This is a genomic window from Nocardia wallacei, from assembly GCF_029868745.1.
In the GTDB taxonomy this organism is placed as follows: domain Bacteria; phylum Actinomycetota; class Actinomycetes; order Mycobacteriales; family Mycobacteriaceae; genus Nocardia; species Nocardia wallacei_B.
On sequence record NZ_JARWOP010000114.1, the window covers coordinates 1 to 41936 of the forward strand.

Here is a 41936-nt window from a genome sequence, read left to right on the forward strand (position 1 = left end):
CCCGAATCCGCCTGTGTCACAGGCAGTGTCGTTCATGCCGACGGGGGATTCATGCCATGAGGGTGCGGCTGGATCCCGGTGTCCGGCGCTTCGCGGACGGTCGGCTCCTGCTCGGCGGGTCACCGACCCGGCTGCTGCGACTGGGCGCCGCGGGCACCCGGCTGCTCGATACCTGGCTCACCGGCGAACCCGTCCCACCCGCCGCCCCCGCCCGCGCGCTGGCCCGCACACTCCTCGACGCCGGAATCGTACACCCCTCCACCGACCCCACCCCCTCCTCCACATCCGTTGTGACACTGGTCGTTCCGGTCCGCAATAACTCGCACGGCCTGACCCGGCTGCTCGCCGCGACCAGTGAAATCGCCACCCGGATCGTCGTCGACGACGGCTCCCGGGGAAAGGTGCTCGATGATGCGGGGATGACGCTGGTTCGCCATGAGCACGCGCGTGGTCCGGCCGCTGCGCGTAATGCGGGGTGGCGGCGGGCTATTACACCGTTGGTGGCTTTTCTCGACTCCGATGTCGTTCCCGCGCCGGGGTGGCTGGACCGTGTCGTCCCGTTGTTCGAGGACCCGGCCGTGGCGGCCGTCGCGCCGCGTGTGCGGTCGCTGCGGGGCGGTCCGGTCGGGCACTACGAGGCGCGGCGCTCGGCGCTCGATATGGGACCCGATCCGGCGGCGGTCCGGCCGGATGGGCGAGTCCGGTACGTTCCCACCGCGGCGCTCGTCGTGCGGACCGAGACACTGTGCGCGGTGGGCGGTTTCGACGAGTCGCTGCGGTTCGGCGAGGATGTCGACCTGATCTGGCGGTTGGTCGCGGCGGGCCACTCGGTGCGGTATCAACCGCTGTCGATCGTGCACCACGAGCCCCGGGGCAGCTTCGGCGCGTTTCTGCGGCAGCGCTTCTCCTACGGCACCTCGGCCGCTCCGCTCGCGCGCAGGCATCCCGAACTGCTTCCGGCGGCACAACTTCCGGCCGACGCCGCCGCCGCGGCCGCGTTGCTGCTCTCCGGCCATTTCGCGGCGGCGGTCGTCCCGGCGGCGCTGAATGTCGCGCGCTCGGCGCACCGGCTACGCCGCCGCGACGTACCGAGGGCGGCGGCCGTGTCACTCGCCGCCACGGGCCAACTGCGGCTCGCCCGACAGCTCGCCGACACCGTGCGCCGCACCTGGTGGCCGCTCGCGCTCTGCACCGCACGCGGCAGGCGCGTACTACGCGCCGCCGCAGCCCTCGCCGCCGCCGAATCCCTCCTCGAAAACACCGACGTCACACTACGTTTGGCGGACGACCTCGCCTACGGTCTCGGCGTCTGGGCAGGGTGCCTACGACACCGCACCCTCATCCCCCTGCTGCCACGAATCCGCCGCACACAGACAGCCCAGCCATGACGTTCCCCCACGACCCACTCCACCTCGAACCCAAACTACACACCACATCCTTGTGCCCCGGGCCACGTCGAACCCGGCGCAAACGGTTGGCAACGCGATGATCAACCTCGACGGCATCAGTTGCACGCTCACTGGGGACACACGCCGAAACCCGGTGCTGCTGCTCTGGATTCGCTGTGAACGGGCGGGGCGGTTGTGACGAATCTGGCGGATCTCCGGTCGCCGGTGCTGGCCGAGCGGGCGGGTCGCATGTTGTTGGCGGTGCCGTTGGGGGCGACCGAGCAGCATGGGCCGCATCTGCCGTTGGGGACCGATACGGCGATCGCGGGTGAGTTGTGCCGTCGGCTGGCGGAGGCCGTGCCGGAGGTGGTGGTCGGTCCCGCGGTCCCGTACGGGTCCAGTGGGGAGCATGCCGATTTCGCCGGGACCCTGTCGATCGGGCAGGCGGCGCTCGAGCTGCTGGTGGTCGAACTCGTCCGTGGGGCCGATCGTTTCGCCGGGGTGGTGCTGGTCAACGGGCACGGCGGGAATCTGGTTCCGCTGCGTGCTGCCGTGCGGACGTTGCGTTCGGAGGGGCGTCACGTGCTTGCCTGGTCGCCCTCGGGCCGAGCGGACGACAGCCACGCCGGGCACGCGGAGACCTCCGTCATGCTCCGGCTCCGGCCCGACGCCGTGTCCATGCGGCACGCGGCGCGCGGCAACACCGATCCACTGCCGAACCTCATCGACCGCTTGCGTCGCGGCGGCGTGGCGTCCGTCAGCGCCGACGGCGTGCTCGGCGACCCGACGGCGGCCACCGCCGCGGACGGTGACCGGCAACTCGACGCCTGGGCCGCCTCTCTCATCGAGTATGTGGCGCAGCGTTTTCCACCCCCGGCGACTGCCACGAAATGACTTTCGGCCCCGCACGTCCGGGCCTCACATGACCGGCTCGGCGGGCCTGGTCCTGCCGGCGAGCTAGCGCGCGTCAGGTACTCGCGCTGTCCAGCGCGCGGCCCGCGTTGGCGGTGAGCAACCGGACCGCGGCGGCGCGCAGATCGCGGCGGGGGCGGCGCTCGCCGATCTCGGCGAGGCAGATCTCGGAGACCATGGCGACCTTCATCCGGGCCACGGCCGCCGGGTCGGGCCACCCGGCGGCCGCCATATCGGGCACCCCGACCGCAATGAATCGCTCGTGCCGGACCCGGATCTCCTCGCGCAGATCCGGATCCGTGCGCGCCTGCACCATGAACGCCTCCGTGCCGCGCGCGGTCAGGCACGCGTCCAGGAAGGCGTCGATGCTCGGAGCGATCCGCTCCACGCCCGGCGCGGCGCCCGCCAGGGCCGCACCCACCTGCTGCGCCAGGCCGTCGAAGAACCGGCGGTGCAGGGCGATGACATAGCTGCGGCGATTGACGAAATGGTTGTAGAAGGTGCCCTTTGCCATGCCCGCCTCTTCGACCACCGCGTTGATCGAGAGACGGTGCAGCCCTTCACGTTCGGCCACCACAGTGCCCGCGATGAGCAGGGCGGTACGGCCGGCCTCGGTAATGACTCCCATGGTGTCTCATTCTCCCCACTCGACCTGAAAAGCCTAGTGTCATCAATCCCACCCGCCTACGCTGTGACCGATCGGTCACCAGGCGCTCGAGCGCCTCCGATTCGACCGTCGGTCATCGAGGACCGGTCCGATTCATGACGACCCGTGGGGGTGTCTCATGTCCGCCGAACGCACAGTCGCACAGGGTGACGTAGTTCCACTCTCGTCGAACGCGCACTACCAGGTTCCGATCGAGCAGCTGCTGCCGGCGGATTCGCCGCGCTCGAACGGGGAGGATCGTCAGCATATCGCGCGGTTGGCCGAGAGCGAATCGCCGTTGCCGCCGATCCTGGTGCACCGCAGCACAATGCGCGTCATCGACGGCATGCACCGGCTGCGCGCGGCGCGGGCGCAGGGGCGGGAGTGGATCGAGGTCGTCTTCTTCGACGGCAGCACCGCCGAGGCCTTCCGCCGCGGCGTCGAGCTGAACACCGCACACGGCCTGCCCCTGACGCTGTCGGATCGGAAGGCCGCCGCCGAGCGCCTCATCGAGACGATGCCGGACCTGTCCGACCGGGCCATCGCGCACACCACCGGACTGGCCGCCAAGACCGTCGCGAGCATTCGCCACCGTTCGACCGCCGAACTTCCGCAGTCGAACACCCGGGTCGGGGCCGACGGCCGCCGCCGCCCGCTCGATTCCGCCCAGCGGCGGCAGCGGGTCGCCGACCTGCTCGCCGACTCCCCCGACATGCCGCTGCGCTCCCTGGCCGCGGCCGCCGAGGTGTCGATCAGCACCGCGCACGCCATCCGGAAGAAATTGCGCGAGAACGCGATCGGCGAGGACACCGACATCGCCGCGCAGGCGGACGGCACCGCGGCGATCCTGCAGCAGCTCACCCGCGATCCGGCCATGCGGCTCAGCCAGCAGGGCCGGGCCCTGCTGCGCTGGCTGCACACCCATTCCATCCAGCGCGAGGTCTGGACGACGCTCGCCACCACGGTCCCTCCGCATCTCACGGCCGCGGTCGCGGAATTGGCGAATCGCAATGCACAGGAATGGCGCATCCTGGCCGGCCGGATCGACGCCGCCGCGGCAGACCCGGTGCCGCCGAACACAATTCGCCCGACCGCACATTGGGCCTAAGGTATTCGCTCATGCTTGCTGGTGTTGCGCGATTCGCGTCGAATCGGCCGAGGGCTGTGCTGTACGGCGCATTGCTCATCGGAATTCTCTGCGTCGCCGTCGGCTGGTCCGCGCCCGCGCATTTGAAAACCGGCGGCTTCGCACCACCCGGCACCGAATCGGCCGAGGTTTCCGCGCTGCTGAACAAGAGCTTTCCGAGCGCGGCGCCGAATATCGTGCTGCTGATCGACGCACCGGAGGGAATCGAAAGTCCCGCGGCGCGTTCGGCCGGCGCCCGGCTGACCGGCGAACTGCGCGCCCGGCACGACATCGACGCCGTCGAGTCGTACTGGACGGTGCCGGCCGATCTGAAGCAGGCGCTGCGCGGCGGAGACGGGCACAGCGGGCTGATCCTGGCCCACGTCACCGGCGACGACACCGACGCGCCGCGACGGGCGGGCGAGATCACCGAGCCCCTGATCGGCGAGCGCGACGGCGTCACGGTCGAGGCCGGTGGCCAGGCCGTGGCGCTGGACCAGATGAGCGATGTGATCGTGAAGGATCTCCTCGTCACCGAGGCGATCGCCGTGCCGCTCACCGCGCTCGCCCTGATGGTCGTGTTCGGCAGCGTGGTCGCGTCGCTGATCCCGCTGGCCGTGGGCGTGTTCACCATCTTCGCGACGCTGCCCATCCTGCGGTTGCTGGCCGAGACGGGCGAGGTGTCGATCTTCGCGCTGAATATGATGACCGCGCTCGGCTTCGCCGTCGCCATCGACTCGAGCCTGTTCATGGTCAGCCGGTTCCGCGAGGAACTCGCCGCCGGGCACGACACCGCCGCGGCCGTGCTGCGCACCGCGCGCACCGCGGGCCGGACCGTCCTGTTCTCCGGTGTCGTTGTGGCGCTGTCGCTCTCGACGCTGCTGGTCTTCCCGCTGTATTTCCTGCGCTCGCTGGCCTACGCCGGGCTGGCGGTGCTCGCCGCCGCGGTGTTCACGACCCTGCTGCTGGTGCCCGCCGCGCTCACCCTGCTCGGCCCGCGGGTCGATCTGCTGGATGTGCGGGCCCCGCTGCGCCGCCTGTCGCGCCGTCCGCTGCCGATCGTGCCCGATCCGGCCGACACCGGGTGGTACCGGCTGACCCACGCGGTCATGCGCCGCCCGGTGCTCGCCGCGACCGCCGTGATCGCGCTGCTGCTGGTGCTGGGCTGGCCGTTCCTGTCGATCCGGTTCGGAGCCGCCGACGACCGGGTCATCGCCGGTGCGTCCAGCCACACCGTCGGCGACGCGCTGCGGACCGATTTCGCGGAGGACGCGACCGCCGCGATCATCGTGGTACTCCCCGGCTTTCCCGGTTCCGGCGCACCGCTCGGCGAGTACGCCGCCCGGCTGTCCCGCGTCGGCGACGTCACCACGGTCGCCTCGGCCGCGGGCACCTACGCCAACGGCAGCCGGGTCGCGTCGGCCCTGCCCGGCACGGCCACCGAGGCCGGAACGTATCTGCGGATCGGCACCCGCCTCGACCCGTACAGCGGCGCCGGTATCGACCAGCTGGATCGGGTCCGCGCGGTGGCGGCGCCCGCGCCGGCACGGTTCGGCGGCGCGGCGGCCGAGAATGTCGATGCGCTGCACGCGCTTTCGGCCCGGCTGCCGTTCGCGGCGGCGGTGATCGCCCTGGCCACGCTGGTGGTGCTGTTCGTCTTCACCGGGAGCCTGCTGCTGCCGCTCAAGGCGCTGCTGCTCAACGTGCTGTCCCTGGCGGCGACGTTCGGGGCCATGGTGTGGATCTTCCAGGAGGGCCACCTGTCCGGGCTGTTCGGCTTCACCCCGACCGGATACCTGGTGCCGACCATGCCGATCCTGATGTTCTGCCTGGCCTTCGGCGTCTCGATGGACTACGAGGTGTTCCTGCTGTCCCGGATTCGCGAGGAGTGGCTGGATCGCGGCGACAACACCCGCGCCGTCGCGCTCGGGGTGGCGCGCACGGCCCGGGTGTTCACCGCGGCCGCGTGCCTGATGGCGATCGCGTTCGCCGGCATGGTGACCGCGCACGTGTCGTTCATCCAGCTGTTCGGGCTCGGCCTGGCCCTGGCGGTGCTGACCGACGCCACCCTCATTCGCGGCGTGCTCGCGCCCGCGCTGATGCGGCTGCTGGGCGCCGCGAACTGGTGGGCGCCACCCCGGCTCGCCCGCCTGCACCGGCGCATCGGCCTGCCCGAGGGCAGCGCCCCACCCGTGCCCGTACCCGACCGAGCGAAGTAGGCGACATGGTGAAATTCCGAACCGGCGTCATGGATTCCGGTGTGTACACCCGATTCTCGCCCGATCTGCAGTTCCGCGGCAGCCGCTCGGTCGCGGTGGCGGGCGGGGCGGATTCGCTGTGGGTGACCGATCATCTGCCGTCGATCCTCCCGGCGTCGATCTGGCGGCCGGAGCATGTCGGCATCACCCGGCTCGCGCCGCACGCGGACGGCATCTACGAACCGTGGACCGCGCTGGGCTATCTGGCCGCGCAGAACCGCTTCGCCCGATTGCGGCTCGGGGTCGGGGTCACCGATGCCGGTCGCCGCAATCCGGCGGTGACCGCGCAGGCCGCGGCCACGCTGCAGCATTTGAGCCGCGGCCGCGCGATTCTCGGGATCGGCACGGGCATCCGCGACAACAACGAGCCCTACGGCGTCGACTGGCGCACGCCGGTCGCGCGGTTCGAGGAGGCGCTGGCCACCATCCGGGCGCTGTGGGATTCGCACGGCCGCTTGGTGTCTCGGGACTCGGCGCATTTCCCGCTGCGCGACGCCGTGTTCGACATCCCGCCGTATCGGGGCACCCGGCCGGAGATCTGGGTGGCCGCGGGCGGCCCGCGGATGCTGCGCGCCGCCGGTCGCTACGCCGACGTGTGGTTCCCGGGTTTCGCCCAGCGCCCCAAGGAGTATCGGCAACGCCTGGAGACCGTGCGATCGGCGGCCTCGGACGCGGGCCGCGATCCGGCGGCGGTCGGCGCGGCCGCGGTATTCAGCGTCCTGACCGCCACGCGCGCCGCCGACGTGGACGCGCTCACCGACAGCGTGGGCGCCCGCGCGCTCACGCTGTGCGCGCCCGCGGAGATGTGGGCGCGGCACGGCGTGGATCACCCGCTGGGCGCCGGGTTCACGGGGTTGCAGGACCTGCTGCCGCAGGTGCTCGACGAGCGCACCACGCTGGAATACATCGATCGTGTCCCCCGGTCGCTGGTGCGCGAATTCTGTCTCGTCGGCACACCGGACGAAATTGTGGATCAGCTTGCGGAATGGCGAGACCACGGGCTGCGCTATGCGGTTCTCATGAACCTCAGCGCAATTCACCCGAAATTACTGAACGGCATGTTCTCGAATGCCGCCCTGATTTCCGTACTACGCCGCGCGAAGCGGTTGTGACACACAACAATTGACGTTCTCACCGAGTTCACAATAGGCTGTTCCGGAAAGCATCGATGCTTTGAATTCGATGGTACCGGAAATATTTCCGGCACAGTCTTTCGCATTTCGGCTGACCAGGAGAAACAATGGTCGACATTGCAATCGTGGGTATCGGCTGCCGTTTTCCCGGTGGCATTTCGGACCCCGACGGTTACTGGAAATTCCTGCTGGACAAGGGCGACGGCATCGTGGACGTGCCCGCGGATCGCTGGAGTACCGAGAAGTACTACGACCCCGACCCGGACGCGCCGGGCCGCATGTACACCCGCCGCGGCGGCTTCCTCACCCAGTCCCTGTGGGACTTCGATGCCGACTTCTTCGGGATCGCACAGCGCGAGGCCGCCATCCTGGATCCGCAGCAGCGGCTGCTGCTCGAGGTGACCTGGGAGGCGCTCGACGACGCGGGGATGGCGGGCCGGGTGGCCGGGCACGCGGTCGGCGTCTACATCGGCGGGTTCATTCTCGACAACGCGCTCGGCCGCAGCGGGCCGCTGGTCCGTCCGGCCATCACCAGCCACACCGCGATGAGTTCCTCGCACACGCTGCTGTCCAACCGCATCTCCTACCTGCTGGACCTGCACGGCCCCAGCCTGACCGTCGACACGGCGTGCTCGTCGTCGCTGGTCGCCACGCATCTGGCCGTGCAGGCCATCACCCACGGGGAGTGCGAGATGGCGGTGACCGGGGGCGCCAACGCGCTGCTGCAACCGGAGACGTTCATCTCCATGTGCAAGGGCCGGTTCCTCTCGGCCGACGGGCGCTGCAAGTCGTTCGACGCCGCCGCCGACGGTTACGGCCGGGCCGAGGGCGCGGGCGCCGTGCTGCTCAAGCCGGTGGACCTGGCGCTGCGCGACGGCGACCGCATCTACGCGGTCATCCGGGCCACCGGCGTGAACCAGGACGGGCGCACCGCGGCCATCCCGGTCCCCAATCCCGTTGCGCAGGAACAGCTCGCGCGACAGGTGCGGGAGGACGCGGGCATCGCCGGGCACGAGGTGAGCTACCTGGAGGCGCACGGCACCGGCACCGCCGTCGGCGACCCGATCGAGCTCGCGGCGCTGGGCGCGGTGTACGGCGCCGTGGACGGGCGCACCGAGCCGGTGGCGGTCGGCTCGGTGAAGAACAACTTCGGCCACACCGAGGCCGCGGCCGGGGTCGCGGGGCTCATCAAGGCGGCGCTCACGCTGCACCACCGCACCGTGGCGCCGCAGAGTTCGCTGGAGACGCCGAATCCCGCCATCGCGTTCGACGATCTCCGACTACGGGTGCCGCTGCGGCCGGAGCCGCTGCCCGGGGAGCCCGGCACCGGCGTGGTGGCCATCAACGGATTCGGCTACGGCGGCACCAATGCCCACGCCATCCTGGTCGAGGCGCCGCGCCCGGCGGCCGTGCCCGAGCAGCGCCCGGCGCCGCGAATGCTGCCCGTCTCCGGTCGCAGCGAGGCCGCGGTCCGCGAACTGGCCGGCCGGTTCGCCGCCACGCTGGACGAGCACTCCGCCGCGACGGTGACGGCCGCGGCGTGGACGCGCCGCGCCCACCACCCGCTGCGCGCCGGATTCGCCTACGAGGACGACGCCGACCTGCGGGCGCAACTGACCGCCTACGCCGCCGGCGACGGCCGGGCGCCGACCCGGATCATCGGGGAGGGCGCGGCGGAGCCGGTGTTCGTCTTCAGCGGCATGGGCCCGCAGTGGTGGGGCATGGGACGCGAACTACTCACCAGCGACAGCACTTTCGCGCGGGTGGCGCGCGAGATAGACCAGGAGTTCACCGCGATCGCCGGCTGGTCGATCGTGGCGGAGCTCCTGGCCGACGAGGCGCAGTCCCGGATCATGCGGACCGCCTACGCGCAGCCGGCCAACTTCCTGGTGCAGGTGGCGCTCACCGCCGAGCTGGCCGAGTACGGAATTCATCCGGCGGCGGTCGTCGGCCACAGCGTCGGGGAGGTCGCGGCGGCCTACGTCTCCGGCGCGCTGTCGCTGCGCGACGCGCTCACCGTCGCCTATCACCGCGCCCGGCTGCAGGCCACCACCGCGGGGACCGGCGGGATGCTCGCCGTCGGCATGTCCGAGGCCGACGCCCGCGCCATGCTCGCGAACACCGCGGGCATCTCGGTCGCCGCGATCAACAGCCCGAGTTCGGTCACCCTGGCCGGTGACCGCGACGACCTCGAGATGCTGCGCGACCTCCTGGCCTCGACCGGAACCTTCGCGCGCGCACTGCGGGTGGAGGTGCCCTACCACAGCCATCTCATGGACCCGATCCTCGGCGAATTGCGCGGCGCACTGGCCGATCTCGCCCCGCGCGACGCGAAGCTCACCACCTACTCCACCGTGACCGCGTCGGAGATCCCGGGCCAGACCTGGACCGGCGACTACTGGTGCCGCAACGTGCGCGAGCCGGTCCGTTTCGCCGACGCCATCGGCGCCCTGGTCGACGCCGGGCACCGGGTGTTCCTCGAGGTGGGCCCGCATCCCGTGCTGGGCGGCAACATTCGCGAGATGCTGATCCAACGGGGAGTGATCGGCACCTCGGTCGCCACATTGTCGCGGGATCTGCGCGACCACCACAATGTGCGGCGCGCCGTGGCGGATCTGTACGCCGCCGGCGCTCTGGGCGGGACCGGCATACCCGGACGCTCGGAATCGGTGGCGCCGCACCTGGACCTCCCGGCCTACCCCTGGCAGCGCCGGTACCTGTGGCAGGACGAGCCGATCACCGTGCTCGACCGGATCGGCACGCCGGACGGACCCGCGATGCTGGGCGACGCGACATCCTCGGCGTCGTCGGAATGGGAAGTGCAGCTGTCGATTTCGAGCTTCCCGTGGCTGCGTGACCATGTGGTGGAGGGCCACGTCGTCCTCCCCGGGGCCGCCTACCTCGACGCCGCGCTCAGCGCCGCGGTGCAGCGCACCGGCCGCGCCAGCGTCGGGCTGGAGTCGGTGGAGTTCGTCGCGCCGCTGGTCGTCGACGAGCACGACGTGCCGGTACTGCGGATCACCGTCGAGGAGTCGACTCGCCGGTTCCTGATCCGCTCCCGCTCCGCCACGGCCGAGAACTGGACCCTCAACGCGCGCGGGCGGCTGATCGAGGCCGGGTTCGAACCCGCGGTCGAGGAGGTGTCCGCACCGCCGGACGCCGCCGCGGTGGCGGGCCCGGACCTGTACCGCGCCTTGGCCGCTCGCGGACTCGAGTACGGACCGGCCTTCCAGCGCATCGTCTCGGCGGTGGTGGGCGACGAGGCCGTGCTGGCGTCACTGTCGGCGGCCGACCAGCCGGGGCACCGGCACCTGGCCCATCCGGCGCTGGTGGACGCCGCGCTGCAATGCGTCGCGGCCCTCGCCGCCGGAGAGGACGGCGAGGCCGCGGTGGTGCCCGCCGCCATCGCGGGCGTCCGCCTGCTCGGACCGCTCCCGGCGCGCCCGCGGGCCCTGGTGACCCGGCGCGGCGCCGATCCGCTGCGCGCGGATATCGCGCTCGTCGACGAGCACGGCACGGTGGCCCTGCGGCTGCTCGGGGTCGAATTCCGGCCGGTGGCCGCGGCGACGGATATCACCAGGCAACTGGATCGGGTGTTTTACCAACAGGTCTGGCAGACCCTGGACGCCCGGCCGGACACCGCGGCCCGGCCGGACGAGGCGATCGTGGCGGTCGCCGTGGGCTCCGGCGCGACCGAGCGCGCCGCCGAGCTGCTCGGCGACCTGGATTACCGACCGGTGGCGCTGGCCGATCCGCCAGCGCCCGCCACCGACGAGTTGCTGCGCCGGGCATTGCGTTCCGGCGCGGACGCACCGGCGGGCGAGCGGATCCGGGTGCTGGTGGTGCTGGGCGACGACCTCGGCGACGCCGACAACGTCTACGGCCTGGTGCGGGTCGCTCACGCCGTCGACGAGTTACGCGCCGACCATCCGGCGGCACAGGTCCGGGGCGTCGTCGTGACCGAGCAGGCGCTGTGCCCGCCCGGCGACTCCGCGGTCCGGGCGTCGCACGCCGCGCTGATCGGCGCCCGCCGGGCGCTGCGCAACGAGCAACCCGCCGTCGCGTGGCGGCTGGTGGATCTCCGCGACACCGGCGAAATACCCGATGTCGCAATACTTTTCGCCGACGATGCGGCCGATGAGATCGCCGTCCGGGGCGAGCAGCACTGGGCCGTGCGGATCGATCAGGGCCTGCGGTCCCATCTGGACCGGCGCGCGCAGGCCGCACCGCTGCGCGATCCGGAGCGCTCCTTCGAACTCGAGGTCCCGCAGTCGCGGCTGATGTCGGATCTGGGCCTGCGCGAAAGCGATCGGGTCGCGCCCGGTCCGGGCGAGGTCGAACTCCGGATGGAGACGGTCGGGCTCAACTACAAGGACGCCATGAAGGTCATCGGCGTCCTCACCGAAAAGGAGCTGGGCGACACGTATTTCGGGATGACCGTCGGCATGGAGGGCTCCGGGATCGTCGCGCGCGTCGGGCCGGGTGTGACACAGGTGGCCGTCGGCGATCGGATGATGGTGTGCGCCCGTGACATCCTGCGCCGGTACGTGACGATGCCGGTGGACGCCGGCGCCACCCTCCCGCACCCGCTGCGGCCGGACGAACCGTACGACCCGCTCACCTGCGGCTCCGGATTGCCGTATCTGACGGCCGAATTCGGGCTGCGCACCCTGGCCCGGCTGCGGCCCGGCGAGACCGTGCTGATCCACGGCGCGGCCGGCGGCATGGGCATGGCGGCGGTGCAGGTGGCGCTGGACATCGGGGCCGAGGTGATCGCCACGGCCGGTACCGAGCAGCGGCGCGAATTCGTGCGGCAGCTCGGCGTGCGCGACGTGCTGAATTCGCGGTCTGCCGGATTCGTCGACGACATCGCCCGGCTCACCGGCGGGCGCGGCGTGGACGTCGTCTACAGCTCCGCGCCGGGCGAGATCCTGCAACAGAACTTCCGGGTGGCGGCGGAGTTCGGCCGCATCGTCGACATCGGCAAGGCCGACATCTACGACGGCGGCGTCCTCGACCTGGGCCCGTTCGACCACAACCTCACCTTCTTCGCCGTGGACATGGACCGCGCCATGGCCCACGATCCCGAAATCCTGCGCGCCCCCTTGCGTGTCGCGCAGCAGCGGCTGCGCGAGGGCACCTACCCCTACCTGCCGTACCAGGCGTATCCGGTGTCCGAACTGGCCGCGGCCTTCGAATCGGTGGCCCGGGCCGACCAGATCGGGCGGGTGGTGCTGGACCTGCGCGAGCAACGTCCGCGGGTGCGGCCGCGCATCGACCATCCGCGCATCGATCCCGGCGCGAGCTATCTGGTCACCGGCGGGTTCGGCGGTTTCGGTCTCGCGACGGCGCGCTGGCTGGTGCGGGCGGGAGCACGGCGGCTGATTCTCGCCGGGCGCGGCGGCGCGACGACGTCCCGGGCCCGCGCGCAGCTCGCCGAATTCGCCGCGGCCGGTGTCGACGTCGTGCCGGAACGGCTGGACATCTCCGAGTACGCCGCCGTCGCCGACCTGGTCGCCCGCTGTCAGTCCGGACCGGCGCCGCTGCGCGGCATCTTCCACGCGGCCGGTGTGGTCGACAACCTGCCCGTCCCGCAGATCACCCGCGACTCGTTGCGCGCCCTGTTCACGAAGGTGCGGGGCGCGGAGAATCTCGACCGGGCCACCGCGGCCGCGGGCATCGAACTGGACCTGTTCGTGCTCTACTCCTCGATCAGCGCGCTGGGCTGCATCACGCCGCAAATCGGTTATGCCGCAGCCAATTCCGCGCTCGACGCGCTCGCGGCCGACCGCCATCGGCGCGGCCTCGCGGGGCTGGCGGTGAACTGGGGTTTCATGAGCGGCGGCGGCATGGCCGACGGCAGCGAGGCGCTGGTCGACTACGTCAAGATGCTCGGCTTCCTGCCCTTGGACATGGACCGGGCGACCGCGCTGCTGCGGGAATGCCTGTCGCTGGACACTGCCCAGGCGGTGATCGCCGACATCGACTGGGAGGTGTGGTCGCGCGGGGCCCGGCCGTCGGTCGAGACGGTGCGCTTCCGGGAACTGCTCGCGGCGGCCGGGGTCGGCGGCGGCGGGGGTAGCACCCTGCGCCACGACATCCTCGCCCTGCCCGCCGAACAGCGCGCCGACTTCGTCGCCCAGCGCCTCGCCGACCAGCTCGCGGTGGTGCTCGGGGTGGCGGCCGAGACCATCAACATCGACGAGCCGGTCACCGATCTCGGCATGGACTCGCTGATGGCCATGGAGTTCGGCGCCCGCACCGAGAAGGCGCTGGACATCAAGATCTCCGCACTCGAACTCGGCCGGGGACTGTCCCTGCGCGGACTGGGCAGCAAGGTCGCCGGCCAGCTGGCCGTCGCCGACGACGCCCCCGCCGCCGCCTGAGAGGAACCGCATGACCACCGAACTGATCGCCTACGCCGACATCGACGAGGTGCTCGGCGACCGCGCCGGACGTTTCTTCGGCGAGGGCTACAAACGCCTCACCCACCATCTGGACGCCATCGTCCTGGACCACGACGAGCAGGGTCGCCCGCGGGCGACCGCCACGGCGGGCGTGCGCTATCCGGCCGACTGGTCGCGCAAGCGCAGCCGGGTGCTGGAACCGCACCTGAGCAGTCTCGACGCCGCGATCTTCGGCCACCGCCTGCTCGACGTGGTGCTGCGCGAGTTCTTCGGGCTGTCCGCGCACGACATCCGCTCGGCGTGGCTGCCGTCCATCCGGTTCAGCAGCGGGACCGCCGCGACCGAATCGCTGGACCGGTTCCCGGTGACCGCGCGGGTCACCTCGTTCGAGGGCCACACCCTCACGGTCACCGGCGAATTGGGCCACGGCATGACGCTGGAGGCGACCGTCGCGCTGCCGGTGCCCGCGGCTCCGCGCGACCTCGAACGCGCCACCGCCACCGAGCGCGGCGGCGGCTTCTTCCACGACGCGGTGTACCGCCGCGCCCAATACCTGCGCAATGTCGTCGTCACCGCCGACGGCACCGGCGCGACGGCCGAATACGAACTGGCACACCTGGATACGGCCGCCGCCGGGGAGGGCGTGGCCGACGCCTACCAGCCGTCGATCTCGCTGGTCGACGCGACGGTGCTGCTGGCGCAGCTGTCCCAGGTGGTGCTGTACGAGCTGGACAACATCGCCCGCGCGGACAGCGAGACCCTGTGGATGCGGCGGATGGCCACGCGCGCCACCGCTCCCCCGGCCCGCTACGCCCCGGGCACGGTGTCCACGCGCATGGTGCGGTCGATGATCCTCACCTTCGGCGGCGGCGACTGGCGCATCTCCAGCTGGGCGTCGGACTTCGCCGGGTGCACGGTCACCTACGACCTGGCGCACCGGCTTCCCACGTAATCCACGCGACAACAGCTACCGAAAGGCATATCCATGCCGGGAAACGATTTTCGACGCATCTGCGTCTCCGGGACCTACTCCACCGGGAAGACCACCACCTCGACCGCGCTGTCGCTGCTGACCGGGGTGCCGCGCGTCGACGCGTCGTCCGCGCGGGAAGTAGTCACCGAACTGTATCCGGGGATGCGGTTCCAGGATCTGAGCACCACCGAACTCATGGCGCTCGGCTTCCGTCGGCTGGAACTGCGCATCCAGGCCGAGGCGATCCTGGACGCGCAGGGCGGATTCGTCGCCGACGGGTCCGTGCTCAACGAATGGATCTACGGCGTCACCCGGCTGATCACAGGGCCGAACCCGGGTTCCTCGCGCTGGCACAAGGCCCTGAAGAACACCCTCACCCTGCCCGGCCGGCCCTTCTATCGCCGCTATCTCAACGCCTACGGCGACATGGCGCGCCAGCGGGCGCGGCACGGCTACGACATCTTCTTCCACCTGCCCGTCGAGATTCCGATGGATCCCGACGGGCACCGCCCGGTCGACGAACGGTACCGGCAGATCTCCGATCGAAAACTGCTGCACGCGATCAGCGAGCTCGGGCAGCCGGTGGTCACCGTGCGCGGCACGCCCGAGGAGCGGCTGGAAGCGATCGTGAACATGCTCGACATCCCGACCGTGATGGACATCGACGTGGCGGTGCGGAAGGCGGCGGACATCGTGCGCACCAGCCGCGAGCGGGTGCAGGAGGCGATCGTCGCCCAGCAGCAGCCGCACACCCTGGCCCGCAAGATCAAGTTCGCGACCCGCGTGTAGGAGACTGCCATGACCGTCCTGCTGGACAAGACGAAGCGCTACAACCCGATCGACTCGTGGTTCTACGACAACTTCATCTCCGACGCGGTCCGGGAGATGACTCCCACCCTGTTCGACGACATCGCCGGGCTGCTCGGCCCCGACGCCGAGGTGCTCGATGTCGGTTGCGGCGGTGGACAACTCGCCGTCGGGCTGGCGAGCGCCGGTGCGCGGCTGCGGCTGACCGGCATCGACCTGTCGCCGCAGCAGGTCCGGCGCGCCCGCAGACGCGGCGCCCCGCTGGGCGATCGGGTGCGGTTCCGGGAGGGCTCGGCGATGGATCTGCCGTTCCCGAACGACACCTTCGACGCCGTCGTCAGCTCCGGCTCCATCAAGCACTGGCCCGATCAGCGCCGAGGCCTGGCGGAGATGATCCGCGTGCTGCGGCCCGGCGGGCTGCTGGTGATCATCGAGGCCGACCGCGGCTGCACGTTCGAGGACGCGCAAACCTTCGTCGACCGCTGGCGGCTGCCGCAGCCGGTGCCCCGGCTCTGCCTGCCGTTCTTCCGCACCTACATCGCGGGCTACGGCATCGATCTCGACGACGGCCGTCGCCTGGTCGAGGACCTCGCGCTCACCGGCGCGACGGTCGAACGCATCGAGGGGGAACCCGGAATTCGCATCACCGCACGGAAGGCGGACTGACACTTCGCGCCGCCGTAATCCGCACTACGCATGAGTAACCCGCCCACGCTGTGTACCTGGGCGTGATATAGGTGCAGACTACGCGGGACCGGCAGTCGTAACCCCGCGCCCGACCGGGCCCTAGCAAAGAAGTGAAAGGAGCTGGCGAGTGTTCAGCCGCATCGCCGTCGTGAACCGGGGAGAGGCTGCCATGCGCCTCATCCACGCCGTCCGAGATCTGGCCGCGGAGACCGGGCAACGGATCGAAACCGTCGCCCTGCACACCGATGTCGATCGGAACGCGACGTTCGTGCGGGAGGCCGACATCGCCTACGACCTCGGTCCGGCGTCCGCCCGCCCGTATCTGGATCTCAAGGCGCTCGAGCAGGCTCTGGTGACCACGGAGGCCGACGCCGCCTGGGTCGGTTGGGGTTTCGTCGCGGAGGATCCGGCGTTCGCCGAACTCTGCGAGCAGATCGGCATCACCTTCATCGGCCCCGACCCGGAGGCCATGCGCAAGCTCGGCGACAAGATCGGCGCGAAGCTGCTCGCCGAGGAGGTCGGCGTGCCGGTCGCGCCGTGGAGCCGCGGCGCGGTCGAGACCGTCGAGGCGGCGCTGGCGGCCGCGGCCGAGATCGGCTATCCGCTGATGCTCAAGGCGACCGCGGGCGGCGGCGGGCGCGGTATCCGCGTGGTCACCAACGCCGACGAGCTGGTCGACGCCTACGAGCGCACCCGTCAGGAGGCCGCGCGCGCGTTCGGCAGCGGCGTGGTCTTCCTGGAGCGGCTGGTGACCGGCGCCCGGCACGTCGAGGTCCAGGTGATCGCCGACGGCCAGGGCACCGCGTGGGCGCTCGGCGTCCGCGACTGCTCGGTGCAGCGGCGCAATCAGAAGATCATCGAGGAATCGGCCTCGCCCGTGCTGCGGCCCGAGCAGGCCGGCGAACTCAAGGCGTCGGCGGAGCGGCTGGCGGTCGCGGTCGGTTATCGCGGCGCGGCGACGGTCGAGTTCCTTTACCACCCCGGTGACGAGTTGTTCGCCTTCCTCGAGGTCAACACGCGACTGCAGGTCGAGCACCCGATCACGGAGTGCACCACCGGTTTCGACCTGGTCCGGGCGCAGCTGCACGTGGCCTCGGGCGGCCGGCTGGAGGGTGAGCCGCCGGTGGAGCGCGGGCACGCCATCGAGGCCCGGCTCAACGCCGAGGACCCCGATCGCGATTTCGCGCCGGCGCCCGGCCGCATCGCGCGGCTGGATCTGCCCGCCGGTCCGGGTATCCGCATCGACACGGGCGTCAGCGAGGGCGACACCATCCCCGCCGACTTCGACTCGATGATCGCCAAGATCATCGCCTACGGCCGCGACCGGGACCAGGCGCTGGGCCGCCTGCGCCGGGCGGTGGCCCAGACCCGGGTGGTCATCGAGGGCGGCGCGACGAACAAGAGCTTCGTCCTCGACCTGCTCAACCAGTCCGAGGTCATCGACGCCAGTGCGGACACGGGCTGGATCGACCGCGTGCGCGCCGAGGGTCGCCTTGTCTCGCACCGCAATTCGGCGATCGCGCTGGCCGCCGCGGCCATCGACGCCTACGAGGAGGAAGAGCACGTCGAGCGGCAGCGGCTGCTGTCCACGGCGTCCGGCGGGCGTCCGCAGGTACAGCACGAGAGCGGCCGGCCGCTGGATCTGAAGCTGCGCGGCGTCGGTTACCGGGTGCGGGTCGCCCGCATCGGCGCGCACCGGTTCCGCATCGGCATCGAGGCGGGCGCCGACCTGCGCACCGCCGATGTCGACCTGGAGCGGTTCGACCGCCACACGGGGCAGATCGTGGTCAACGGCCTGCGGTACCGGCTGACCACGGGCACGCACGGCCCGATCCACGTCGTCGACGTCGACGGCGTGACGCATCGGATCAGCCGGGACGAGGGCGGCGTGGTCCGCTCCCCCGCCCCCGCGCTGGTCGTCGCCACGCCGCTGGATGTGGGCGCCGAGGTCGAGGCCGGCGCGCCGGTCCTGGTGCTGGAGAGCATGAAGATGGAAACGGTGCTGCGCGCGCCGTTCCGGGCCCGGCTCAAGGAATGCGGCGTCTCGGTCGGCACCCAGGTGGAGACGGGCGCGCCGCTGCTGCGCCTGGAGCCGATCACCGACGACACCGAGGAGGCGGCCGCCGCCCCGGTCGAGACGGTGGAACTCGACCTGCCCGGGGAGCAGGCCCAGGTGCAGTCGCACGTGCGGCTGACTCGCGGGCTGCAGGATCTGCGCAGCCTGCTGCTCGGATTCGACGTCGACCCGCACGACGAACGCCGCGTGCTCGACGACTACCTCACCGCGCGCCGGGCGGCCATCGCCGACAACCGGCGGCCGCTGGCCGAGGAACTCGAACTGCTGCAGGTCTTCGCCGATCTCGCCGAGCTGAGCCACAACCGCTCGTGGGAGGACGACGGCGGCCGCGGCCACGTGCACAGCGCCCGCGAGTACTTCCACACCTACCTGCAGAGCCTCGACGTGGAGCGGGCCGGGCTGTCGGAGTCGTACCAGGGCAAGCTGGCCAAGGCGCTCGAGCACTACGGCGTCACCGAACTGGACCGCACCCCGGACCTCGAGGCCGCGGTGTTCCGCATCTTCCTCGCCCAGCAGCGGCCGTCCGACACCGTCACGGTGGTCACGACGCTGCTGCGCGAGTGGCTGCGCGAGCCGCTGCCGGACCGCGCCCTGCGCGAGCCCGTCGGCCTGGCGCTGGAGCGGCTGGTGGCGGCGACCCAGGTGCGGTTCCCCGTGATCGCCGATCTCACCCGCGGCGTGGTGTACGCCTGGTTCGGCCAGCCGCTGCTGCGGCGCAACCGCGCCCGGGTCTACACCACCGTGCGAAAGCACCTGCGGCACTTGGACACTCACCCGGACGCCGCCGACCGCACCGACCGCGTCGCCGAGATGGTGCGCAGCACCGAGCCGCTGGTGCGGCTGCTCGGCCAGCGGCTGGTGCGCGGCAGCGCCGACAACACGGTGATGCTGGAGGTGCTGACCCGGCGGTACTACGGCAACAAGGGGCTCACCGACGTGCGCGCCCGGGAGGCGGGCGGCTGCAGCTTCGTCATCGCCGAACGCCGTGGCGTGAGCCTGGTCTCGGCGGCCGTGCGCTTCGACGCGCTCGGCACCGCGCTGCGCGGGCTGGCCGAGCTGGCCGGCGGCGCCGCCTCCATCGAGGCCGACATCTACCTGGCCTGGGAGAAGCAGCCGGAGGACTTCGACGCCATGGCGTCGGAGCTGCACGAGGTGCTCGGCACGCAGACGCTGCCGAACCAGGTGCACCGGATCACCGCCACCGTCGCGGGCAGCGGCGGCGCGGTGATGCACCACCACTTCACCTTCCGCCCGTCCGCCACCGGCATGGCCGAGGAGCGGCTGATCCGCGGCCTGCACCCGTACATCGCGCAGCGGATGCAGATGGAGCGGCTGCGCAAGTTCGACGTCACCCGGCTGCCGTCCTCGGACGAGGAGGTGTACCTGTTCCGGTGCATCGCCAAGGAGAATCCGGCCGACGAGCGGCTCGTCGCGTTCGCCCAGGTGCGGGACCTGACCGCACTGCGCGAGCACGACGGCCGGCTGCTCGCGCTGCCGACCGCCGAGAGCACCGTCGCCGCCTGCATCGACTCGATCCGCCGGGCGCAGTCGCTGCGGCCGTCGGCCAAGCGGTTCCAGACCAACCGCATCGTGATGTACATCTGGCCGCCGATCGACCTCATCCCCGCCGAGTTCGAGACGATCGTGGACCGCGTGGCGCCGACGACGGCGGGCGCCGGGCTGGAGGAGATCCTGCTCATCGCCCGGCAGCGCGACCCGAAGACGGGTGAGCTGGTGAAGGTCGCCGTGCGCATCGCCTTCGACGCCACCGGCGGCACCTCGGTGACCATCGGCAAGCGCACCGACGAGCCGGTCGAGCCGCTCGACGAGTACCGGCAGAAGGTGCTGCGCGCGGGCAGCCGCAACACCGTGTACCCCTACGAGCTGACCGGCCTGCTCGGCGAGTTCACCGAGTACGACCTCGACGCGGACCACACCCTGGTGCCGGTGGACCGGCCCAAGGGCCACAACACCGCGGCGATCGTCGCGGGCATGGTGACCACGGCGACCGAACAGTATCCCGAGGGCGTCACCCGCGTAGTGCTGCTCGGTGACCCGACCAAGTCGCTGGGCGCACTGTCCGAACCCGAGTGCCGCCGGGTGATCGCCGCGCTGGATCTGGCCGAGCGCGAACAGGTTCCGCTGGAGTGGTACGCGCTGTCCTCCGGCGCCCGGATCTCGATGAAGTCCGGCACCGAGAACATGGACTGGGTGGCCGCCGCGCTCAAGCGGATCGTCGAGTTCACCCAGGACGGCGGCGAGATCAACATCGTCGTCGCGGGCATCAACGTCGGGGCGCAGCCGTACTGGAACGCCGAGGCCACCATGCTCATGCACACCAAGGGCATCCTGGTTATGACGCCCGACTCGGCCATGGTGCTCACCGGCAAGCAGGCGCTGGACTTCTCCGGCGGTGTGTCGGCCGAGGACAACTTCGGTATCGGCGGCTACGACCGCGTGATGGGCCCGAACGGGCAGGCGCAGTACTGGGCGCCGAACCTGACCGCGGCGCGGGACATCCTGATGTCGCACTACGACCACACCTACATCGCCCCCGGCGAGCAGGCGCCGCGGCGTTCGCGGACAGCCGACCCGGTCGACCGCGACGTCTCCGATTTCCCGCACGTGCTGGCCGGCAGCGATTTCGCCACCGTCGGCGAGATCTTCTCCGCGGCCAACCCGGATCGCAAGAAGCCCTTCGACATTCGCACGGTGATGCGGGCGCTGTCCGACCAGGACCACCCGGTGCTGGAGCGCTGGGCGGGCATGGCCGACGCGGAGACCGCGGTGGTGCAGGACGCGCATCTGGGCGGTATCCCGGTGTGCTTGCTGGGCATCGAGTCGCAGAGCATCCCGCGGCGCGGCTTCCCGTCCACCGACGGCCCGGACACCTACACCGCGGGCACCCTGTTCCCGCGGTCGTCGAAGAAGGCGGCGCGGGCGATCAACGCGGCCAGCGGCAACCGGCCGCTGGTGGTGCTGGCGAACCTGTCGGGCTTCGACGGGTCGCCGGAGTCGATGCGCAAGCTGCAGCTGGAGTACGGCGCCGAGATCGGCCGCGCCATCGTGAATTTCGAGGGCCCCATCGTGTTCTGCGTGATCTCGCGGTACCACGGCGGCGCGTTCGTGGTGTTCTCGAAGGCGCTGAACCCGAACATGACCGTCCTCGCGCTGGAAGGCTCGTTCGCGTCGGTGCTCGGCGGCGCTCCGGCGGCGGCGGCGGTGTTCTCCGGTGAGGTCAACACGCGCACGGCGGCCGACGCGCGGGTGCAGGATTTGCAGACGCGGGCGGCCAACGCCACCGGCACCGAGCGGGCGGCCCTCGCCGCGGAACTGGACGAGGTCCGCACCTCGGTGCGCGCCGAGAAGCTGGGCGATGTCGCGGCCGAGTTCGACCGCGTGCACAACATCCAGCGCGCCGTCGACGTCGGTTCGGTGGACGCGGTCATCCCGGCGGCCGAGCTGCGGCCGCAGATCATCGCGGCCATCGAGGCGCGACTGGCCGGCTGAGACCCGCGGGCCGGGTGACCATGGCGGTCACCCGGCCCGACCCGATGCCCCCGCGGGGTCGCAGATCACCGAAGGTTCGCAGCGTATGCCGTAAGTTTGCTCGGGAACGTTCGCCAACGGTGATCTGGTCCCGAGGGAGGCGTGTTGACGGTACGGCCGGAGCCCGGCGCCGAATCGGCGTATCCGCTGTCGCGGGCACAGTGGTCGTGGTGGCTGGCACAGCAGCTGTATCCGGACGTGCCGGTCACCGTGGCGCTGTATCTGGATCTCGAGGGTCCGCTGGAACTCGGGTCGCTGGCCGGATGCGCGCGCCGGGCCGCGCGCGAACTCGAGTCGCCGCACCTGCGGTTCTGCCTGGTCGACGGTTATCCGCGCCAATACGTCGATGCCGCCACGCCGCTGCCGCTGGAGACGGTCGATCTCACCGACGAGGAGGATCCCCTCACCGCGGCGCTGGACCGCATGGCACGCGACCACGGCACGCCCCTCGACCCGCTCACCGACATCCTGACCGTGGCGATCGTCTTCGCGGTGACGCCGACGCGGCATCTGCTGTATCTGCGCAGCCATCACATCGTGCTCGACGGTGTCGGCGCGGCCGCCGTGCTGCGCCGGACCGCGCAGCTCTACCGCGCGCAGGTCGAATCCGGCGCCGAGACGCCGGAGGCCGGGGCGCTGTCGGTGGCGGAGATCCTGGAAGACGAACGGGCATACCGGGATTCACCGCGGGCGCGAGCCGACGGTGAATACTGGCGGGCTCAGCTGGCCGGATTCGACGGACCCACCTGTCTGGCCGGGCGTCCGGCCCCGCCGTCGGGGACGCCGCACCATGTGGCCGGAACGCTCGACGAGGCGGCGGCCGGATTGCTCGCCGACGCCCAGGCGCGGCATGGGGCGACCTTTCCGGAACTGGTCATCGCGGCCTTCGCCGGGCATCTCGCGCGCATGACGGGGCGATCCGAGGTCACGCTCACGATGCCCGTGCCCGCGCGGGCGACCGTGGCGTTGCGGCGGTCGGCGGGCGCCATGTCGAATGTGGTCCCGCTGCGGTTGACCGGTCTCGAGGTGGCCACCGTCGGCGAGGTGATCGCGCAGGTGCGGGCGAAGGTGATCGGGGCGCTGCGGCATCAGCGGTACCGGCACGAGGACATGCAGGACGGGCACGAGGCGGTACTCGGCGGGTTCGGGCCCGTTCTCAACGTCCTCGGCTTCGTGGAACCGCTGCGGCTGGGCCCGGTCGCCGGGCAGGCGCGGCTGCTGGCGCTGGGCCCGGTGCCCGACCTGCAGATCAACGGTTACCAGGCCGGGCCGGACGAACGGTCGGTGAGCATCGACTTCCAGGCGAATGCGGCACGCTACCGCCGCGCGGACGTGGTCCGGCACCACCGCCTGTTCCTGGACTTCTTCCGTCATTTCCTCGCCGCCGGAACCGACAGCCCGGCAACTGAAACCGGCCCGCCGACCGTGCCGCCGCGGGTATCCCCGCCCGGCCCGGAACGCCTGCTGCGCGAGTTGCTCCGCGCGGACCTGGCGCCGGACGCGGTGGCCGTGTGCGACGGCGACCGCGCCATGACCTACCGGGAGATCGACGACGCGTCCTCGCGCTGGGCGCGCGCCCTGCTCGCCCGCGGCGCGGGACCCGACCGGTACGTCGCCGTCGCCGTCCCGCGCTCACTCGAATCGGTGCTCGCCCTGTGGGCGGTCGCCAAGACCGGCGCCTGCTACGTCCCCCTCGACCCGGCCGACCCGCCGTCCCGAATCGCCGCGGTACTCGCCGATTGTGATGCCCGCCTGGGCATTACGGTCGCCTCGGCGCGGCCTACCCTCCAGTCCGACACCAGCGCGGTTGCCACGCCGGACGCTTCCCCCACCAGCAGGGTCCCCGCTCACGCTGGCCGAGATGCCGGGCTGGGCGACGTCGACTGGCTCGTGCTCGATGATCCCGTGACTGTGACGGCTGTCGGGCGGTATGCCGCGAATCCGATTGCCGCAGCGGAACTGCCGGGCACGGTGCGGGTGGGGCATCCGGCGTACGTGATCTATACCTCCGGTACGACCGGGAGTCCGAAAGGGGTTGTGGTTGCCCATCGTGGTCTCGGGCCGCTGACGGATTATCTCGTCGAGCACTACGGGCTGGGGCCGGATTCGGTACTGCTGCACTCGCATACCGCTATGTTCGACGCGCATCTGCTCGAGTTGCTGGCCGCGTTCGCCGCGGGTGCACGGCTGGTCGTGGCTCCCCCGGAGGTGGTCGCGGGAGACGCGCTGGCCCGGCTGATCCGCGACAGCGGCTGCACGGTTCTGCAGACCGCGCCCGCCGTGCTCGCCACGCTGTCGCCCGAGCAGGTTCCGGGGCTCGCGGTCGTCGCGATCGGCGGGGAGGCCTGCCCGGCGAAACTGGTGCGGCAGTGGGCCTCTCGTGTGCGGCTGCACAACGGCTACGGGCCGACCGAGGCGACCATCATGGCGACCGAGACCGCCGCCATGACCGCCGACGCGCCGGTATCCATCGGGCGGCCGCTGCCCGGTGTCTTCGCCGTGGTGCTGGACTCCCGGCTGCGGCTCGTCCCCGAGGGCGGCCGTGGCGAACTGTATCTGGGCGGCCCCGCCGTGGCCCACGGCTATCTCGGCAATCCGGCCGGAACCGCCGCCCGATTCGTCGCCGATCCATTTACCGCCGGTCGGCGGCTCTACCGCACCGGAGACGTGGTGTGCGCCGGACCCGACGGCGACTTCGAGATCTTCGGCCGCATGGACGGCCAGATCCAATTGCACGGGCGCCGTGTCGAACCGGCCGAGATCGAGGCCGCGCTGCTCGCCGCTCCCGAGATCGCGTACGCGGTGGTGACGCTCATCGACGCGGGGCGGCCCGGGGCGCGCCTGGTGGGATACGTCGTCCCCGCCGACGGCGCGCGGATCGACACGGCCGCGACGCTGCGAAGGCTGCGGGCCGAACTGCCCTTCGCTTTGGTTCCCTCGGCACTGGTCGCGCTCGACGCACTGCCCATGGCGGGCAACGGGAAGGTCGATCGCGCGGCACTCCCCGCTCCCGTCCCCCGCACCCGCGCCCCTCGGCCGCCGCGGACCCGGCTCGAACAGCTGGTCGCCGACCGCTTCGCCGCCACCCTGGACCGGTCGGAGGTCGGCCGGGACGACGACTTCTTCGAACTCGGCGGGAATTCCGTACTGGGCGTGACGGTTTCGGCCGAGCTGGCCGCGGCGACGGGCCTGCCCATGGCCCTGCACTGGCTCTACACCGCGCCGACCGTCGAGCTGCTCGCCGCACGACTGGCCGGCCACGACACCGCCGGTGACGACGCGCTCGGTGTCCTGCTCCCGTTGCGCCGCAACGGCACTCGGCCACCGCTGTTCTGCGTGCATTCCGCCGTGCCGCTCGCCTGGTGTTACGCCGGGCTGGCACGTTACGTGACCGACCGACCGGTCTACGGACTGCAGGCGCCCGTGCTGACGGCCGCGTCCGAGCTCCCCGCCGGGATCGATGACCTCGCCGACAGCTACATCGACGCCATGCTCGGCGTGCAGCCCGAGGGCACCTACCACCTGCTCGGATGGTCCCTCGGCGGGCAGATCGCGCACGCCGTCGCGGTGCGGCTGCGGGCCCGCGGCGCGACGGTCGCCGTGCTGGCGATGCTGGACAGCGTGGTCGTGCCCGCGACCGCGGCACCGCCGCCGGTGCCGCGCATGCGCGATCTGCTGACCCACCTGCTCGGCGACGAGCCCGAGGACGCCGACGCCGCCCCGGACGTCACCGCGGCGGAGGCGGCCGCCGAGCTGGCCCGCGCGGGCGCCTCCTTCGGCACGGGACTGTCCGCGGAGCAGCTCGAGCGACTGCATCGCGGATACGCTGCCGGAGTCGCGCTCTCGCACGGCTACCGGCCCGGCGTGTACGACGGTGACCTGCTGTACTTTTCGGCGACCCGGGGCATCACGGAGCTGCTGGGCGCGTATGTCTGGCGGCCCTACGTCACCGGGGAACTGGTCGAACATCCCGTGGCCGCCACGCATGCCCAGCTGACCAATTCCGAGGTCGTCGCGGTCATCGGCCCGCTCCTGGCGGAGCATCTCGAGCGGACCGACGCGGCCGGGAGCGCACGGACGACCGTGCTCGACCGTCTCCCCACACGGCCACGGGACGCCGCCACGTCGGCTACGCGGCGGGCATAGCGTCCAGCGGGTCGTACCGCAACATGTTGGACGGTCTGTTGTTTCGTTTCACAGGCGCACGGCAATGCTTCATCAGAGCCGGATTCGCGGCGTCGTCATGGGGCGGGGCGCGATCGACGCGGGGCCGGGCCAGCACGGACACACCAGACGAACGGAGCGCTCCAGCCATGTTCCTGCCCACATCCGGGGCTCCCCGCCCGATCGCGACGACCGGCGAACCCGATTGCCGCCGAATCGCCGCGGCCATCTCCGCCGCCCTGCCGGGCCGCCCGGCGGTCGGCATCGCGGCGGTCGGAGCCGGCAAGCTGGAATCCGGTGGCGCGGCCTCCAATTCCCGCGCGAACCTGCTGGAGGACACCCAGCTCATTCATCTCGGCGGCCCGGTCCGGGACGCGGCCGCGGGCGGACGGCCGATCCTGGTCGCGGACATGGCCCTGGAAACCCAGTGGGACAACGATTTCCGCCGCGAGGTCCAGATCCTGGGCGCCCGCTCCCTGTTCTGCCAGCCGGTCACCGCCGAATCGGACGTCGTCGGCGTGATCACCCTTTACGGCTCGCACCCCAACGCCTTCCCCGCCGCCGCCCCCGACCTCCTCCGCCCCTTCCGAGTCACCGTCACCGACGCCCTCGTCCGCCTGCAAACCTCCGACCGATAAATCTCCCGTCAGGCGGCCCGGTCAAGGTGCGCCCAAGAGAGTGGTGGCCAGGTCGGTGAAGGTGGCCATGGCGCGGTGGAAACCGGTGGGGCCCAAGGAGATCCGGGCGGCTCCGGCCGCGGCGGCCGCCGCGGTGCCGTCGAAGGGTGGGGTCAGGTTGGCGTTGACGGGGGCGGCGAGGGCGGTGGCCAGTTCTCGGATCGTGTCGGGGGCGGTCAAGCGGAGGGGGTAGACGCAATCCGCTCCGGCGGACAGATACTGCCGGGCTCGGCGTATCACCTCCGGTGTGGCGCCCGGGCCGTTGTGCAGGTAGGCGTCGATACGTGCGTTGATCACGAGGTCGACGCCCACGTCCGTCGCCGCGGCGCGCACCGCGGCGATCCGGTCGGCGACAAGGCCGGGTTCGGCGAGTGTCCCGGGCGTCCGGTGGTCGGAGTCCTCGAGGTTGCAGCCGACCGCGCCCGCCGTGAGCAGCCGGTCGACGAGTTCCGTCGCGTCGCGGCCGTACCCGTCGAGGAGGTCCGCGGTCACCGGCACATCGACGGCGCGCGCTATGCGCCGCACCGTCGCGAACAGCGGATCGAGCGGAGTGTCCGGGCCGTCCGGCAGGCCGAGCGCGGCGGCGACGGCGGCACTCGACGTACCCACCGCTCGCCCGCCGGCGGCGACGACGCGGTCGGCCGACGCGACGTCCCAGGCGTTCACGAGAATCAACGGCCGGCCCGGAACATGCAGGGACCGCAGGTGTTTCGCCGCGTCGCGCAGGCCGCTCATACCCGCACCTCCGCGGCGAGGGCGGCCGCGCGGCGGGTCGAACGTTCCGCCCGCCGGACCACGGTGACCGCGGCGAGGACCGCCACCAGGCTGAAGCCCGCGGCGACCAGGGAGCCGCGCCGGAAGCCCTCGGTCAGGGCCACCGCCCCGCCGCCGGACACGCCGCGCGCCACGGCGATCGCCACCGCCGCGACGACGGCCGTTCCCAGCGCGCCGCCGATCTCCCGGGCGGTCTCCACCATGCCGCCGGCCAATCCGCTGACCTCTTCGGGTATGCCGACGAACGCGGCGACCTGGATCGACACCAGTGACAGGCCCACGCCCGCGCCGACGGCGAGGAATCCGGGGAACAGGTCCGGCCAGTAAGCGGCGTGCACCGGCACGCGGGCGAGCCACAGCAGCCCGGCCGCCGAACTCGCCTGCGCGACAACCAATGACCAACCGGCGCCGAGCCGCGACAGGATGATCGGCGCGATCCCGGCCGCCACCACCACCGCGGTCGCCGCGATCGCGAGATATGCCACGCCGGTGCGCAGCGCCGAGTAGCCGAGCACCTGCTGCATGAGCAGCGAGGCCTGGAAGATCGTCGCGAAGAACGCCGCATACACCAGTGCGGCAACGAGATTCGCGGCGTTCAGGGTCGGCCGACGGAACATCGACAGCGGCACCAGCGGCTCCGCCGTCCGGTGCTCCACGACGACGAACACCGCCAGGAGAACGACGCCGGCCGCGAGGAAGCCGAGCGTCACCGCCGACGTCCACCCGTGCTCGACGCTCTTGTTGATGGCGTAGACCACCGCGGCGAGCCCGGCGGTCACCGTCACCGCACCGGCGGCGTCGAACGGCCCGCGATGGATACCGCGGTCGGTGGGAACGTATTTCGCGATCAGCGCCACCATCGCCGCGACGATGGGCACGTTGATGAAGAAGACCCACTGCCAGCCGGGCCCGGCGGTCAGCGCGCCACTGACCACGACGCCGACGGAGGCCGCGCTGCCACCGGCCGCGCCGAACACGCCGAGCGCCTTGGTCCGCGCGGTGCCCTCCGAGAACGTCGCGACGAGCACCGCGAGCGCGGCCGGAGCGGCCAGCGCCGCGCCGACGCCCTGCATCGCCCGCGACGCCACCAGCTGCGCGAACGACGCCGAGATGCCGGCGGTGAGCGAGGCGACCGCGAACAGCGACAAGCCCGCCAGCAGCATCCGGCGGCGGCCGAGCAGGTCACTCGCGCGCCCGCCGAGCAGCAGCAGACCGCCCAGCAGCAGGACGTAGGTGATCACCACCCATTGCAGGTCGCCGGGCGCCAGCCCGAGATCGATCTGGATGGCGGGCAGGGCCACGTTCACGATGGCGATGTCGAGGGTGATGATGAACTGGGCGCCGCACATCAGCGCGAGAATCGCCCCGGGGTGTAGCGTCCGCCGCTCGGAGACCGGAGGCGGTAGAAGAATTTCGTCGACCATACCTTCCACAACCGGCCGCGTGCCGGAAACTCGTCGCGGCCGTCGTCAGCCGAGCGTGGCGGGCAGTCCGAACACCGGGAACAGCTCCGGCTGCAGGAAGGCGTGCAGCGCCACGATCTCGCCGCCCGCGCATTCCAGCACCTGGATGCCCACGGCCTCGAAGCGGCCGCCGTGGTCCCGGTACACGGCCACCGCCGGGCAGCCGTTGGCCTCGATCGGCACCAGCCGCTTGCCCCGGCAACCGAGGTCGGATTCGATCAGCCAGCGCCGGAACGCTTCCCGGCCGGACAGCCAGAACGCCACCGGCGGCATGTCGATCACGGCGTCGTGCCGCAGCAGCGAGACGATGCCGTCGATGTCGAAGCGCTCGAAGGCCGTGACGTAGCGTTCGAGCAGCCCCGTGTCGACCGGTTCGGCCGCACCGGGGTCCGCCGGCGCCGCCGCGAGGGCCGAGCGGGCGCGGCGCAACATGCTGTTGACCGCGTCCACGCTGGTGTCGAGTAGATCGGCGACCTCGGCCGCCCGCCAGCACAGCACGTCACGCAGGATGAGCACGGCGCGCTGGCGTGGCAGCAGATGCTGGAGGGCGGCGACGAAGGCCAGCCGCACCGACTCCCGCGAGATCGCCCGCTCCGAGGGATCGTCGGCCGGGGCGGTCGGAAACGGTTGCAGCCAGGTCGATTCCGGCAGCGCCGGGCCCAGGCCGCCGTGCGGGTCGGCGGCCACGACCAGATCCATCGGCAGCGCGCGTCGTCGCCGTTCCCCGGCCGCGTCGATGCAGACGTTGGTCGCGATGCGATACACCCAGGGCCGCAGTCCGGCCGGGTCGGCCAGGCCGCCCGCGGATCGCCACGCCCGCATCATCGTTTCCTGTACGGCGTCCTCGGCCTCGAGCGCGGACCCGAGCATCCGGTAGCAGTAGGCGAACAGCGGTTGCCGCAGGGCGGCCAGGTCCCGCTCCAGCGACGGCGGGACGAGAACGGTAGTCGGGTTCATCCGCGGTGACTCCTCGATCGGACCGGTGCGCTCGCAGAGAACGCCTTCGACAGGTAAGACCGGCGCGGCGGCCGAAACTCGTCGCGGCGGGGCCGGAACGGCGGTGATCGTTACGAACTCGAGTAACCTTGCCCTGTTCACCGGGGTGTCGCGGTCGGAGAGGCGGGGCTATGACGTCATGGCGGGCGCGGGCGACCATCGCGCGGATGCGGTGGCAGCGGAACAAGCGGTTCTACGCCGACCCCGCCGTCATGCGGGCGAACCTGGCGCATCATCAGGCGCCGGAGCGGTCCCGGCCGCCGCGGCGGCTGGCCGACACCCACGAGGTGAGCCGTACCGTGGTCGACGGCCGTGACGTGTTCACGATCACGCCGCGCGGCGGGCCGCGGTCGCCGTGGCACATCTTCCATATGCACGGCGGCGGATTCGTCGAGGCGCCCGAGGCACACCATTGGCGCTTCGCCGCCAGGATGGTCGACCGGCTCGGCTGCACCTACACCTTGCCGATGTATCCCCTCGCGCCCGAACACGACCATCGGGCGATCGTGCCGATGGTCGAGCAGGCCTACGCCCGGGCCGTCGGCGAGGTCGCGCCCGGCGACCGGATCGTCTTCGGCGATTCGGCCGGTGGCACTCTCGCGCTCACGCTGGCCCGCCATCTCCGCGAACGCGGGCAGCCGCAACCGCGCGCCCTGGCATTGTTCTCACCGTGGATCGATCTCGCCACGGACGATCCGCTCTCGCTGGCGCTGGACGACCGCGATCCCGAACTCGGGGTCACGGGGCTGCAGCAGGCGGGCCGCTGGTACGCGGCCGGGCTGGCGCTGGACGATCCGCACATCAGCCCCGCGTTCGCCGACCTCAGCGGCCTCGCCCCGATCATGGTCTTCATCGGTCACCGCGACATCCTGCTCCCCGACGCGCGCCGCGTCGCGGACCTCGGCCAGGCGGCGGGCGTCCCGGTCGACCTGCGCGAATACCCCGGCATGTTCCACAACTGGATCATGAAGGACATCCCGGAAGCCCGCCGCGCCCTCGGTGAACTACTCGAATTCCTGCGCACCACCGGACAGTGAATTACCGCCACGCGCGAAACATGTTGCGCTAGCGTCGAATCCGTGACTGTCCTGGATACGGCGGCTCGTCGCGACGCGCTGCTGAGCGAGACCGATCTCCTCGCCGACCTGTACCTGTCCGCCGACCCGGCGACGCCCGTTCCGACCTGCCCGGACTGGACCCTGGCGAACCTCGTCGCCCACGTCGGCCGCGCTACCCGGTGGGCCGCGGCGACCATCGCCGCCCGGACCACCGCGCCGATCGACATCCGCGAGGTGCCCGGCATCCGCCGCCCGCACGACCCGGACGAGGCCGCCCGCTGGCTGCGCGGCGGCGCCCGCGCGATGCTCGACAACCTCGCGACCACGGGGGACGACACCCCGGTCTGGACCACGACCGGCACCGTACGCCCGGCGGCCTGGTGGGTGCGCCGACTCCTGCACGAGGCGACCGTGCACCGCGCGGACGCCACGCTCGCCCTCGGCCGCGAATTCGTCCTCGCCCCGGCGCTGGCCGCCGACGGTCTCTCCGAATTCCTCGGCGTCGTCGCGTGGGTCCCGCATCTCGGGACCGCCCTCGACGAGGGCACGAGTCTGCGACTGCAAGCTCACGACACCGACGACACCTGGACGATCCACCGATCCGGGGACCGCATCACATTCACCGACAGCGGTGCCCCGGCCACACTCACCCTCCGGGGCACCGCCACGGACCTCTTCCTCCTACTCCTGCGCCGAATCCCCGCCGGCACTGCGGGTCTGGACACCTCCGGCGACCTCGCGGTACTCACCGCCTGGCTCGAGCGCGTCCGGTTCTGACCGTTCGCCGCCCCGCGACCGCATCAGTACGAACGCCGCAGCCGCACCGAGCACACCGACCAGCCCGCCGACCGCGAGCACGCCCTGTACCCCTGCCGCCGCACCGGCTCGCACGGCATCGTGCAGCCCCGGCGCGTGCGCCAGCAGGACGGGCGCCTGCCTGCCCGCGACGCCCCGCGCGGTGGCGTCCGTGTCCGGCACCCGGTGTTCGGCCAGCACCGCCGCGGCTCGTCCGGTGAAGGCGCTGCCGAGCGTGGCGACGGCGATGGTGAAGCCGAGCTGCTGCGCGGTATTCAAGGCGCCCGTTGCCATTCCGGCACGCTCCCACGAGACCGCCGCGGTCGCGGCCGATCCCAGCGTCGCGGTCGCCAGCCCCACACCCAGACCGATCGCCAAGAAGCCGGGAACCAGTGCGAGCCAACCGGAATCGTCGTGCATCAGCAGCGCCCCGGCCAGTCCCCCGACGCCGATGACGAGCAATCCGCCGCCGATGACCCGCCCGGCGTTCGGGCCGTGCAGGAACCGACCGATCGCGCCGGAGACCACGAATGCCATGGCGGACAAGGGAAGTCCGACCAGCCCGGCCTGGATCGCGCTCATCCCGAGTACCGACTGCATCCAGATCTGGGTGTACATCAGTGCGCCGAACGCGGCGAAGAACAGCGCGCCCCCGGCGAGCAGCACGCCGGTGAACGAGCGATCACGCAGCAGCCCGAGGTCGAACATCGCGTGGGGCGCACGGCGTTCGACGGCGACGAAGGCGGTCAGCCCGACCACCGCGGCCACCAGCATCCCGCGCGTGCCCGCGTCCGACCACCCGCGCTCACCGGCACGGACGAGTGCGTAGGTGAGTGCGGCGACCGCGCCGGTGAAGGTCGCGATGCCCGCCGCATCGATCCGCCCGCGCCGCGGCGCCCGATCGTTGTCGAACACCCACGCGCACAACGCGATCGCGACCGCGCCGACCGGCAGATTCACGAAGAAGATCCACCGCCACGACGCGAGGTCGGTGAGGACGCCGCCCACGATCGGTCCCACCGCCGACGACGCGCCCGCGACCGCGCCCCACAACCCGTACGCGGCGGCCCGGTCGCGGCCCGAGTAGGAACCGTTGAGCAGCGCGAAAGTGGTGCAGGACATGGCGGCCGCCCCGATGCCCTGGACCACTCGGGCGGCGATGAGCAGCGCCGGATTCGCCGCGATCCCGCACACCAGCGAGGCGGCCGAGAACAGGGCCAGTCCGGCGAGGTAGGTGCGGCGGTGTCCGATCAGGTCGGCGACGGTTCCGGCGCCGAGCATCAGCGCGGCCATGGCCAGCGCGTAGCCGTCCACGACCCACTGCAGCGCGGCGAACGACGCGCCCAGGTCGCGCTGCATGTCGGGGAGCGCGACGTTCACGATGGTGACGTCGATGAGGAGCACGAAGGTGCCCAGGCACACCGTCGTGAGTGGTAGCCATTTTCGCAAAGCCGTTGTCCTTCCGGATATTTCGATGTCTTCGATGGGACGTCGAGTATCCGGAGCCGGACCTGTTTCCCTCGCTTTCGCGGCCATTCGGCGTACATTTCCTCCCATGCGGGACGATCCGATGCACAACTTGTCCACCCTGGACGCGCTGGACAGGCAAATCGTGCACGCGTTGCAACTGGATCCGCGGCGTCCGTTCAGCGGGGTCGCGGCCGATCTCGGTGTCGCCGAGCAGACGGTGGCGCGCCGGTACCGGCGGTTGCGCCGCGACGGGGTGGTGCGCGTGATCGGCGCGGTGGACTCGCCCGCGCTCGGCGAGAACGACTGGATCGTGCGGGTGCGATGCCGCCCGGACGGTGCCCAGCAGGTCGCCGAGGCGCTGGCGAAACGCCACGACGCCGCCTGGGTCAGCATTGCCGCCGCGGGCGCGGAGGTGATCTTCTCGCTGCATCCGCGCAGCGGCCGGGATCGGGACGATCTGCTGGTGCAGCGTTTGCAGCGCAGCGCTCCGGTGCACGACATCGCCGCCTCGATGATCCTGCACCGGTTCGTCGGCCGCGACGTCAAGGACTGGCGGGGGCGGCGCCACGCGACGGCCGCACCGGCGCCCGCGGCGGCGGACGGCTCCGACGACGATCCCCGCCTGCGCGAGGCGGACTTCGCCCTGCTGGACCTGCTGGCGCGCGACGGCCGCACCGGCTATTCGGCGCTGGCCCGCGCGACCGGTATGTCGATCGGCCGCGTCACCCGGCGCATCGCGGCGCTGGAGTCGGGCGGCATCCTGTATTTCGACCTGGACATCGCCCCCGCCGCGCCGGGCGCCGCGCTGATCGCCTTCCTGTGGCTCGGTGTCACGCCCGCGCGTCTGGACAGCGTCGGGGAGGCCGTCGCGGCCCAGCCCGAAACCGGTTACGCCGCCGCCATCACCGGCCCCTTCAACCTGTGCGCCGTGCTCTCCTGCCGCAACGCCGACGACCTGTACCGCTACGTCACCACTCGTATGGCGGCCCTCGACGGCGTGCACAGTTTCGAACTGTCGCCGGTACTGCGGCGGCTGAAACAGGCCGGCGCGCAAGCCGACGACGGCCGCTTGGCCCACCCGGCCCCCACCCGCCCGTCCCGCCGCCGCTGACCGGTCACCGGCACGCGAATATCCCGGTGTCGCAAGGACTCCGGGATATTCGGCTGCCGGTCAGGCGTTGAGCGGGATGGCGAGCACCACCTCCTGCTCGTTCTCCGGGAGATAGTGCACCTGCACGATCCGGCCGACCTGAACGTTGGTCACACTCGTCGGCGGCAGGAACTTCTCGGCGCGGGTGGTGAAGGTGCTGCCGTCGGGCCGGGTGACGGCGAGCCGGAGTTCGACCTTGGAGTGGCCGTCGCGGATCTCGCCGGGCACCGACAGCGACTGCACCACGGCTTGGGCGGCGACGCCGCGGGCGGCGATGTCGAGCTTGGCCTTCGTGGTGAAGCCCTTGCGCAGCATGGCCTCGTTCATCGCCCGCTGCGCCTGCACGGCGTCCCCGGACAGGTCCAGTTCCACCTTGTCGGTGCGGCCGGGCCGATAGCGCACCGGGAGCACGACGCCGGGCCGCAGCAACGCCAGTTCGGTCAGCGGCACGATCGCCTTCGCGACCGAGTCGAAGACCTCGCCGCCGACGCCCTCGACGCCGAACTCGATGCGGATCTGGGGCTGGTCGTTGACGGTGAGCCCGGTCTGGCGGAAGGACTTGACGGTGCCGATGCCGACCAGCCCGTCCCGGAACTCGGCACTGTTGCGGCCGGTGAGCGCCGACAGCACGCCGTCGCCGGTGAACGCGAAGGCCAGCACCGCGCCCGTGCCGGCGATGATCGGCAGCGCCAGCAGGCCGTTCAGCCAAGCGACGAAGCCGGGCTCCCACGGACTGCCGGTCTCGTAGGTCAGGCCGTGCCACAGGTAGATGCCGGTCGCGAGAACGGCGAATCCGAGAGCGACGGCCCGCACTGTCGTACGCATGATGGATTCCTTACCGGGTCAGCCGTTGACGATGGACGCGCAGGCGAAGGTGATGTCGAAGGTGGCGGTGGCCGGGCCGGCCATCGGGTTGGTCATGTCGGGGGCCGCGACGCCCTCGCCGGTGACCTTGTAGGTGTTGCCGTCCTTGACGGACTTGGCCGAGCCGCCGGGCTGCCCGTTGCCGTAGCCGACGGCGTAGGGCATGCCCGACGAGCCGCCCTTGCTGCCCGCGATGCCGACGGCCTGCACGGTGCCGTCGCCGGTGACGGTGGCGCTGACGCTGAGCTGCCCGTAGGTGGGGTTGTCGGTGTCGGTCAGCGCGAGGGCGAGCACACCGCCCTGCGAGACACAGGTGGTCTCGAATTTCCCGTCGAGGGCCTTGCCGCCGACCAGGGCGGCCGACTTGCCGCCCGGAGCGGGGCTCGCGGGAGCCGCGGCGGAGGTCCGCGCCGAGGTCGGCTGGGCGGAGTCGGCGGAATCGTCGCCGCAGGCGCTGACGAACAGGGTGAGCCCGGCGGCGGCGAGGGCGGCGGCGGTGATCCGGATCTGCTTGGCGTTCATGGTTTGTCGTTCCTTCGTTGTCGGTCCGGCCCTGCGATCGGGCCGTGCCAGAAAGGTAGGAAGGATTGGCCGCCTACCGATCCCAGGTTTGGGGCTGCACCGAACCGGCGGTAGTGGGTTAACCTGGCCGAATGCGACGACCGCGCGCCATGGTGCTCGACGAGGTGTGGCGCGAGATGCGAGGCGTCGAGGCGCTCAGCGGCCCCCAGGGCGGGCCATTGCGCCGCACCGTCAAGCTGATCCTCGACCCGCTGGTGATCCGGCCCGTCCAGCATCCCGCCTGCGCCGGGCCGATGCTGACGGCGGACGGCGCGACCCTGCTCGCGGCCCGCGTCCACGCCGCGGCCGACGTCTTGCGCGCGACCGCGGCCTGGTTCGTTCTGCTCAAGCGGATCCGCCGCGCCGCGCGCATCACCGAGGGCCATCCCCAGGACCTGTATTTCCAGCGGTGTTTCGAACTCGCCACGGTCTCGGGGCATCCGGATCCGGTGCGTGACGAGCCCGCCGCCGCGGCCGCGCTGCGCGAGATCCACCATGTCGCGGCGGGCCGGACCACGCAGGCGCTGCGGGAGCATCTCGCCGACCCGTCTCGCCGCGCCGAACTTTCGGTCCTGATCGAGACGGCGTGGCGACGGCGTCCGCGGCCCGCCGCCGCGCCGTCCGGCCACGCCGCCGCGCTGGCCGCGCTGCTCGACGCCTGTGCGGAGCAGGATTCGCCGAGCCGGTCCGGGGAGCGCGAATGGGACGGTCTGGTGGCCGCGCACGCGGGCGCCCGGTCCGGAATCGCCCTGTGGTACAACGACTCCGGCCATTCGGCGCAGGAACTCGGCCTGACCGCGCACCCGCTGCCCGCCGCGCCCGCACTGGGCGCGACGGCCTCGACCGCGACCATGGGGCGGCCGTTCGATCGCACGGTCTGCGAACGTGTCTTCACGGTGTTGCAGGCCTCCACCGAGCGCGCCGACCTGCCCGCTATTCCGGAGCTGGTCACCGCGGAGATCGCCCGTAGCTGTGCGCCGTGGGCGTTGCTGGACGAGTCGCTGCGGGTCGCCGCGGCCGCGGGAGTGGAACTGGCGCTGGGCCTCGCCCCGCTCGCGGCACGTGCCGCACTCGAGCCCGGTCCGGTGGCGGCGGTCGGCGTCGCCCCCGTGACGGCATATGAACAGCCGCAACCGGATTCGTCGTCGCGGGGCACCGCGGCGCATCGCGCGGTCAACGGGCGCTGGCGGCGGGAGGCGTACGTGTTGCAGGCGCGTCGCCTCGCCGTGCACGAGACCGGTACCGCCGCGGACCCGCTCGCCGTGATCGCGGCCGAACTCCGGCGGCCGTGGCGGCCGTATCTGCGGCGTTTGTGGGTCCGCCTGCACGGGCGCGATGTCCGGGAGGCGCCGGTGCTCGAGGTCGGCGAGCTGTGGGATCTGCTCGACGGGGTGGCCCGGTCGGTCATCCTCGATCACCGGGCACGAGTCAAGAAGGCCTTGAGCGCGAATCACGCTGACACGGCGGCCGATTCGGCGGAATCGAGGGCGAGCTGATGCCCGAAGCCGTATTTCTCCGCCACGACGACGGTGTCGTCACCCTCTCCCCCGCCGACGCGCCGACCGTCCACGACCCGGAACCGCGTCTGGACACACTCGTGCTGGAGGTCGTGGGCGGCCATCTGTCGTGGGGCCTGCTCTCCGGTCAGCGCACTCCGGCGGCCGTGCTGCACGATCCCGCGGCCGCCCAGGACTGGCTGTGGGCCGTCTACGGCGAACCGGTCGCGGTGGCCGTCGCCGACGGGCACGTGGGCGAAACATCCTCGGCCCCGGCCCTTCCCGAGCTGGCCGACAGCGCACGGCGTCTCGGTTACGCGCTCTGGGCGGCCCACTGGTGGCCCGCGTCGACCATCGACGCCATCCCGGTCCTCGATCCGCGCGTGCTCGATCAGGACCTCGCGCACCTCAGCGAGGCCTGCGAGATGATCGTGGACGGTGCGGATGCCCTACTCGCCCAGAATGTTTCGCCCGTGGCGGTCGCGCAGAGGGATTACGCCCTGGCCGCGGGACCCTCGACGGCAGCGGGACCCGCCGGACTGATTCTCGCCACGGGCATCACCGGATGGGACTGGCGACGCTGCCCGCCCGGCATCCTGGATGCGTCGGAATCCGCCGTATCCTGGCGTCTCACCAGGGATTCCGGTGTGACGACACTCGGCGTCGCGGCGGTCGCCGCCCCGCGATTCGATCCCGGCGTACCCGCTCATCTGTGGCCCCGCGCCCGCGTCTCGACCACCCCCACCGCCACACTGGACCTCACCCTGCACCCGGACGGTGACACCTGGACGGGCACAGCCGTCACCGAGGCGGAAGATGTTGCCGGCGTGGATATTTACGTCCCGGGCGTCGGTCCGTCGCCAATAGAGAACCCGACAGCGGCGGACGACCCGCACGGACCGGCGGCCCGCCGCCGCATCCGGGACTTCGCGGCGAATCGGCTCCGTGCCGCCCTGCACCCACCGGAGTCGGGAGACGCGCCACTGCTGGCCGAAATCGACGCCGCCACAATGGATCAGGACTTCTGATGGACACCGAGGACACCGTGCCTCCCGGCGTCGAACTGCTCCACGAGGGCGCCGCGGCCCACGCTCGCGGCGAGGTCGCCGAGGCCCTGCGCATCTTCGCGGACGCCGCCCGCACGACCAGCGGCGGCGTGCGGGTCAGCGCCCTGATCAACGCGGCGAGCATGCGGGACGAACTCGGTGATCACACCGGCGCGATCACCGGTTTCCGGGCCGCACTCGCCGAAATCCCGGACGACGCGACCGAGAAGCGCGCCTCCACCCTGATCAACTACTCGCAGGCCCTGCAGCACGTCGGCGACCTGGACGCCGCCGAGGCCGCGCTGGAGCAGGCGCGTGACCTGCTCGAGGGGCACAGCGACCTCGCCACGTTGCGCGTCTCCTGCCTGATCTCGCTCACCGCCGTCGCGATGCATCGCAGTCGATGGGCGCAGGCGATCACGCTGGCCACCGACTCGCTGGAAGTCACCACGCGCTCGGCGCCCCAGTTACGCGGCCACCCGCTGGGGAATCTCGCGGCGGCCCACTTCGAGTCCGGGCGCGGCGAACTCGGCCTCGACTTCGCACATCAGGCGCTGGCCGCGTTCGAGGCCACAGACGACGTGAACGGAACCGCCGAGATGCGGCAGACGCTCGCGATGATGTATGCCCGGCTGGGCCGCCACGACGAGGCCGAACCGCATCTGCGGACCGCTCAGCGGCATTTCGAGGCGGCCGGTCTCGGCTATCGCGCCGGGCTCGGGCTACAACTGTCGGCGTTCCTGGCCGAGCGGCACGGCGACCTCGAGCACGTCGAGCAGGTCTATCGGCGCGCCCTCGCCTACTTCGAGGGCTCCGGCGCGGTGCTCGAGGCTTCCGGAGTCCGGATCCGCCTGGCCACGCTCGATTTCGCACATGGGCGAGTCGGAGACGGTCAGGCGCTGCTCGCGGCGGCCTACGCCGCGTACGCGGCGCGCGGTCTCGGCTTGCAGTGTGCGCGAGTCGATTTCTGGCACGCGTCGCTCTGGGACATGATCATCCCGGACCTGGTCACCCCGCCGCCGCCCGAGGCGCTCGCGCTGGCCCGCGATCTGGCCGTCACCTCCGCCCTCGCCATCGACGCCGTGCGCTACAGCTTCCGCGACGGCGGCCAGCGCGAGCAGTGGAATCGCGAGATGGCCGCCCCCGCGCTGCGGCTGGCGTTCCGCTTCGCCTACCGGTGCGGTGACGGGCAACTCATCGCCGATCTGATCGAAACCCAATGTGCCGGAACCGCTCTGGACCGGGCAGCGATGACGGACACCGCACCGGCGCGGTTGCCGTTCGATCCGCCCCCACCGCCGCCCGAACCTCCCGCCGACCCCGGCGCGGGCTCGCTGCGGCTGGGCTCGGCGCTCGCGCAGGTCGCGGCCGCCGCCGGGCTGCCGGTCGGCCCGCCGCCGCGACTCGCGGTCCCCCCGGACGGCCACATCGCGCTGGACGCCTACATCACCGCCGCCGAACAGCGCTATGGCCGGGCGGTGCGGGACGACCGGGTGATACCGGCATGACCGGCGCGCAGCCGACGGTGCTCGTGCGGATGGCCGACGCCGACGACCTGTACATGTCCTGGCGCTGGCTCGGCGGTACCTCGAGCCCGGGCGCGAGCATGCTGCCCGGCGCCGACGTCGACGCGGCCGTGCACCGGCTCGCGGCGGCACTGCCGGACCCCGCGCGCCCGGGCGGTCTCGAACAAGCCCTCACCACGGGCGATTTCGCCGACCGGGAAACAGAATATGCTCTGGCGCAGGCACTCAGCCGCGCGCTGCTCCCGCAGGGGCTGGCGATCCAGTTGCACGAGCTACTGATGCGCGGCGTCCGCCCGCACATCCGGTGGCAGCCGTCACCGCGGGTGGCGCAGGTGCCGTGGGAGCTGATCGCGCCCGATCCCAGCCTGCGGCTGGTCGACATCGCCGACGTCAGCATGCTCGCCCCCGCGAGCATCGTGCACGCCCCGGACCGCATCGCCCGTTCCTGGGCCGCCGACCGTGACCTGCCGGTAGTCGCGGTGCTCGACCCGCGCGTGCCGGGCTTCCGGGCCGATTCGGAACTGGGCTCGGTACTCGGGCGGCCCGACCCCGCCATGCCGTTGGCCGAGCGTGCGACCGAATACCTTGCGCGCCAACGGCTCCGGCCCGCGGCCGACACAGCGCCGGAAGCCTTCCGCCGCACCGACCTCGATCGTGACCGGCTCAGCGCGCTGCTGCGCGACGGCGCCGCCCGGCTGCTCTACGTCGGTCATGTCACCGCCGAAGCGCCGGAATCCGGCCGCAGCGAGAACGCCGAACTCCATCTCGCGTGCACCGCCGACACCACCGGCTTCGCCCGTCCGCTGCGCGGCCACCGGCCGCTGTCGGCGAAGGATCTGCTGCTGGGCACCCACACGCTGGCGGCCGAACCCGTTGCGGGACAGGATCTCTGGCCCATCCCCAGCCGCGTGGCGCTCATCGCCTGTGAGAGCGGCGGCGACCTGCGCTTCACCGAGGCCCTGGGCCTGGTCGCCGCGATGATCAACGGCGGCGCGGAACTGGTCACGGCGACCCGCTGGGCGCTCCCCACGGACCTGGCCTTCCAGCGCCTCGCCGGCGCCACCGCCGCGACCCCGCTCCAGGATGTCGTGTGCGCGGTCGACGCCGCCCACGAACGACCCGACCCGATCCTCGCCCTGTCCGCCTGGCAGCGCGAACGCCTGACGGCCTGGCGGGAGACCGGCGCCATCGAGCACTCGCCGCTACTCTGGGCGGCCTTCGCCACCGTCTCCTGCGCGGCCGATTCCCTCGCCTGACCGACCGCGAACACACCGAGCACAGCGGCTCCGGCGACCGGCCGGAGCGAAGGCGTGCGATCGGAGCGAACAAAGAGATCGTGCGCGGGTGTCGAGATACGGTCGACCTGTTCGTCATTCTCTGCGACCGACTGTTCTACCGACCCTGTTCCGGTGAGTGGAGGAACCGATGCAGTACCTGCTGCTGATCTACGATTGCGTGCGGCCCGAGCCGGATGATCCGGGTTTCGCCGAGGCCCTGGCCAGGGTGAACGCGTTCGCCGACGAGTGCCGCCGGCGCGGGGTGTTCATCTCCGGGCACCCGCTGCGCGACGAGCGCACCGCCACCACCGTCAGCGTGCGCGACGGGCGGACACTGATCACCGACGGCCCGTACGCCGAAACCCACGAGCATCTCGGCGGCGTCTACGTGCTCGACTGCCGCGACCTCGACGAGGCTCTCGAACTGGCCGCATTGTGCCCGCTGGCCGAACCGGGCGGCATCGAGGTCCGGCCGATCGTCACCGTGCCGGGGTTGGACCACCGACCGGCCACGGCCGAATGAGCGCACCCGTCCTGCAGCGGGTCTACCGCGAGCACCGGACCCTGCTGCTCGCCGCGCTGATCCGCGTCCACGGCGGCATCGAACTCGCCCAGGGCGCGCGGCAGGACCCCTGGCCGCCCGCCCTGGGCCCGAG

Annotated in this window: 27 protein-coding genes; 20 read left to right on the forward strand and 7 right to left on the reverse strand. The window is 71.7% G+C overall.

Annotation, left to right across the window (positions count from 1 at the left end; translation table 11 throughout):
- The first annotated feature begins 56 nt into the window (after positions 1-56).
- Positions 57-1388: a mycofactocin biosynthesis glycosyltransferase MftF gene (gene mftF / locus QH470_RS08585; RefSeq protein ID WP_280271742.1), complete on the forward strand. Its 1332-nt coding sequence runs from the start codon at positions 57-59 to the stop codon at positions 1386-1388.
- A 195-nt stretch (positions 1389-1583) separates the two neighbouring features.
- A complete protein-coding gene (gene mftE, locus QH470_RS08590) occupies positions 1584-2282 on the forward strand; it encodes a mycofactocin biosynthesis peptidyl-dipeptidase MftE (protein ID WP_280271743.1) in 699 nt (232 codons plus the stop codon).
- Between the two features lie 73 nt (positions 2283-2355).
- Here the strand turns inward: mftE and QH470_RS08595 are convergent, their stop codons facing one another.
- A complete protein-coding gene (locus QH470_RS08595) occupies positions 2356-2928 on the reverse strand; it encodes a TetR/AcrR family transcriptional regulator (RefSeq protein ID WP_280271744.1) in 573 nt (190 codons plus the stop codon).
- A gap of 157 nt (positions 2929-3085) precedes the next feature.
- On the opposite strand from QH470_RS08595, the gene QH470_RS08600 reads away from it, so the two are divergent.
- The 10 genes from QH470_RS08600 to QH470_RS08645 all read left to right on the forward strand — a co-directional run bounded on the left by QH470_RS08600 (position 3086) and on the right by QH470_RS08645 (position 26765).
- Positions 3086-4054, forward strand: a complete 969-nt coding sequence (locus QH470_RS08600) for a ParB N-terminal domain-containing protein (protein ID WP_280271745.1) — start codon at positions 3086-3088, stop codon at positions 4052-4054.
- 11 nt (positions 4055-4065) lie between these two features.
- Positions 4066-6291 (forward strand): MMPL family transporter, encoded by a 2226-nt coding sequence (locus QH470_RS08605; protein WP_280271746.1) that lies wholly within the window; start codon positions 4066-4068, stop codon positions 6289-6291.
- Between the two features lie 5 nt (positions 6292-6296).
- Positions 6297-7442, forward strand: coding sequence for an LLM class flavin-dependent oxidoreductase (locus QH470_RS08610; RefSeq protein WP_280271747.1), 1146 nt, complete (start codon positions 6297-6299; stop codon positions 7440-7442).
- 128 nt (positions 7443-7570) lie between these two features.
- Positions 7571-13849 (forward strand): type I polyketide synthase, encoded by a 6279-nt coding sequence (locus QH470_RS08615; RefSeq protein WP_280271748.1) that lies wholly within the window; start codon positions 7571-7573, stop codon positions 13847-13849.
- 10 nt (positions 13850-13859) lie between these two features.
- Positions 13860-14822, forward strand: coding sequence for an AvrD family protein (locus tag QH470_RS08620; RefSeq protein ID WP_280271749.1), 963 nt, complete (start codon positions 13860-13862; stop codon positions 14820-14822).
- Between the two features lie 33 nt (positions 14823-14855).
- On the forward strand, positions 14856-15632 hold the full coding sequence (locus tag QH470_RS08625; protein ID WP_280271750.1) for an ATP/GTP-binding protein: 777 nt from the start codon (positions 14856-14858) through the stop codon (positions 15630-15632).
- Positions 15633-15641: 9 nt separating this feature from the next.
- Positions 15642-16316, forward strand: coding sequence for a class I SAM-dependent methyltransferase (locus QH470_RS08630; protein ID WP_280271751.1), 675 nt, complete (start codon positions 15642-15644; stop codon positions 16314-16316).
- A gap of 148 nt (positions 16317-16464) precedes the next feature.
- Complete coding sequence (locus QH470_RS08635) at positions 16465-21924, forward strand: ATP-binding protein (RefSeq protein ID WP_280271752.1); 5460 nt, start codon at positions 16465-16467, stop codon at positions 21922-21924.
- A 141-nt stretch (positions 21925-22065) separates the two neighbouring features.
- The gene (locus QH470_RS08640) at positions 22066-26109 is read left to right on the forward strand and encodes an amino acid adenylation domain-containing protein (RefSeq protein WP_425302636.1); all 4044 of its coding nucleotides are present in this window, start codon (positions 22066-22068) and stop codon (positions 26107-26109) included.
- Positions 26110-26276: 167 nt separating this feature from the next.
- The gene (locus QH470_RS08645) at positions 26277-26765 is read left to right on the forward strand and encodes a GAF domain-containing protein (protein WP_280271754.1); all 489 of its coding nucleotides are present in this window, start codon (positions 26277-26279) and stop codon (positions 26763-26765) included.
- A gap of 21 nt (positions 26766-26786) precedes the next feature.
- Here QH470_RS08645 and QH470_RS08650 read toward each other — a convergent pair whose 3' ends face one another.
- The 3 genes from QH470_RS08650 to QH470_RS08660 are packed head-to-tail and all read right to left on the reverse strand — an operon-like array spanning position 26787 to position 29998.
- Complete coding sequence (locus tag QH470_RS08650; protein ID WP_280271755.1) at positions 26787-27539, reverse strand: isocitrate lyase/PEP mutase family protein; 753 nt, start codon at positions 27537-27539, stop codon at positions 26787-26789.
- The gene (locus QH470_RS08655; RefSeq protein ID WP_280271756.1) at positions 27536-29002 is read right to left on the reverse strand and encodes an MFS transporter; all 1467 of its coding nucleotides are present in this window, start codon (positions 29000-29002) and stop codon (positions 27536-27538) included. The genes QH470_RS08650 and QH470_RS08655 overlap by 4 nt, the downstream gene beginning before the upstream one ends.
- Before the next feature lie 45 nt (positions 29003-29047).
- On the reverse strand, positions 29048-29998 hold the full coding sequence (locus QH470_RS08660; protein ID WP_280271757.1) for an RNA polymerase subunit sigma-70: 951 nt from the start codon (positions 29996-29998) through the stop codon (positions 29048-29050).
- Between the two features lie 170 nt (positions 29999-30168).
- Here QH470_RS08660 and QH470_RS08665 point away from each other — a divergent pair, with 170 nt between their 5' ends.
- Positions 30169-31074 (forward strand): alpha/beta hydrolase, encoded by a 906-nt coding sequence (locus QH470_RS08665; protein ID WP_280271758.1) that lies wholly within the window; start codon positions 30169-30171, stop codon positions 31072-31074.
- Between the two features lie 42 nt (positions 31075-31116).
- Positions 31117-31872: a maleylpyruvate isomerase family mycothiol-dependent enzyme gene (locus QH470_RS08670; RefSeq protein ID WP_280271759.1), complete on the forward strand. Its 756-nt coding sequence runs from the start codon at positions 31117-31119 to the stop codon at positions 31870-31872.
- Here QH470_RS08670 and QH470_RS08675 read toward each other — a convergent pair.
- Entirely contained in the window at positions 31777-33339 is a 1563-nt protein-coding gene (locus QH470_RS08675; protein ID WP_280271760.1) for an MFS transporter, read from the reverse strand. The two genes, QH470_RS08670 and QH470_RS08675, sit on opposite strands and share 96 nt — an antisense overlap.
- 106 nt (positions 33340-33445) lie before the next feature.
- Between QH470_RS08675 and QH470_RS08680 the strand changes: the two genes are divergently transcribed.
- A complete protein-coding gene (locus tag QH470_RS08680) occupies positions 33446-34471 on the forward strand; it encodes an Lrp/AsnC family transcriptional regulator (protein ID WP_280271761.1) in 1026 nt (341 codons plus the stop codon).
- Between the two features lie 60 nt (positions 34472-34531).
- Here the strand turns inward: QH470_RS08680 and QH470_RS08685 are convergent, their stop codons facing one another.
- Positions 34532-35335 (reverse strand): hypothetical protein, encoded by an 804-nt coding sequence (locus tag QH470_RS08685; protein ID WP_280271762.1) that lies wholly within the window; start codon positions 35333-35335, stop codon positions 34532-34534.
- 18 nt (positions 35336-35353) lie between these two features.
- The gene (locus QH470_RS08690; protein ID WP_280271763.1) at positions 35354-35896 is read right to left on the reverse strand and encodes a lipoprotein LpqH; all 543 of its coding nucleotides are present in this window, start codon (positions 35894-35896) and stop codon (positions 35354-35356) included.
- Positions 35897-36045: 149 nt separating this feature from the next.
- Here QH470_RS08690 and QH470_RS08695 point away from each other — a divergent pair, with 149 nt between their 5' ends.
- From QH470_RS08695 to QH470_RS08715, 5 genes are all read left to right on the forward strand, one after another.
- Positions 36046-37431 (forward strand): hypothetical protein, encoded by a 1386-nt coding sequence (locus tag QH470_RS08695; RefSeq protein ID WP_280271768.1) that lies wholly within the window; start codon positions 36046-36048, stop codon positions 37429-37431.
- On the forward strand, positions 37431-38459 hold the full coding sequence (locus QH470_RS08700; RefSeq protein WP_280271764.1) for a hypothetical protein: 1029 nt from the start codon (positions 37431-37433) through the stop codon (positions 38457-38459). Before QH470_RS08695 ends, QH470_RS08700 begins: the two co-directional genes overlap by 1 nt.
- The gene (locus tag QH470_RS08705) at positions 38459-39985 is read left to right on the forward strand and encodes a tetratricopeptide repeat protein (protein ID WP_280271765.1); all 1527 of its coding nucleotides are present in this window, start codon (positions 38459-38461) and stop codon (positions 39983-39985) included. Before QH470_RS08700 ends, QH470_RS08705 begins: the two co-directional genes overlap by 1 nt.
- A complete protein-coding gene (locus QH470_RS08710; RefSeq protein WP_280271766.1) occupies positions 39982-41259 on the forward strand; it encodes a CHAT domain-containing protein in 1278 nt (425 codons plus the stop codon). Before QH470_RS08705 ends, QH470_RS08710 begins: the two co-directional genes overlap by 4 nt.
- 169 nt (positions 41260-41428) lie before the next feature.
- Positions 41429-41803, forward strand: coding sequence for a YciI family protein (locus QH470_RS08715; RefSeq protein WP_280271767.1), 375 nt, complete (start codon positions 41429-41431; stop codon positions 41801-41803).
- Positions 41804-41936: the final 133 nt, after the last annotated feature.

Bases quoted from the DNA above. Each gene is read 5' to 3' on its own strand.
- mftF (WP_280271742.1), top strand. From the start codon at position 57: ATGAGGGTGCGGCTGGATCCCGGTGTCCGGCGCTTCGCGGACGGTCGG.
- QH470_RS08595 (WP_280271744.1), bottom strand. From the start codon at position 2,928: ATGGGAGTCATTACCGAGGCCGGCCGTACCGCCCTGCTCATCGCGGGC.
- QH470_RS08600 (WP_280271745.1), top strand. From the start codon at position 3,086: ATGTCCGCCGAACGCACAGTCGCACAGGGTGACGTAGTTCCACTCTCG.
- QH470_RS08605 (WP_280271746.1), top strand. From the start codon at position 4,066: ATGCTTGCTGGTGTTGCGCGATTCGCGTCGAATCGGCCGAGGGCTGTG.
- QH470_RS08610 (WP_280271747.1), top strand. From the start codon at position 6,297: ATGGTGAAATTCCGAACCGGCGTCATGGATTCCGGTGTGTACACCCGA.
- QH470_RS08615 (WP_280271748.1), top strand. From the start codon at position 7,571: ATGGTCGACATTGCAATCGTGGGTATCGGCTGCCGTTTTCCCGGTGGC.
- QH470_RS08620 (WP_280271749.1), top strand. From the start codon at position 13,860: ATGACCACCGAACTGATCGCCTACGCCGACATCGACGAGGTGCTCGGC.
- QH470_RS08625 (WP_280271750.1), top strand. From the start codon at position 14,856: ATGCCGGGAAACGATTTTCGACGCATCTGCGTCTCCGGGACCTACTCC.
- QH470_RS08630 (WP_280271751.1), top strand. From the start codon at position 15,642: ATGACCGTCCTGCTGGACAAGACGAAGCGCTACAACCCGATCGACTCG.
- QH470_RS08645 (WP_280271754.1), top strand. From the start codon at position 26,277: ATGTTCCTGCCCACATCCGGGGCTCCCCGCCCGATCGCGACGACCGGC.
- QH470_RS08650 (WP_280271755.1), bottom strand. From the start codon at position 27,539: ATGAGCGGCCTGCGCGACGCGGCGAAACACCTGCGGTCCCTGCATGTT.
- QH470_RS08655 (WP_280271756.1), bottom strand. From the start codon at position 29,002: ATGGTCGACGAAATTCTTCTACCGCCTCCGGTCTCCGAGCGGCGGACG.
- QH470_RS08660 (WP_280271757.1), bottom strand. From the start codon at position 29,998: ATGAACCCGACTACCGTTCTCGTCCCGCCGTCGCTGGAGCGGGACCTG.
- QH470_RS08665 (WP_280271758.1), top strand. From the start codon at position 30,169: ATGACGTCATGGCGGGCGCGGGCGACCATCGCGCGGATGCGGTGGCAG.
- QH470_RS08680 (WP_280271761.1), top strand. From the start codon at position 33,446: ATGCGGGACGATCCGATGCACAACTTGTCCACCCTGGACGCGCTGGAC.
- QH470_RS08685 (WP_280271762.1), bottom strand. From the start codon at position 35,335: ATGCGTACGACAGTGCGGGCCGTCGCTCTCGGATTCGCCGTTCTCGCG.
- QH470_RS08690 (WP_280271763.1), bottom strand. From the start codon at position 35,896: ATGAACGCCAAGCAGATCCGGATCACCGCCGCCGCCCTCGCCGCCGCC.
- QH470_RS08695 (WP_280271768.1), top strand. From the start codon at position 36,046: ATGGTGCTCGACGAGGTGTGGCGCGAGATGCGAGGCGTCGAGGCGCTC.
- QH470_RS08700 (WP_280271764.1), top strand. From the start codon at position 37,431: ATGCCCGAAGCCGTATTTCTCCGCCACGACGACGGTGTCGTCACCCTC.
- QH470_RS08705 (WP_280271765.1), top strand. From the start codon at position 38,459: ATGGACACCGAGGACACCGTGCCTCCCGGCGTCGAACTGCTCCACGAG.
- QH470_RS08710 (WP_280271766.1), top strand. From the start codon at position 39,982: ATGACCGGCGCGCAGCCGACGGTGCTCGTGCGGATGGCCGACGCCGAC.
- QH470_RS08715 (WP_280271767.1), top strand. From the start codon at position 41,429: ATGCAGTACCTGCTGCTGATCTACGATTGCGTGCGGCCCGAGCCGGAT.